A 56,711-nucleotide genomic window follows, 5' to 3' on the forward strand; every position below is an offset into this window, starting at 1 on the left:
TTTCCTCGCGAAACACACCCGCCTTTAGGAGCAAAAGGGCCAGATTCCGCAATTGACCCTTTGGCCGCCCCGTGCCTATACCGGGTCTGCGCTTGCCGGCCTCAGCCGGCCTCTTCATGCTGCCGGGGCCTCCTCCCACCTCCGCCTTCGGGCTCGCTCCGGTCGAAAAGTTCGGGGATCACAATTTTGGACGCAAGCAGCTTCCAGCAGAAAGCGAGCCTGCCCAAATGGGCATTGCTGCTCGCCTTGTCCGCCATTCTTGTCCTGTTCCTCGAACTCTTCGCCCTGCCCGCCTCGCTGCTGATCGGCCCGATGGTCGCGGCAATCGTTCTCGCCCTTACCGTCAGCAAGGGGCAGTTGCGCATCCCTTACTGGCCGCTGCAATTCGGCCAAGTGCTGGTCGGCCTCCTGATGGCGCGCAACATCACGCCCGATATCCTCGGAACCATGGCCAAGGATGCGCCGCTCTTCTTCATCTTCATCGTCTCTGTGGTCGCCATTGCCGCCGGTCTCGGCTGGCTTTTGACACGTTGGCAGGTTCTGCCCGGCACGACGGCTGTCTGGGGCTCCACGCCCGGCGGCGCCTCAGCCATGGTCATCATGTCCGAGGCCTACGGGGCGGATGCCCGCCTCGTCGCCTTCATGCAATATCTGCGCGTTGTCTTCGTCGCCGTCGGCGCCTCCGTCATCTCCCGTCTCTGGGCCGCCGCCGATGGGCAAGAGCCGCCGCCGGTCATCTTCTTCCCGCCGGTTGACTGGCCGGCCTTCGCGATCACGATCATCTTCGCCGCCCTTTGCTGCTACGGCGTCTTCCGCTTCCGCATCCAGGGCGGCAATATCGTCATCCCGCTGATCGGCGGAGCCGTTTTGCAGGGTTTCGGCCTGCTGAAGATCGAACTGCCGACCTGGATCCTGGCCCTCAGCTACGCGCTGATCGGCTGGAGCATCGGCCTGCGCTTTACCCGCTCGATTCTCGAACACGCCGCCCGCGCCCTGCCCCGCGTTTCCGCCTCCATCATCATCCTGATGGCGCTCTGCGGCTGCATGGCCGTCGCCCTCCACAAATTCGCCGGTATCGACCCGCTGACGGCCTATCTCGCCACCAGCCCCGGCGGCGCCGATTCCGTAGCCATCATCGCCGCGTCGAGCGATGTCGACGTGCCTTTCGTCATGGCCATGCAGACCGGCCGCTTCATGATGATCCTGTTGATCGGCCCGGCAGTCGCCCGCTTCATCGCCCGCCGCTCCGGGCTCGCGGAAAACGCCGCTTGAGCATCAAAACCCTCGGCAGCCCGCAGGCCAGTCAACGACCGCTGAAGCGTTGCCTCGCGGCCTCGGTAACGGGTGTATAAAGCGCGACGCGGGTTCCCTCCGGGTCCGAGAACTGGACCGTGCGATTTCCCCACGGCATATCCCTGGGCTCATGCACGACCTCGACATGATCCTTGAGCCGAGCGAATTCAGCGTCGACATCAGACACCATGAATTCAAGAATGGCGGTTCTGTTGGCCCGCGGCTCCGCACTGCCCTCTTTGAACAGGGCGACCGTCTCCACGCTCCCTATCGCCACGACGGCACCGGGTGTGACGATCTCGGCAAAGACGGGAGCAAGCCACTCCGCGCGATAGCCCGTCACGAGCTCATAGAAGGCCACCATGCTTTTAATATCCGAGGCGACAAGACGGGTAGATGCGAGCTTCATCATTTTCTCCTTCAGGCGTAACGATCTCTTTGCCCGCTCTTGTGACATAGTCATCCTGCCAGCGTTGTGGCAGCAGGAGTCACCAGCATGCGAAAAGCGGAACGGCTTTTTCAGATCATCCAGATACTTCGAAGATCAAACCGTCCGGTCACCTCGGCACAGCTTGCCGATGAACTCGAGGTCGCGCGACGTACCGTCTATCGCGACATCGCTCATCTGATCGGCCAGCGTGTTCCCATAGAAGGGGAAGCGGGGTTCGGTTACGTCCTCGATCCGCAATACGACATGCCGCCACTAATGCTGACCCCAGAGGAAATCGAAGCCGTTCTGCTAGGCGTCCAGATGGTTGCAAAACTGGGTGACCCGGCGATCACCAATGCCGCCAGAGATGTCATCGCCAAGATTACCGACACGGTACCCGACGACCTCCTTCCGTTCATCGCCGAACCGGCAGTCGGCCTGAAGCCCGAGGAGGTCACCAACAGCCTGACGTTCGACACTCGCCCGGTCAGGCGGGCGATCAGGGAGGGGCGAAAGATCGACCTCGAATATCGCGCAGCCAGTGGCGAGATAAGCCACCGCATCGTGTGGCCGGTGCTTCTGGGCTATGCAGACGCGCATTGCCTCCTGATCGCGTGGTGTGAATCGAAGCAGGCCTTCCGCCATTTTCGCACCGAGCGCATCCTCGACTTCGAGGTTCTCGAGGAGACTATCGGCGTATCCAGAGGCAGGTTGAGACAGCAATGGCTGCACTGGCGTGAAACCGAACTATCCCGTTTGCGCGCTGCTCCGTGACTGGCGACCTGCGGAAAACGCCGTCCAAATGCGGGGACCATCAAACTGCGTGGCCATCGAAACAGGCTCTGAATTGTCCTGCCTGTGCCTGACTAGCCGCAGGTCCGGTTATTCCCTAGACTGACTTAATGAACATCACTGTGCTGAAAAATGGATAACACCGGACTGTCTCTCGACCGAATGCGCACCTTTGTTCGCGTTGCCGAGCGCGGCAATCTGTCTTCTGTGGCAAGGGAGCTCGGCATCGGTCAATCAACCGTGACGCGGCACCTCAATGAACTCGAGGAGGCAGTCGGCGTACCTCTCCTCAGCCGAACCACGCGTCGCGTCATCCTTACCGACGAAGGCAGCCGCTATTATACCAGCTGCCTTCAGGTGTTACGCCTGGTCGAGCAGGCTGCCGAGGAAGCCAGAAATGCCCGTCGGGCGGCCGCAGGCGCTGTCAGGCTTTCGTGCACTGCAGCGCTTGGCGTGATGCACATCACACGCCTCATCTTCGAATTTCAGGACCGGCATCCTGATATCAGCGTCGATCTCAACCTGACCGACGAGCGCATCGATCTGGTTCGCGAGGGCGTTGACGTGGCACTGCGGCTCGGACCTCTCACCGACAGTTCCATGAAGCTTCATGCGCTCGGAAAAAGCCATCGGCTGATGGTCGGCGCTCCCGCTTATTTCTCCATCCACGGGCGGCCGGAGCGACCGGACGATCTCTCGCGATACGAAACCGTCATAATGTCCAATGTGGCCGGGAGCGATCAGATTGCTCTCTCCTCCCGCGATGGCGCGAATGTGACGGTTCCAGTCAACGGGAAGCTGCGCGTCGATCACGGGCTTGCGGCGCGCGAAGCCTTGGCCGCAGGACGTGGCATCGGCCCCGCTCACCTTTGGCTGGTCCACGATCTCCTGGATAGCGGTCGGCTCGAGGTCGTGCTCGAAGACTACCGTCCGGCGCCGGTGCCGCTGAGCCTGCTCATCGTGCCCGAGCGTTCAGCTATTGCCCGCGTCCGCCTTCTCACCGACTTTCTTGTCGCCGAGATTCCCAAACTGCCGGGAATCCGCCCGTCATGACTCAGAGCCCGAAAGATTTCTTGTCGCCGCGCCAGCCCGTGGTGCGAAGATACTGCTCCCAGTCGAGTGTATCGGGATCCAGTCGGCGGCTCCATTCCAGGTCATGCTCTTTGCCGAAATAGCCGTATTCGACAGCGTACTCGACCATGCCGACAAGCTCTCGCACGAGGAATTCGTTGGCGGCAAACTCCGGAAAATACTGCAGCAGGCCATCCCTGGTGAAAGCGTTTCGATATTCTGCCCTGAGGCCGGTTACCGCTCGGAAAGTCTCGACCATCTCCCGGGGCGAGATGATATCGCCGACAACAGGCAGCGTTTTCCCGTTGTATCGCTCGGGATTTGAGAAGATTTCGAGCACGGCCGGCCCGGTCGCCGTCAGTGGATCGACGAAAGGCGCCCGAAAATCTTCCGGCAGATAGATCGGCAGCACGAGCGTGTCGCCTTCCATGCGCGGCGGATAATATTCGAGAAGGTTCGTGTAGAAGAATGCCAGCATGACGAAGGAATGCGAGATCGGCAGACCGCGAATATAATCTGCAACGCGCGCCTTGTCGGTGAAGTGCGGAGCAAACTTCGTCCCGCCCGAGATCGCATCGACATTTTCGAGCGTGCTGAACACGATATGTCCGACGCCTGCCTCAACCGCGGCATCCGCCAGCTGGCGGCCGATAGGAGCCTCTATCGTTGCCGGCGGTGTAACGGGCGGCGTCATCAGGAACGCCCCGTCCGCGCCTTCGAAGGCAGCGACAAGATCCTTCTGGAAGCCAATCTGGAGAGGGACGGTTACAATTTCAGCTCCAAGTTTCTCCAGACTCAAAGCCTCGGGTGAATCCTTTTGTCGGGTCAGGGCGCGCACGCGGAAACGCCCGCTGCGAAGGAGCGTCGCTGCGACGCTGCGACCCTGTTTGCTGGTTGCACCGACAATTGCGATAAGTGGCTTATCATTTACAGACATAGTTGCGCCTTGAACCTTTTCCCTGTCGCTGGCTGCCGCCAAGCGTCATTTCGGGGAGAGCATTCGGCTGATGCCGCGAGCTCCAACTCGGGAGCAAGTTATCTCATCAGGCTTTCTTGCTGTAGGCATGCGCAATGCATATGATAATGCCGTTTTCTGGATAAATGCCACGGCTTCACACGTCAGTATCAGCTGCTGAACGGTCCGGTCTCTGCTGCAAAACGTTGAAGCCCCGCCCATCGCCCCGGGGTGACGCCATAGGCCTTCTTGAAATGCCGGATGAAATGCGCCTGGTCGGCAAAGCCGGTAGCCGCCGCCACATCGGCAAACCCCTCGCCCTCGCCCATCAGCGTCTTTGCCTGCTGCAGCCGCCGCATCAGCATGTAACGATGCGGACTGGTGGCAAAGGCCGTGCGAAAATGCCGTGACAGCGTGAAGCGGTCGAGGCCGGTAACGGTCTCCAGCTCGCCGGAGCGTACCGGTCGCAGCGCATGTGCCTCCAGATAGTCGCGCGCTGCCCGCACCTGTTTCCACGCAACCGCGCCCAGCGCACGGCGGCGCACCTGCGAATGCCGCGACAGGCCGCCTGCCACGCGGCTGACGAAATCGTCGACGAAGAGCTCGTCGAGCTCCCGGTCGAGCTCGCCGAGTGCGGCAAGCAACACCTGCGCCAGCGCCCCATCGGCAATGACCGGCTGGTCGACAAATGGAAGGCCGATCTTCTCTGCCGCCAGACACTCCATCAAGAGAGCCGGCTCCATGTAAAGCATGCGGTAATGAAGGCCTGCCTCGGTCGCTGCCCCGCCGTCATGTTCCTCGTCTGGATGCAAGACGATAACCTGACCTGGCATGCTGAAGCGCCGCTCGCCGCGATAGGTGAAGGTCTGCACGCCATGAAGCGTGACGCCAAGGGCATAGGTATCGTGCCGATGCGGCTCGAAAACATTGCCCGAAAACTGCGCCTCGATACGCTCGATGCCCGGAAAGGCAGGCGCAGTCAGAATGCCGCTGTCCGCGGGCGCGCACAAACGTTCAAGACCCTCGAAGACCTGCGGCGTTAGATCCTGGCTCAACGCGTTTCGATACCCTGATGAGAGAGACTGAGATGTTTGATACCAAAATTGCGATCGTCCTGCGAAACAATCTTGCCGGCTGGCAGAAGCTGAATGTCACGGCCTTCCTCTCGACAGGCATTGCCGGGCAGTATCCTGACATCATCGGCGAGCCCTACAAGGACCGCGCCGGCAACCTCTACAACCCGCTATCCATCCAGCCGATCATCGTCTTGTCGGCCGACGAAGCGACGATATCGACGATCCATCGCCGCGCGCTGGAGCGCGACGTGACCTCCTCCGTCTTCATCGAAGAAATGTTTGCAACTGGCCATGACGTAGCCAATCGCGCCGTCTTCGCCGAATACGCCCCCGATGACGCCAAGGTGGTCGGCATCGCCCTGCGAGCCGACAAGAAGATCGTCGACAAGATCACCAAGGGCGCAACGATGCAGCACTGAGGCAAACGGCGGAAACGAAAAAAGGCCGGGCGATGACCCGGCCTTTTTGTCGTCTGAAGTCGACCGATCAGCCCTGCGTGATCGGCGCGATCTGGATTTCGACGCGGCGGTTCTGCGCGCGGCCGGCTTCAGTCGCGTTGGATGCGACCGGCTGCGACGGGCCGAAGCCGACGGCCGAAACGCGGCGCTGGTCGATGCCCTGGCTGCCGAGATAATCGGCAACGGACAGCGCGCGGCGCTGCGACAGGTCCTGGTTATGCTGCAGGCTGCCGGTGGAGTCCGTATGACCGTTGATGTCGATGAGCGTGCGGTTGAACTTGCGCAGCACGATCGCCACCGAATTCAGCGTCGGATAGAAGCCCGCCTTCACCGCATCCTGGTCGACGTCGAAGGTGATGTTCGACGGCATGTTGAGAATGATGTTGTCACCCTGGCGGGTGACCGAAATGCCGGTACCTTCGAGCTGGGCACGAAGCTCGGCTTCCTGCTGGTCCATGTAGTTGCCAATCGCGCCGCCGGCGAGCGCGCCGATGCCGGCGCCGATCAGCGCCGCGTTGCGCTTGCCATGGCCACCGCCGCCGACGGCGACACCGACGAGAGCACCGCCAAGCGCGCCAAGGGCAGCACCGCCAGCGGTATTGGATACCTTCTGCTCACCAGTATAGGGATCGGTCGTCGTGCAAGCTGAGAGGTAACTCGCCGCAACGGCCAGAAGGATGAATTTCTTGATCATGGACAGGAGGTTCTCCGTTCGAAGCTGGTGCGAGCAGATATTAGGGAATGCGGCAACAAGATGAAGATACTAATCTGATAAGCCAAATTCCCCATGGGAAACATCGGTCTGTTGCAGCCGCGCACCGATATCACCAGCTTTATTGGCAAACCGCAGGTCTTCAGTCGAGGCCGCGACGTTTGGCATAGGCCGCCCGTGCCTCGTCCATGCGTGCGGAGTTTGTAACGACCCACTCGGCAAGCCCCCGAACCGGATCCAGGAACTCCCGGCCGAGATCCGTCAGCGCATACTCGACCTGCGGCGGTGTGGTGGGCGTGACGGTCCGGGAAACGAAGCCGTTCTCCTCCAGCTCCCGCAATGTCGATGCCAGTACCTTCTGGCTGATTTCGCCCACTTCGCGACGCAAGGCGTTGAAGCGGAGCGGACCGTGACCCAGCACACGCACCACCAGCAAGCTCCACTTGTCGCTGATGCGCGCCAGCATGCGGCTGATGTGATCGCAGGCGTGAACCTGCCCGCAGTCTTCGGCGCCCTCGCAGGCGGCGGTTTCCTCGTGGTTATCTGGTTTCAATAAAGTGCCTCCTTGTGCTGCTCCACGAACCATCCGTAATCTGGTTACCGTTGGAAACCAGCATACAGGAGGTTACTATGAATTCTAAGCCCCGTATCGCCGTTATTATCGGCTCTACCCGCCCCACCCGTTTCGCCGATGCCCCGGCACAATGGATACTGAAACAAGCTCAGGCACGTGACGACTTCGACGTCGAACTGGTCGACCTGCGCGATCACCCGCTCCCCTTCTTCGAGGAAATGGCATCGAACTTCTGGATGCCAAGCCAGAATCCGGAAGCGGTGCGCTGGCAGGAAACGATCGGCCGCTTCGACGGCTATATCTTCGTCGTCGCCGAATACAATCATTCGATCACCGGCGTCCTCAAGAACGCGCTCGACCAGGCCTACAAGGAATGGATGCGCAAGCCGTTCACCGCGATCGGCTATGGCGGCACGGGTGCCACGCGCGCCGTCGAACATCTGCGTGGGATCGGCGTCGAGCTCCATATGGTCTCGACCCGCAGTGCCGTGCATATTGGCGGCAGCGACTTCATGTCGATCCACCCGGCCTTCGGCAACAAGCCGATCGATGAGATCGAGGCGAACTTGCTGCCGACGGCAAAGGCAGCCCTCGACGAGCTGGTCTGGTGGGCCAAGGCAACGATGGCTGCCAAGGCTGCCTGAAGCCAAAGAAAACCGCGCGGCGAGCATCGCTTGCCGCGCGGCTGGTACTACAAAACCGATATCAGAAGTTCTGGAAGAGCTGACGAACCGTGTCGTAGGATGCGTTGGCGATATTCAGCGATTGCAGGCCGAGCTGCTGCTGGGTCTGCAATGCCTTGAGCTTGCTCGATTCCGTCTCCATGTCGGCATCGACGAGGCGGCCGATACCCGTGGTAAGATTGTCGGACAGGTTCTTGGCGAATTCGTCCTGGATGCTGATGCGCTTTTCCAGTGCGCCGAAAGCCGAACCGACGGTCGTCAACTGTCCGAGCGCGGCATCGACGACGCTGATCATCTCGTTCAGGTCCTGTTTGCTGGTACTTGCCGTCAGGCCGATTTCCACCTGGCCGGCCGTGTTGCCGTTCTTGCTCTTCGTCAGCACCCAATTCTGCGCCGCGCCCAGTTCGCTTGCGAAGAAGTCGGAAGTCAGAACGCCATATTCGCCGGTGCCGCCTGCCCGGTCGTCGATCACATAACGTGCATCCTTGGAGGATGTCGCGCCGCTTGGCGGGATATCGATATGATAGCTCAGCATGCCGACCGATACCGTCCCGTCCGAATTGCGGATGAAGGAGGCCGGGATCTGGCGCGGCTGCGTCGGCGTCGTCGTATTGTCGAGGATGATCCAGTTGTCGTTGTTGAAGCCTGCACCCTCGGAAACGCTGCGCAGCTGCGCCTTCAACTGCTCGAGCTCTTCACCGATCTTTGTCTTGTCGACGCCCTGCTCGGTTGCCGCCACAAGCTTTGCCTTGATCTCGGTGACGACGTCGACGACGCTGTCGACGCCCGCCGATGCTGTACCCATGGTGGCGGCCGCCATGCCGAGGGCATCCTGAATGGCGGAAAGCGCCTTGTTGTCGTGGCGAGCTGTCGTCGCAACCGACCAATAAGCGGCATTATCTTTTGATTTTTCGACGCGCAGACCTGTCGTGACATGGTTCTGCGTCACCGTCATGTTCCGATTGATATCACGCAGCACATTAAGCGCCGCATCCACGGAGGTGCGCTGATAAATACTCACGGTACGAACTCCAAAAACACAACAAGACGCAACACAACAGGATGTACCGAAATCAAGCGGACGCTCATGTCCGCCGTCGCTGGAAAATCAGCGCAGTGGCCTTCGGAAAAACTGGGGAAGACCGGCCGGTTACTGATCGCGATCATTGCCGCTTATGCTTAATAAACGGCTAAAGTTCAGAAGTAATTTATCTTATTTCACAAGACTTCATACACCATAAAAACGCCTGCCGGAGAGATACGGCAGGCGTTTTCGAAAGTATTAAAAAAGCTTGTTTGCCCTCTTACTCGGCAGCCTGAAGCTGCTGCGGATCCGGCTTCGGACGCGTCGCATGCGTCATTTCCTCGTGCAGGCGCGCTTCTTCATGGGCATGCGGCTTGGCGAACCGGGCAATCAGGAGATAGGCGACCGGCGTGATGAACAACGTCACCAGCGTCGCGAAGCCGAGGCCGCCAACGATGACCCAACCGAGCGCCACGCGCGCTTCCGCACCCGCACCATGCGCGAAGACCAGCGGAACGCCCCCAAGAATGGTCGCGATCATCGTCATCATGACCGGGCGCAGGCGAAGCGCGCAGGCCTTCTCGATGGACGAGCGTACGTCCTCGCCGCGGTCACGCAGCTGGTTGGCGAATTCCACGATCAGGATGCCGTTCTTCGCCATGACGCCGACAAGCAGCACCAGGCCGATCTGGCTGTAGATGTTGAGGCTGGAGCCGGTGATGACAAGCGCGAAGACCGCGCAGGCAAGACCGAGCGGCACCGTCGACATGATGATCAGCGACGACAGCACGCTTTCGAACTGTGCCGCGAGCACCAGGAAGATGATGACGATCGCAAAGCCGAAGGTCAGCGCCATGCCGCTGGAATTTTCCTCCAGAGTCGCAGCTTCTGCGAGCGGCAGCAGGCGCGCGCCGGCCGGCAACAGCGGTGCTGCCATTTGCGTGACATTCTTCACGGCGTCGCCAAGCGACATACCGTCCTTCAGGCCGGCGGTGATCGCCACCGAGGCGAGCTGCTGTTCACGGTTGAGCTGCGGGGCGACCGAGCCTTCCTTCAGCGAAGCGATGACCGACATCGGCACGATCTTGCCGTCACCGGTCTTCAGGAAGACGTTTTCAAGATCGGTCGGGTCGTCGATCGGCCGCATCGTCGAGGTCAGAAGCACCGGATAGGATTCGCCATTGACGAAGACGTCGACCACCGATCGTCCTTCGAGCAGCGACTGGATGGCGGTCGAAAGGCCGGTGATATCGATACCGAGATCGGAGGCCCGTTCACGATCGATTGCGACGGAGACTTGCGCCTGCGACGGTTCGTTGGTCAGGCGTGGCGTATCGTACTGGCCGCTGGCATCGAGCTGCTGCACGAGCTTGGCGGCCGCCGCCGTCAGCGCCTCATGATCATTGCCGATCAGCGCCATCTGCAGGCCGCTGCCGGCGCCGCGAATACGCAGGCTGTTCGACGAGATCGCATTGCCGCGCAGCGCCGGCACCTTTGACGCAGCCTGGTTGATGTCGCGGACGATATCGGCCTGCGTGCGGTGGCGCTCGCCCCAGGGCGCCAGAGTCAGCACCATGAAGCCGCTGTTGGAAGCGCCGCCCTGACCGGAGATCGAGAAGACGTTCCTGATATCTCCGCTGTCGACGAGCGGCTGCAGATATTCCTCCACGAGCTGCAGCTTGTCTCGCGTATATTCGAGGCTGGAACCCTGCGGCGTTGTCAGCCGCATCATCACCATGGCGCGGTCTTCTTCCGGCGTCAGTTCGCTCTTGACCGTACCGAAAGCGACAACCGCTGCACCGCCGAAGATAAGTGAGAAGACGATGACGACGACAGGCGCGTTCAGGCAGGCATGCAGCGCCCATTTGTAGAGGCCCGCGAAAGCCTCGCCGAAGCGGCCGAGCAATCCATGATCCTCGATCATCGGTTTGGTCAGCATGCGAGAGGCGAGCATCGGACACAGCGTCAGCGCCACGATCGACGACAAGCCGACCGAGAAGGCAAGCACGAAACCGAATTCGCGGAAAAGACCACCCACCTGCCCTGGCAGGAAAGAGAGTGGAATGAAGACGGCGGCAAGTGTGGCCGTTGTCGCGATGACGGCGAAGAAGACTTCACGCGTGCCGAGCACGGCGGCCGCGCGCGGCCCCATGCCCTCCGAGCGTCGACGCACGATGTTTTCGAGCACGACGATGGCGTCGTCGACCACGAGACCGGTCGCGAGCACGATGGCAAGCAGCGTCAGGATGTTGATCGAGAAGCCGACCATATAGATCGCGGCAAGCGTGCCGATCAGCGCCACCGGCATCGAGACGGACGGGATCAGCGTCGCGCGCCAGTCGCGCAGGAAGAGATAAATGACGACGGTGACGATGACGGCCGAAAGCAGCAGCGCCAGCACCACTTCATGGATCGCGCCCTCGATGAACACGGCGTCGTCGCTGGTGATTGCGATCGTCGTGCCCTTCGGCAGCGTCTTCGAAAGCTGATCGACGGCAGCATGAATACCGGTGGAAATATTCAGCGTATTCGATTGCGCCTGGCGGATGATACCGAGACCGATGCCCGGTTTGCCATTGGAACGCAGCGCCGTCTCACCGTCGCGAGGCCCGAGCGTCACGGTCGCGACATCGCCGAGACGCACATTGTGCTGCAGGATGACGTTCTGGAAGTCTTCTGGCGTCTGCAGGCTGGCGGTGGCGCGCACCACGATATCCTGCATCGGGCTCTTCAGCGAACCGGCCGGCACGTCGAGCGCGGCATTGTCGAGCGCCTTGGTGAGATCACCGATGGTCAGCCCGCGGCTTGCAAGTGCCCCCTGATCGACGTCGACACGGAAGACCTTTTCCTGATCGCCGTATTCTTCGACATCGGCAACGCCATCGACGGAGGCTAGGCGATCGACCACCTCGTTCTCGACGAGGAGCGTCAGATCGTCCATGTTGAGCGTATCCGACGTCACCGCAAGGCGCATGATCGCCGAAGAGTCCGAATCAGCCTTGACGATCTGCGGCRCATCCGCCTCGTCAGGCAGGTTCTGGGCGATGCGGCCGATGGCGTCACGCACGTCATTCGCGGCAACGGCCAGATCGATGGAATCGGAAAATTCCAGCGTCACGCGGCTCTGGCCGAACTGGGAACTGGAAGAGATGGATTTGAGACCGCTGACGCGCGCAACCGCGCCTTCGATGACCTTGGTTAGTTCCTGGTCGATCGTCTGCGGCGAAGCGCCGTCGAATGTCGTGCGCACGGTCACGACCGGCCGGTCGACATCGGGCAGCTCGCGCACTTCGACGCCGACATAGGCCGCAAGACCGGCCACCACCATCAGCGTATTGAAGACCAGCGCCAGGATCGGCCGGCGCACGAAGAGTGCGGTGAAGGTCGCCTTGCCGGATTCCGGTTTGTCCTGGTGGATCTCGGTCACGCTCATTGGGCGGCGACCTTGTCGTTGGCGGCGACATCGGTCGCCGTGCGCACAGCGCCGTTCTCGCGCACGCGCTGCAGGCCCTGGGTGACGATCTCATCGCCATCCTTCAGGTCAGCCTTGACCAGCACATAGTCCGGATTGCGCTGCACGACCGTGACCCGCACCTTGTGCGACTTGTCGTCGGTCACCCGCCAGACGAAGGAACCCTGGGCATCCCACTGTACGGAGAGCGGGTTGACGGCTGGATATTTATCGCCGGCAAACTTCATGCTGACCGCGAAGGACATGCCGGCGCGCAGCTCGTCCGAGCTGTTGTCGATCCGGCCGCGCAGACGCAGCGTCCGGCTTGCCGCGTCGATACGGTTGTCGACCGCTTCAAGCACGCCCGAAAAGATTTTGCCCGGCCGCGCCACGGACGTTGCCTCGACCACCTGGCCAACGGAAACCGTATTGGCAAAACGCTCCGGCACCCAGTAATCGACGAGGATTTCGGTGCGATCGTCCAATGTCACGATCGGCGTCGAGGTAGTGACATTGTCACCGATATTGACGGGCACGATGCCGACGATGCCGTCGATGGGGGCCACGATATTACGGCGCTGGAGATTGAGATCGGCGGCCTGCAATTGCAGCCGCGCATTCTGCTCGGCGATCTCGGAATCGAAGACATCCATGCGCGAAACGCTGGACTTGATATTGTGGTAGAGGCTGGATTTCTCGAGCGCGCTGTTCAGCGCCACCTGCGCCTGCCCCTGGGCAATGACCTGCTCCTCGCTGTCGAGCTTGGCGAGAACCTGCCCCTGCTTCACCATATCGCCTGACTTGATCAGAATCTCGCGGAGCGTACCCGTCGCCTGCGGCGTGACCGCAACGGAGCGGATCGCATCACCCGTGCCGATCGCATTCAGCCGGTCATTGACGACGCCCTGCACCACGGCCTGGGTGACGACGAGCACCGCGCCATTGCGTCCGCCGCCACCGCCGCCATTGCGGCGGTTCTGCCCCTGTCCCTGCCCTTGCGCTTGGCCGCCTTGAGCCTGCCCCGCGCCGGCATCGGCTGCCTCTTCGCTCTTCGGTGAGATCCTGGAAACGATGCTGTCGGGAATACCGGCATTGCGCATCGTCTCGCCGGCGCCGGGCACAAAATAGACCCACGCGGCAAAGCCGGCGATAATGACGACAAGACAAAGTACAAATTGCTTCCAAAAGGGCATTCACGTCTCCGGAGGGACTCGAGGTTGTCCAGGGTCGGTCGAAAGAGGCGCGCGAGACAAAAAGTCTCACCTGGTGCGACAATATCGCACCTTTCCCCGGCCGGCAGCAAGCACAACCACCCGTCATTACCGATTTGTAATATCAGCAAACTTTGAAAATAACCCGTGCGCTCACTTTTACTTGAACGACGCTAAAGCAGTGCCGGCAAAACGCTCAGCGACACCGCGCCAGGCTTCAGATGCGCCTCTCCCGTCGCCATGTTCCGGGCGAGACGCCGTGGAGCGCGGTGAAGATACGAGTCAGATGGCTCTGGTCGGCAAAACCGCAGGCGACCGCGATCTCGGCAATGGAGGCGGTGCCAAGCAACATCTGACGCGCTTTCTCCGCCCGATATTCGAGCAGCCACCGGTGCGGCGTGCGGCCGGTCGATTTCTTGAAGGCGCGAATGAAATAGCTGGTCGAGAGCCCGCATTGCGCCGCGACATCCGAGATCGTCGCCTCCCGCGGCATAAGCGAAGCAAGGAAAGCTGTCGCCACGTTGAGCTGACGACCCGAGAGCCCGCCGCTGCGTTCGGCCGGCAGGTTGATCTTGCCGTAACGCGTCACAAGATGCGCCTGCAGCGCCAGCAGGATGTGATCGATGAAGAGCGCGCTCGCATGCGCCGGCTGGCTGAGCGCCGGGAGCAACGCCGTCGCAAGCGCCTGCACGACAGGATCGAGCTGACCCTGCCCGCAATCGAGCCCATTGAAGCCCGACCGTCCCGCCTCGTAGCTGAAATCGGCAAGCCCCTGCCGGGAAATATTGAATCGCATATTGTCGAAAGAGGAGCGATGGTGGCAGCGCCATTCCTCCCCGAGATCGGTGATCGCCAGCGCGCCTGCCGAATGGCCGCCGTCGTGAACGAGCTTGCCGCCGCGCCAGAGGCGATGGTTGTCGAAAGGTTTCAACTGGGCGATGACGCTGAAAGCCTCCGCCTGGGGAATCGGCCCGCTTTCGTCATGGTCGGCGCTGGTGCTGCGCATGCGCACGATCGAGACTGCACCGGCTTGCAACAATGAAACCTTTGGCCGAGATGCCAATTCAATCACCCCCGTTTTCGAATTGCCTCCCACTGTCATAATCGCATTGTCTGCTTTCGAAATCCACCTGGCGAAATCGAAACGGCAGCCCCTTCGAGGCTGCCGTACGCTCGCGTCGCATCGATTCCCTGGTGTCAGGCGGCTTCCTGAAACGCCTGTTCCAGGGTAGCGACGTCGATCTTGATCATCTTCAGCATCGCTTCGGTCATCTTCTTGGCATTGCCCTTGCGTGTGCCGCTCATCATCTCGGCCAGCGCCTTGGGCACGATCTGCCAGGAAAGACCCCAGCGATCCCTGAGCCAGCCGCAATGTTCGGCCGTTCCGCCATTGGCGAGGAAGCCATCCCAGATGCGGTCGAGCTCCGCCTGATTCTCGCAGACGACCTGCACCGAGAAGGCATGGTTGAACTGCTCGAACGGCCCGGCCTGCATGGCGATGAAATTCTGATTGCCGAGCGTGAATTCCACGATCTCGACGCTGCCGGGAGGCCCGCTCGGGGTTTCAGATGGCACTGTCGTGATATCGCCGATCGAAGAATCGGGAACCAGCGAGACATAGAATTCGACCGCTTCGCGCGCCTGTTCGGCAAACCAGAGAAAGGAAATGACCTTGACCATGAACTGTCCTCCTTGAGCTGTTGGTCACTATGGCCCTAGGACGCATGGGCATGGCCTCTCCCGACAGGACGGCGCAATTTTTTCTCGAATAGCGATTTTTCAACGTGTTCGGTGCCTTCCGCGGAGCCTCTTCAGCCGAGAGCAATTTTCGACAAAAGAGGGTCAGAACCGACAATCGGATTTGCCGTTTGCCAAGTAGGTTCGCCGTCAATTCGCAGCCTCGCCCTTGCGGGGAAGCGATGCCGACCGACGCCCGCCAGCCTCTTTTGGCGACAGCCCGGCAGCCCGTTTATTGGCCGCAAGGCCCCACGACCAGGGAGAACGCTCAATGTCCAGATATCTCGAAGTCCTGACGCCGCAGCCTCGCCAAGGCAGCCAAGACCTTCAAGGTTCCAACCACCATCACCACGGTCGAGACCGAAGCCTTCTCGGGCCACACCTATCCGGAGCTGCTCGCCGTCTTCCCCGAAAACACGATCCTCGAACGCACTTCGATGAATTCCTGGGACGATCAGAACGTTCGCGACGCACTGGCGAAGAACGCCGCCGACGGCCGCAAGAAGGTCGTCGTCTCAGGCCTCTGGACGGAAGTCTGCAACACCACCTTCGCGCTTTCCTGCATGCACGACACCGATTACGAGATCTATATGGTCGCTGATGCTTCGGGCGGCACCTCCGCCGAGGCCCACAAATACGCCATGGACCGCATGGTCCAGGCCGGCTGTGTGCCCGTCACTTGGCAGCAGGTGCTGCTCGAATGGCAGCGCGACTGGGCGCGCCGTGAAACCTATGATGCGGCGACGGCTATCGTGAAGGAACATTCCGGCGCTTACGGCATGGGCGTCGATTATGCCTATACCCATGTCCACAAGGCGCCCGAGCGCATCGCGCATGGCAAGCGCATCGGCCCGAACCCGGCCAGGTGAGTTCTCTCCGGGGAGCGGCTTCATCGCCGCTTCCCCGTTGCCGCATGCCGAAATAAATCGAGGCCGCAAATGAAAATCTATCTCCTCTCCCTCGGCGCCGGCCTGCTCGTCGGCATTGTCTATAGCCTTCTCAATGTCCGTTCGCCTGCGCCGCCGGTCGTGGCCCTCGTCGGCCTGCTCGGTATCCTCGTCGGCGAGCAGCTCATTCCTTTCGCCAAAACGCTGATCAACAAGGAACCGGCAGCGGTCTCGTGGTTGCATCAGATCAAGCCGCACATGTTCGGCCACATGCCCAAGGGCAGCACGCCTTCCGACGCCAAGCCCTCCGACAAGGCCTGATAGCGCTCGCGCTCAAGGACGAAGACCATGGAAAACACGACCGCCGACCTCATCCTGCATCACGGGCTGATCACCACGCTCGACCGCTCCAACCCGGCCGCCAGCGCCGTTGCCGTGAAGGACGGCAGGTTCCTCGCCGTCGGCCACGACGCCGAGATCATGGCGCTCAAGGGACCGGAGACCAGGGTCGTCGATCTCAAGGGCAAACGCGTCCTTCCCGGCCTGATCGACAATCACACCCACGTCGTCAGAGGCGGTCTGAATTTCAACATGGAGCTGCGCTGGGACGGCGTGCGCTCGCTCGCCGACGCGATGAACATGCTGAAGCGCCAGGTGGCCATCACACCTGCGCCGCAATGGGTGCGAATCGTCGGCGGTTTCACCGAACATCAGTTCGCTGAGAAGCGCCTGCCGACCATCGACGAAATCAACGCCATCGCGCCCGATACCCCGGTCTTCATCCTGCATCTTTATGACCGCGCCCTTCTGAATGGCGCCGCGCTGCGCGCCGTCGGCTATACCAGGGAGACGCCGAACCCGCCCGGCGGCGAGATCACCCGCGATTCCCAAGGTAATCCGACCGGTCTGCTCCTTGCCAAGCCCAATGCCGGCATTCTCTATTCGACGCTCTCAAAGGGGCCGAAACTGCCCTTCGACTATCAGGTCAATTCCACCCGCCACTTCATGCGCGAGCTGAACCGCCTGGGCGTCACAGGCGTGATCGATGCCGGCGGCGGTTTCCAGAACTATCCCGATGACTATGCCGTCATCCAGAAACTCGCCGATGACGGCCAGATGACCGTCCGTCTCGCCTACAATCTCTTCACCCAGAAGCCGAAAGCGGAGAAGGAGGATTTCCTGAACTGGACGGCGTCGGTGAAATACAAGCAGGGCAACGACTATTTCCGCCATAACGGCGCCGGCGAAATGCTGGTCTTTTCCGCCGCCGATTTCGAGGATTTCCGCCAGCCGCGTCCCGATATGCCGCCGGAAATGGAAGGCGAGCTGGAAGAGGTCGTGCGCGTGCTCGCCGAAAACCGCTGGCCCTGGCGCCTGCACGCCACCTATGACGAGACGATCAGCCGCGCGCTCGATGTCTTCGAAAAGGTCAATCAGGATATCCCGCTCGAAGGCCTCAACTGGTTCTTCGACCATGCCGAGACCATTTCCGAACAGTCGATCGACCGCATCGCAGCCCTTGGCGGCGGCATCGCCGTGCAGCACCGCATGGCCTATCAGGGCGAATATTTCGTCGAGCACTACGGCATGGGCGCCGCCGAAGCCACCCCGCCCGTTGCCCGCATGCTGGAAAAGGGTGTCAAGGTTTCGGCCGGCACCGATGCCACGCGCGTTGCCTCCTATAATCCCTGGGTCTCGCTCTCCTGGATGATCACGGGCCGCACCGTCGGCGGTTTGGCAATCTATCCCCGCCGCAATTGCCTGGACCGCGAAACGGCCCTGCGCATGTGGACGGAAAACGTCACCTGGTTTTCCAATGAGGACGGCAAGAAGGGCCGCATCGAAAAGGGCCAGTTCGCCGATCTCATCGTGCCGGACACGGATTTCTTCGCCTGCGCCGAGGAGGAAATCTCTTTCCTCACCTCGGAGCTCACCATGGTCGGCGGCAAGATCGTGTACGGATCAGGCACTTTCGCCAGTCTCGACGAAAACCCGGTTCCGCCGGCCATGCCCGACTGGTCGCCGGTGCGCAGCTTCAGGGGATATGCTGCCTGGGGCGAACCCGAAGGAGCCGGCAAGAACTCGCTGCACCGCCGCCTGATCTCCGCCTGCGGCTGCGCCAATGATTGCAATGTCCATGGCCATGCCCACGCTGATGCCTGGGGTTCGAAGGCGCCCGTCTCCGATCTCAAGAGCTTCTGGGGTGCGCTCGGCTGCGCCTGCTGGGCCGTTTGAGGATAGATGCATGCATGCCTTTGAAATCCGGCTTGCATCCTTCGTCCGCCCTCTTTTCGGGGCAGCGTGGATGCGCTTCATCGCCTATCTCTGCCTCTGCGCCGCCTATCTGCAGGGCGGCCTCAACAAGCTTACGGATTTTCCGGGCGCGATCGGCGAAATGACCCATTTCGGCCTGTCGCCGGCACCAGTCTTTGCGGCGATCGTCATCATTATGGAGCTTGCCGCCTCGCTCATGATTGTCGCCGGTTTCCTGCGCTGGCTTGGCGCGCTCGCGCTCGGCGGCTTCACGCTGATTGCCACTTTCCTCGCCCTGCGTTTCTGGGAATTGCCCGTGGGAATGGAGCGCTTCATGGCCGCCAATTCCTTCTTCGAGCATCTCGGTCTCGTCGGCGGCTTCCTGCTCGTCGCCTGGCTCGATCTCGGGCAAAAGGCATAGGCAACCTACACCAAAGGATCGCTTACACGGCCATTTGAAACATGTTTCCTGATCGCGTCACGCACCACGGTGCAGAAAATCGCGCCAGCAGGCGAATACCTCCCAACCCCAAGCATAGGACAGAGACGATGCCGACGATCACCACCAAGGATGGAACGACGATCTATTATCAGGATTGGGGCAATGGCCAGCCGATCCTCTTCTCCCATGGCTGGCCGCTCTCGGGCGATGCCTGGGAAGTGCAGATGCTATATTTCGCCCAGCAGGGCTACCGTGTCATCGCTCATGACCGCCGCGGCCACGGCCGTTCCTCCCAGCCGTGGAACGGCAACAATATGGATCAGTATGCCGATGACCTCGCCGAGCTCATCGAGAAGCTCGATCTGAAGAACCTCGTCATGATCGGCCATTCCACCGGCGGCGGCGAAGTCGCCCACTATATCGGCCGCCATGGTACGAGCCGCGTCGCCAAGGTCGTGCTCGTCGGCGCCGTGCCGCCGCTGATGCTGAAAACCCCTGCCAATCCCGAGGGCACGCCGATCGAAGTCTTCGACGGCATCCGCAAGGGCACGGCCGGCGACCGCTCGCAGTTCTACCGCGATCTGACGATGCCCTTCTACGGCTTCAATCGCGACGGCGCCAAGGTCAATGAGGGCCTGCGCGAAACCTTCTGGCTGATGGGCATGGCCGGCGGCATCAAGGGCCATTACGACTGCATCCATGAATTCTCCGAGGTCGATTACAGCGACGACCTCAGGAAGATCGACGTCCCGGCGCTGCTCATTCACGGCGATGCCGACCAGATCGTGCCGATCAAGRCCGCCGCCGAAAAGGGCATCAAGCTTCTGAAGAACGGCACGCTGAAGGTCTATCCGGGCGCCCCGCACGGCCTTGCCCAGACCGAAGCCGACAAGTTCAACGCCGACGTTCTCGCCTTCATCAAGGCGTAATCCATGAGAGCGGCCGGCCGGGCCGAAGGAGATACATACATGCTTCGTCTATCGTTAGCCCTTGTTGCCCTTCTCGGTCTGACCGGCGCTCCGGCCCTTGCCGCCTCGCCACAATCAGGCGTCGGCGCGCAATATGATACGACCCATGTCTATGTCGCCCCTGGCGACGTGGACGCCTTCGCCAGGAGCTTCCTCGCCACCTTCGGCGGCACCAGCACCAGGCAGGTGACGGCAACGGTGACGCCGACGCCAAGCAGCACCACGTCGCAGCTCCTGCAGACACCGGTTGGCACCGTCTCGCTCTTCGGCTTCAAGACGCCGATCCCCTACCCGTTCGGCAGCGAACGCACCGGCTACCTCGTCACCGATCTCGACAAGGCCGTAGCCGCCGCCAAGGCTGCCGGCGCCGATGTGATCGTCTCAGCCTTCCCCGACCCGATCGGCCGCGACGCCGTCATCCAGTGGCCGGGTGGCATCAACATGCAGCTTTACTGGCACACGACCGCGCCAAATTATCCGGCCTTCACGACAGTCCCGGAAAACCGGGTCTACGTGTCGGCTGATCGCGCCGCGGCTTTCACCCACGCCTTCCTTACCTTCTCGCACGGCAGGGTCGTTTCCGATGAAGAGAAGGCGCCGGGTATCGAGATCGGCCTTCCGGATCAGAACTTTCACCGCTTGCGCATCGAATCCGTCTTCGGCCGCATGACCGTACTGGTCACCGACGGCCATCTGCCCTTCCCCTACGGCCGCGAGATGACCGGCTATGAGACGGCCGATCTTGATGCGACGCTCCAGAAAGCCAGGGACAGCGGTGCTGAAATCCTCGTCGAGCCCTATCAGTCCGGCGAGCGCCGAGCAGCCATGGTGGAATTTCCGGGCGGCTATATTGCCGAAATCCACGCCGTCGCGGCACACTGACGAACGAATATACAGAGGGGGAAAAGACCGATGCGCCCAGCCCTGCCCGTGCTTCTGAGCTTTACCGGTGGTTATGTCGATACAGCAGGCTTCCTGGCACTTGGAGGTCTCTTTCCCGCCCATGTCACCGGCAACTTCGTCACCCTTGGTGCAGCGCTGACCCACGGCACGTCGGGCATCATCGCCAAGCTTCTGGCGCTGCCCGTCTTCTGCCTGACGATCCTCCTGCTGCGCTACCTCACCTACAAGGTACCCGCCGGTGACGAGAAGGGTTTGCGCATCCTGCTCGTCATCAAGCTATTGTTCCTGATCGCTGGCGGCGCCTGCGCCATCTGGCTTTCGCCCTTCACCAATCCGGATGGCCTGCCGTTGGTCGCAACCGGCATGCTGCTCGTCATCGCCATGGCGGTCCAGAACGCCGCTCACCGCATCCATCTCGGCGCGTCACCGCCGAGCACGCTGATGACCGGCACGACGACGCAGATCATGATCGATCTCGGCGATCTCGCCCATGGCATGTCAGGAGATCAGGCAAAGACAGTGAAAGGCCGCCTGTCGCGCATGGCAATTGCAGTGGCCGCTTTCGCGCTCGGCTGCGGCCTGGCCGCCCTGCTCTTTGCTACCGTCGGCATCTGGTGCCTGGCGCTACCACCGCTCTTTGCCCTGGTGTCGGTCTGCCTGGCCTTTGCCGGGCCGAAGGCTGCCTGAGAACGGCCCTTAGCCGCTGATGCCGCTGATGCCGCTGCCGGCGGTCGCAGCCTCAGCCACGGCAATTCGCTGTCGCAGCGTCGCCTTGCGTGCCCGAATCTCAAGCGAAATGAGTTCAGCAACCGATCCATTACGGCGCAGCAAGGCGATCGTGCTCAACACGGGAGACACGATCGCGGCGAGGACGGTTCCGAGGCCTTCACCACTGTCCGGCAAACCATTCGCCGCGATCAGCGCGACAACGGCGATCAGCAGGATGAGATTGGCAAGAATGGCGATGACATGCATATGGCTCTCCCGATGGCTGGCGCGAAACCATAGTTGAGGTCCAGGAGGACCACAACTCCTGCGCAGGCTTCCCGACCGGGCAACCAAACCTGCTGAGGATAGCGCAGCCGCTGGGAATGAAAGCAGAACATCTTTTCTGGTCTTTCCTTCCCGAATCACTACATTACGCGCCATGAGCAATAGTTTCGACGATATGCCCTTCTTCGACGAGGAACCGGGCGATGCGCCGCGCAAGCCGCAACAGCCTGCCGCTCCAGCAAGGGCGCCCGCCGCCGGCGGCGGCATTGCCGCCCGCGCCATGGCAGCCCGCGATGGCGGCCGCCCCGACTACCTCGCCGGCCTGAACCCGGAACAGCGCGAAGCGGTCGAGACGCTGGAAGGCCCGGTCCTCGTGCTCGCCGGCGCCGGCACCGGCAAGACGCGCGTGCTGACCACCCGCATCGCCCATATCCTCCAGACCGGTCGCGCCTTCCCCTCGCAGATCCTCGCCGTGACCTTCACCAACAAGGCCGCCCGCGAGATGAAGGAACGTATCGCCCTTCTCGTCGGCGGCGCCGTCGAAGGCATGCCCTGGCTCGGCACCTTCCACTCGATCGGCGTCAAGCTCCTGCGCCGCCATGCCGAGCTCGTCGGCCTGCGCTCCGATTTCACCATCCTCGATACAGATGATGTGGTCCGCCTCATCAAGCAGCTGATCCAGGCCGAAGGCCTCGACGACAAGCGCTGGCCGGCCAAGCAGTTCGCCGGCATGATCGATACCTGGAAAAACAAGGGCCTCGGCCCTGCCGATATTCCTGAGGGAGATGCGCGCGCTTTTGCCAATGGCCGCGGCCGCGATCTCTATTTCGCCTATCAGAACCGCCTGTCGACGCTGAACGCCTGCGATTTCGGCGATCTCCTGATGCATCCGATCGCGATCTTCCGCAAGCAGCCGGACCTCTTGAAGGAATATCACCAGAAGTTCCGCTACATCCTCGTCGACGAGTACCAGGACACCAACACCGCCCAGTACATGTGGCTGCGGCTTCTCGCCCAGCGCGCCAAGGGCGAGCCACAGAATGTCTGCTGCGTTGGCGACGACGACCAGTCGATCTATGGCTGGCGTGGCGCTGAGGTGGACAATATCCTGCGCTTCGAAAAGGATTTCCCCGGCGCCAAGGTCATCAAGCTGGAGCGCAACTACCGCTCGACGGCCCATATCCTCGGTGCCGCCGCCCATCTCATCACCCACAATGAAGGCCGCCTCGGCAAGACGCTCTTCACCGACCGCTCCGATCCTGACGACGTCAAGGTGCAGGTGCACGCCTCCTGGGATTCGGAGGAGGAAGCCCGCGCCATTGGCGAGGAAATCGAGCGCCTGCAGCGCGGCGATGCCGACGGCAAGAAGCATCTGCTGAACGACATGGCGATCCTGGTGCGCGCCTCCTTCCAGATGCGCGAATTCGAAGACCGCTTTGTCACCCTCGGGCTGAACTACCGCGTCATCGGGGGCCCGCGCTTCTACGAGCGCCTCGAGATCCGCGATGCCATGGCCTATTTCCGCCTGGTCTCGCAGTCGGCCGACGACCTCGCCTTCGAGCGCATCATCAACACGCCCAAACGCGGCCTCGGCGATACGACGGTACGCGCGCTTCATGATTATGCCCGCGCCCGCGATATCCCGATGCTGGCCGCTGCTGCCGACATGATCGAAACGGACGAGCTGAAGCCGAAGGCCCGCAAGGCCCTTTTCGACGTGATTCAATCTTTCCGCCGCTGGCAGGAACTGCTTGAAAACACACCGCATACCGAGCTTGCCGAGCAGATCCTCGAAGAGTCGGGCTATACCGACATGTGGAAGAACGACAAGAGCGCCGAAGCGCCGGGTCGCCTTGAAAACCTCAAGGAACTCATCCGCTCGATGGACAGCTTCGAATCCATGCGCGGCTTCCTCGAGCACGTCTCCCTCGTCATGGATGCCGAGACCAACGAAAATCTCGACGCCGTCTCCATCATGACGCTGCACTCGGCCAAGGGTCTGGAATTCGACACCGTCTTCCTGCCCGGCTGGGAGGAAGGCCTCTTCCCGCATCAGCGCTCCCTCGATGAGTCCGGCCGCGCCGGCCTCGAGGAAGAACGCCGCCTCGCCTATGTCGGCATCACCCGCGCCAAGCACCGCTGCCACATCTGGTTCGTCTCGAACCGCCGCATCCACGGCCTCTGGCAATCGACCATCCCCTCGCGTTTCCTCGACGAGCTGCCCGAAACCCATGTGGAAGTGGCCGAGATGGAGCAGAATTACGGTGGCTACGGCCGCGGCGGCGGTTATGGCCAGTCCCGCTTCGACAAGGCCGACCCCTTCGCCAATTCCTATTCCACGCCCGGCTGGAAACGCGCCCAGGCCAACAAGACCGACGCCACCCGCGACAACTGGGGCACCCGCTCCGGCCACGCCGTGGAGCGCATCGGCTACGGCGAAAGCGGCCCGCGCGGCCGCACGATCGAGGGCGAACTGGTGGCGAAATCCACAGCCACCGAACCCTCACGCTTCGCTCTCGGCGATCGAGTCTTCCACATCAAGTTCGGCAACGGCTCCATATCCGGCATCGAAGGCAACAAGCTGACGATCGATTTCGATCGCGCCGGCCAGAAGCGGGTGCTCGACGGATTTGTGGAGCGGGTCTGACCGCTCACCTTCCTTGGCGTGTGGTCGGGAATCACACGCGCAGCCGAACGCGCTTCTCCAGATGACAAAACGCCGCTTTGACCCGACTCGCGATCAGGCTTAGCCCGGTCATTGCCCGCCCATGAAAGGCAGGCTTCACAAGACCTTCAAAGGAGGTTCAAGTGACCAGTGTTTCAGCTCTGGGCAGCACGCTGACCCAGTACCAAGCCCCTCTCAATCCTCTCGACAAGAACGGTGACGGCGTCGTCTCTGCGGACGAGCTTGCCGCCGCTTCAAAGTCCTCGTCCACCAACCCCTCGTCCGCCGGAGATGACGATTCGTCCGGCTCCGATGTCGTTCAGAAGATCGCAGCCGATATCCTGGCGCTCATGCTCTCGCTCCAGAAGACGGACGACGACAACAAGGCCGGCACCGATGACAACGGTGATGACTCCAAGGGTGCGCTCGCTGCCCTGGATGCGAATGGCGACGGCAAGTTGACCACATCGGAACTTCTTTCCGCCGATCCGCAGAAGATTGCCGCCGCCGGCGGTGACGATCAGGACGGCGGCCTGATGGCCAAAGTCCTGACCGACATGCAGACCGCGCTTCGCGCATACCAGACGACCTATGGTAACTCGCCCGTAGCCACCGGCGAGAGCGACAAGACGGCCTGATGCAATGAGGCTCCGCCGGGGGAGCCTCGCTGATTGGGCCAAACGCTTTACGAGGTCGCAGACTTCTCCCTTCGCCGCTGCTTGCGCGGGCCTGATTTATCGGAGAGGCTGCAGAAATGGCTGATCATTCAACAGTTGATATGAAAATACTGCGCCGGATTGGCTGGGATCACTGGGATCCGATCGGCATCAGGCAAGTAGATGATCCGGCATGGCGAACGACCGCCACCAGCGAATACGATTCCTATCTTCTACACGCCGCCAATATGCTCCTTCACGGCTCGATGCCCGCGGCAGTCGCTGCTTACCTAGAAGAGATCGTCGTCATCAAAATGGGCCTCGGACCTGTTAGTGACGTGATTCAAGATGCCGCGATTCAAACCGTGGATGCAATTGCGACTTACCTTCAATCCAGGTCCACGCAGGCACACGACATCCGATGACGACCATACCGACCCTTCACACCGAACGATTGATCCTGCGGGCTCCCGTCATGGCAGACTGGCCGGACTATCATGCGCTGATGATCTCCGACCGCGCCCTCTACATGGGCGGTCCGCATTCGACCAAGGCCGCCTGGGGCATGTTCTGCCACGATGTCGCGCTCTGGACGCTTGAAGGCCACGGCGCCCTGATGATGGAGGATCGGGTTACGGGGCAATGCCTCGGCCAGGTCGGCATCAATCACGGCCCGCTGTTTCCTGAAAAGGAACTCGGCTGGCTCGTCTATCCGCAGGCCGAGGGTAAGGGTTATGCCTATGAGGCAGCCGTTGCCTTGCGCGATTGGGCCTTTGCTGTGCGCGGCCTGACGACACTGGTGAGCTATATCGCCCGCCCCAATGTGAGGTCGATCCGGCTGGCCGAGCGGCTGGGCGCCGTGCCGGATGCAACGGCAGCGCGTCAGGACGGAGATCCCGATGATCTGGTTTTCAGGCATCCGGCTCCATAGCCGCATGCATAAATCCTAATATAAAACGCGAAATACTTGCCGCTTTCGCGTAAAGCGCGAACGGCAACAGAAAAATACGTTGATGCAGCGATTTGCCACTCTTCATACTAGAAATAGGACTTGCGCCCGGCCCCCCGGAAATCCACTAGTTGATTGCGCCGAATGTGATTGGCATTTTGCGATGCGATATGCGTAAGGGATAGCTTGATGAAGGCGCTGCTGCTTGTCGATATTCAGAATGGCTTCTGCCCCGGAGGCAACCTGCCGGTTCTCGAAGGCGACGAAGTCGTCCCCGTCGCCAACAGCCTCATCGACAGCGGCAAATACGATCTTATCGTCGCCTCGCAGGATTGGCATCCCGCCGATCACGGAAGTTTCGCCTCCTCGCATCCTGACAAGCAACCTTTCGAGATAGGCGAACTCTCCGGCAAGCCGCAGATGTTGTGGCCAGATCACTGCGTGCAATATACGCGCGACGCCGAGCTGCATCCCAAACTCCACTCGGCTCAAATCGACCTTATCCAGCAGAAGGGCGAAAACAGGAACGTCGACAGCTATTCCGCCTTCCGCGACAACGATCAGCATGCCCTGACAGGCCTGGCCGATTTCCTGGTCGATCAGGGTGTGACGGAGCTCGATGTCTGCGGGCTGGCAACCGACTATTGCGTCAAATTCTCTGCACTCGATGCACTGGAACTCATTCCCGGCGTCAAGGTCCGTCTCATCGAGGACGCGAGCCGTGGCATCTCGCCCGAGGGTGTGGCTGCTGCGATCGACGAGATGCGTGGGCACGGCATCGATATCGTCAAGAGCGCCGATATTCTCGCCTGACGCAGGCCGCGCAATGCTTTTGGGATAAAGACATGCGCAAACTACGGCTTGTTCAGTCTTTCGTCCCTTCCTCACGCTCCAGCAGATAAATCTCTTCGCCGAAATCCTCCATCTTCTTCACGAAGGCGGCGTGCGCATCTCTGAGCCCGCGATTATAGAAATAGGGTCCGATCTTTTCGGCGAAGAATTCCAGCAGGAATTCGGCCGGCAGCACGCCGATCGGGTCGAGTTCGCGATCGAAATATTGGCGGATCTGCGAAACGATCTCCGCCTTTTCTTCCTTGGAAAATTCGATCTTCTTCATTGTCTCCCTCGCCTCGCCGGTGACGTAAACCGGTAACGCTTCAGCAAAATCGATTGGTGAATCAAGGAAATTCAATTGCCGCCGCAGGTGAGACACCATAGAGGGAAATTTCAATTCCAACAGGACGTAATCCCATGAATCGCGCCGACTTTGTCGAAGGGTTGCGGGGCGGCTTTCCCGTGGCGCTCGCCTCTGCCCCGTTCGGAGCGTTGTTCGGCGCCCTTGCCGCCGAGCAGGGCATGTCGCTATCAGAACTTACTTTCATGAGCGCCTCCGTCTATGCAGGCGCCAGCCAGCTGGTCGGTATCGAGCTTTTCGGCCACAATGTGCAGGCTTGGGTGATCGTTCTCTCCATCCTCGCCGTCAATTTCCGCCACGTGCTCTATTCAGCAGCGATTGCCCGCTACATCAGGCACTTCACCGCGCTGCAGAAGTTCTTCACCTTCTTCCTGCTGGTCGATCCGCAATTTGCCGAAACCGTCAAGCGCGGCGAGGCCGGGACGCCGGTTACCTTCACCTGGTATCTCGGCTTCGGCATCATCATCTACATCCCCTGGGTTCTGATCAGCCTCATCGGTGGCATGCTCGGTACCCTTATAGGCGATCCCAAGACGATCGGCCTCGATATCCTGCTGCCGACCTATTTCCTCGGCATCGTGCTCGGCTTCCGCAAACGCGACAATTTCCTGCCGGTGGCGCTGACGAGCGCCGTCGCCTCGGTCATTGCCTATCATTTCGTGGGCTCGCCCTGGCATGTGAGCCTGGGGGCTGCGGCCGGCATCATCCTGGCTGCGCTGATGCCTCTGCCTGCCGAGGAGCCGGATCTCGAAGCCGACGCCCTCAACACCGAAAATCACGAGGTCTGAGATGCAATTCGATCTCCACATGGCTCTCGTGATCCTGGCCGCCGCAGCCGCGACCTATGCGACGCGCATCGGCGGCTACATCCTGATCACCAAGATGAAGCGCATTCCGCCGCGCATGGAAGCAGCACTCAATGCCGTACCGGCGGCGGTGCTGACGACGCTCGTGGCGCCCGCCTTCTTCATCGGCGGCTGGGATTCGAAGCTGGCGCTTGCGGTCGCCCTCGTCATCGGCCTGCGCTTCTCGCATACCTGGATGCTCGTGGCCGCCTGGATCATCGTCATGACCTGGCGGCACACGATCGGTCTTTAAACCTGAGGCTCAGTATTCCAGCGGCAGCGTCGCATTTTCCAGCCATGCCTTGACGTCATGGTCGTGGATCAGCGGCATCAGCGCTTCGCGCGTGCGATGGTGATAGTCATTGAACCAGTGCAGCTCGTCATGCGTCAGCAATTCAGGAATGACGATGTTGCGGTCGATCGGGCAGAAGGTCAGCGTTTCGAAGCCGAGCATCGGCATGTCGCCGCCCTCGACGGCTTCCGCCTCCCGCACATAGATCAGGTTCTCGATGCGGATGCCGAAATGGCCCGGCCGGTAATAACCCGGCTCGTTTGACAGGATCATGCCCGGCAGCAGTTCCTGCGTCGAAAGCCGCGAAATGCGCTGCGGCCCCTCGTGAACCGAGAGATAGGAGCCCACGCCATGGCCGGTGCCATGCGCGAAATCAGCCCCTGCCCGCCATAGCGCGATGCGCGCCAGCGGATCGAGATCGCAGCCGCGGGTGCCCTTCGGGAAACGCGCCGTGCTGATCTGGATCATGCCCTTCAACACCAGCGTGAAGAAGCGCTTGTGCTCCTCGCTGACCGTACCGATGCCGACCGTGCGGGTGATATCGGTCGTGCCGTTGATATATTGCGCGCCGGAATCGATCAGGAAGAGCTCGCCCGGCTGGATATGACGGTCAGTCGCCGTCGTCACCCGGTAGTGCATGATGGCCGCATGTTCGCCGGCACCCGAGATCGTGTCGAAGGAAATGTCCTTCAGCGGATTCTGCATGCTCTGGCCCATCCGGGCGCGAGCCGCCTCCAGCCGCTCGGCAGCACCGATTTCGGTGATCGTGCCGGGTTTGCTCTGCGACAGCCAGTAGAGGAATTCCACCATGGCAGCACCATCCTGCAGATGGGCTGCGGCCGACCCGTTGATCTCGGTACCGTTCTTCACCGCCCGCGGCAGCTTCGCCGGATCGGTCCCCTCGACCACCTCGCCGCCCGCCTTGCGGATGATCTCGGCAAGCGCGTAGGAAGCGATATCGGGATCGATGAGGATACGCCCGCCTTCCTTGGCGACCGCAGCAAGCTTCTCGTCAAGCAGCGAAGGCGCAAGCTGTGTGGCGATCTGCGCGAGATAGGCTTCCGGCTCGATACCGGTCTTGCGCTTGTCGAGGAAGATCTCGGCCTTGCCGTCGGCATGGATGATGGCGCGCGCCAGCGGATGCGGCGTATGCGGCACGTCGGCGCCACGAATATTGAAGATCCAGGCAATGGAAGAGGGATCGGCGATCAGCACCGCCTTGAGGTTCTTGCTTCCGAGATCGGCGGCGATCGTTGCGATCTTGTCTTTTGCAAGGACACCCGCCTGGGCGACGTTCTGGATGGTGACCGCCCCAAGCGGCTCTGCAGGCCGGTCGGCCCACAGCTTGTCGAGCGGATTATGCGGCAGGAACACCAGTGCTCCGCCGATCTCCGACAGTGCCTTTTCGAGCTTGCGAACGTCCGCACCCGAATGCAGCCATGGATCGATGCCGAGCTTCAGCCCCTTTTTGCCATGCGCCGGAAGCCAGACATGCGGTGGCTCGTTGACGAGATCGCCGCCGGTAAAGACCGAGCCGTCCACCTGCTCCGCAAGCTGCGTCACGTAGCGGCCGTCGACATAGACGATCGCTTCCGTGCGGGTGATCAGCGCAATGCCCGCCGAGCCGGTAAAGCCCGTCAGCCAGGAGAGCCGTTCCGCACAGGCAGGCACATATTCGCCGTTGAACTCATCGGCGCGCGGCACGAGGAAGGCATCGATGCCAAGCGCGTCGAAACTGGCGCGCAGTGCGGAAACCCGTTCCCTGCCGAACTGTGGCGTGGAGGTGACTTCGAAAGACTGAAACATGCTGGAAACCCGAATGAATGAAACGAATCCGGTTAATGGGATAGCGGCCATGTTAGCGAAATTTCAGTCATTGGGGAGAAAAAGCGACGCGAAGCACCCGGAAAGGCTCGGCCGCCCAATAATTTGGCAGAAATGTGTCTCGATGTGGGAAACTGGCACGCTTCATGCATTGCACGCATGGCTGCAATGAAACAAACCCTCTACCACCGCATGTCGGAATAGCTACATAGGGCGCATCGAACGGTTCACGACGAACCACAAACAAAGGATTTTTTGAAATGACCGCCTCTCTCTCGCGCTTCGCTTACAGCAGCCCGGTACAGGCTGGCGAACGCCAGACTGTGCGTCATATCATCGGCGCCCGCCGCCCGCAGCATGAGGACAGCCTCAAGGTGCTCGCAGCAGGCCAGCGTTCCACGCGCCACAAGGGCGCACCGAGCTACGCATTCTGAGCTTAAAGCCTTTCCGATCCTCCTCCCCTCCACCGGACGGGCCTATCGGAATGCAGTAGTGCCCGCTTGAGCATCCTCCTCCTTCGAGCTCGCGGGCAAGACCGGATTTAAATGCCGGTCCAAGGCGGTGCCACTGGCACCGCCTTTTTTCTTGTCTCGATTTTGGAAAACAAACCCTCGCGGACGCGTCAGGGGCGATCCAGATGGATCGTCACCCAGCCATTGCGCCAGATGGTGCGCACATGCCGCAGCCTCGCGCCATTATAGGCGGCCAACACCTTCCAGCGCTGACTGGCGAGAATGCCGGACAGGACGACCGATCCGCCCGGCGCCAGGTTGGCGACGAGCTGCGGCGCCATCTTGATCAGCGGCCGCGCCAGAATATTGGCGATGATGAGGTCGAAGGGCCCGTTCTCCGAAAAAGCCGTCGAATGGAAGCCGGGCGCCGTCACCGTGCGGATGCCGCTGGCAATGCCATTGCGGCGAACATTCTCGGCCGCGACACCAACGGCGATCGGATCGATATCCGTTGCCAGCACCGGAATATCCTTGAGCTTGCGAACGGCAATCGCCAGAACGCCGCTGCCGGTCCCGAGATCGAGGGCATTGCGCACCTTCCGGGCCCTGACAACCCGGTCGATCACTTCAAGGCAGCCGGCGGTCGTGCCGTGATGACCCGTGCCGAACGCCTGGCCGGCATCGATCTCGATGGCGATATCGCCTGATCGCACCTTGTCCCGGTCATGCGAGCCATGCACGAGGAAGCGCCCTGCCCTGACGGGCTTCAGCCCCTCCAGCGATTTGACGACCCAGTCCACATCCGGAATGACCTCACGCGACAGCACGGCATCGGGAAATGCCGGTCCCAGCGCCTCCTCGATGCGACTGCGCACATCCGCCTCGTCCTCCGCCATCATGTAGACGGAGGCTTCCCAGATATCTTTCTTTTCGTCGATCTCGGTGGTGCCGATGGCGAAATCTTCTTCGCCGAAGACCTCGCTCAGAAGGTCGAGGATCTCTTCGGCCTGCTTTTCACTTGTCGACACGTAAAGGCGGATTTCACTCACGATAGGCAATCTTTCCGGTTGCGTCGCTCGCGACCGGCGCGATGCTTCAAGCTGCCGATCATCCCTTGGCGACGAGATTCTCCAGCTTCTTTATCGCCGTATCCGGGTTTTCGCCATAGGAGATCGTTCCCGAAAAACGCCCGGCTGAATCCAGCAGGAAGACCGAGGCCGTGTGGTCCATCGTGTAGTCACCATCAGGATTGTTCTCGTCCACCGGCACCTTCTTGGCATAGACGCGGAAGCCCTTGATGACGTCGGCGACCTTGTCCGGCGAGCCGGAAATGCCGGTGATGCGCTTGGAAACGTTGGATACATACTGGTTCATGATCTCGGGCGTATCGCGCTCGGGATCGACGGTCACGAAATAGGCCTGCAGCTTGTTGCCCTGCGGATCGACCTTCTCCATCCAGCCGTTGAGCTCGAAGAGCGTCGTCGGGCACACTTCGGGGCAGTGCGTGAAGCCGAAGAACAGGGCAGTAGGCTTGCCGCGCAATGCCTGCTCCGTAATCGGCTCGCCGCTCTGCGATACCAGCGTGAACGGCACGCCAAACGGGCCCTCGGCCACCACCTCCCTCGTCCGGCTCTGGTCCAGCGTGAACCAGCCGAGCACGCCCGCAAGCGCAAGCACGGCGATCCAGACGGCGATACGGAAATTCTTCATGATACTTTCCTTACTAGCAACTCCAGCAAAAGTGCGCAGCGGTTTTGCGTCCGGAATTGCCTAAAAACAAAAGTGCGGATGCCCCATCCGTCCCGCCCGTGTGATTATAGTCGCGATCGCAGCCACGCAATTCAAGAATGCGTTTTCTCACCCGTGATTAATTGCCCCACCTTGATGAATGCCAAATGCGGGCAAACGCGCCGCGAAAAGGTCGTACAAAGACGAATTATCACGCCTTTCTAAAGGCTTGCCGCGAAGACCTCCAAGCAACCCCAAGAAATACATCGTTAGGAAAGGCTTAATAGCGCATATCTATATTTAGTAATGCACACAGCGCTTCGTCGCTGTTCCGACATGATGTCGGCCGGAACACGGACCGGATCAGCATAAAAATCGAGGGAACTGAAAACCGCCTGGGGCGGAGGGTGGCTTTATGACAAATTCGACGGTTCGCAGAAGCCTTTCGGTCGGCCAGCGGCTCTGGACGCTCGGCGGCGCGGCTTTCATCGGCTTCAGCTCGATGATCGCTATCGGCTGGTACGAGAATACGCAGGTCGATGCCGGCCTGCGCCGCACGGACGAAATCCAGCAGAGTATCGACACCGTCAACGACATGCGCGTTGCCAATCTGACGCTGGTCCTGACCGCCATGGACATGATCGTCGACAAGGACGAGAAGACCATCCAGCCGGGCCGCCTGAAGCTCATTACCGACTCGCTCGCAACGCTGTCCAGCGGCTCGAAGGGAATAGGCGCGCTCGCCGAGGAGCTGAAAGTCGGCGACCTCTTGAAGAGCTACGATGCCGATGTCGGCGCGCTCCGCCAGGCCATCCAGGTGGATCTCAAGGCGCTCGTCGAACAGGGCGCCGCCGATGACGAATTCGACAAGATCGACGACCGGATCGACACCGCCGGCGACAAGCTTACAGGCACCCTCGACAAATTGGCCAATGACGGCACCGCTATTGCCCGCAATCGCATCGAAAGCGCCAACGAGACCTCCCACAACTCGCTGATCATCCAGATCGCGCTCGGCCTGATCGCCATCCTCACCATGGCCGCCCTGCAATACATTCATGGCGGCTCCATAAGCCGCGGCATTGCTGCCGTGCGGGAAAGCATGCTGCGCATTATGAACGGCGACCTGACGACCAATGTCGCCGGCAAGGAGCGTGGCGACGAGATCGGCGAAATGGCCCGCGCTGCCGAAAGCTTCCGCCTTGCAGCCATCGAAAAGATCGATCTGGAAGCCCGTACCGAGACCGACCGCAAGCGCAGCGATGCCGAACGCCGCGAGCGCGAAACTGCCAAGCTTGCCGACACGGAAGCGTTGAACAACGCCGTCACCGCTCTCGGACAGGGCCTGACCCGCCTTGCCAACGGCGACCTGACCGCAAACATCGATCAACCCTTCCGCGACGAGCTGGAAAGGCTGCGTCAGGACTTCAACCAGACGGCCGTGCGCCTGCGCAGGGCGATGAGCGACATTGCCCTGAACAGCACCTCGATCCAGGCCAACAGCCATCAGATGCGCGCCGCCGCCGATGATCTCGCCAAGCGCACGGAGCAGCAGGCCGCCTCGCTGGAAGAAACCTCAGCGGCGCTGGACGAGATCACCGCCACCGTGCGCAACGCCACAAGCCGTGCCGAAGAAGTCGGCAACATGGTTGCCCATACCCGCCAGAATACCGAGAAATCCGATGCCATCGTCGGCGATGCCATGGCCGCGATGGAGCGAATCGAAGGTGCTTCCCGCGAGATCGGCACCATCATCAACGTCATCGACGAGATCGCTTTCCAGACGAACCTGCTGGCACTCAACGCCGGTGTCGAGGCCGCGCGTGCGGGTGAAGCCGGCAAGGGTTTTGCGGTCGTCGCCCAGGAAGTGCGCGAACTGGCCGGTCGCGCGGCCGGCGCAGCCAAGGATATCAAGGCCTTGATCAGCAAATCCGGCGCCGAGGTCAAAACCGGTGGCGAACTGGTCACGGCTGCCGGCGAGGCTCTGCGCCAGATCGGCGAAGATGTTCTGCGTATCGACGGTCATGTTAAATCAATCGTAACCTCTGCGCGCGAACAATCAGTCGGACTGAACGAGATCAATACAGCCATCAGCCAGATGGATCAGGCGACGCAGAAGAATGCGGCCATGGTGGAAGAAACGAATGCCGCCAGCCACACTCTCGCAACCGATGCGGAAAACCTGACGCAACTGGTACGGCAGTTCAATATCGGCGAGGGCATGAACGCCCGTCAAACGCCGCGAGAAGCCTCCGCAGCCTCGCATCCGAAAACCTCACCCGCACGGAGCCTGATTGGCAAGGTCGCGGGCGCCTTCACGGGCGGCTCCGCCGCCAAGAAACTCGCCTCCTCTCCGGCCGGAGACAACTGGGAAGAATTCTGATCATGAGCAACAACAACGCCATCAAGCAGTCGGGCGCCTATCTGGAAATCGTTTCGTTCCACCTCGGCGATCAGGAATTCTGCATCGACATCATGGCCATCCGCGAAATCCGCGGCTGGGCGCCGGTGACCCCGATGCCGCACACCCCGCCCTACGTCCTCGGACTGATCAACCTTCGCGGCGCCGTGATCCCGGTCATCGACATGGCCTGCCGCCTCGGCATGAAGATGACGGAACCATCCGAGCGCTCCGCCATCATCGTAACCGATATCGCCGGCAAGCTGGTCGGCCTGCTGGTCGAACAGGTCTCCGACATGATGACCATCAAGAGCGAAGACCTGCAGCCGGCGCCGGAAATCATTCCGGAAGCCCAGCGCGCCTTCTGCCGCGGTATCGTCGCGCTGGAAAAGACCATGGTCTGCTTCCTCAACCTCGACACGGTCATTGCCGACGAACTGGCGCGCGAAGCTGCCTGATACGTTTCGATATCTCGAATGCGAAGGCCCGGCTTGTCCGGGCCTTTTTGATTAGGACAGACACCGATTCCTGACACATCCGGCCTGCGCTCGGCTGGCTCAGGCTTTCTCGTTCAAAATTCCTCAATGGTGAACGGCGCATCATCATCGAAGTCGTTGCCGAAAAAGTTTATCCGTTTGAAATTTCCGTGAACGTAGCCTCTGTCGCGAAACCACTCGAGATGGAGATCTGCACCTCCATGTCGATGGGTGGCATAGGGAATGCTCATATCACGCAGAGTTTCACACATTAGGTGAATCTTCTCAGGCTCTTCAGAGCGGAATGCATAGACATTCTCGTAGGTGTCAATCTTCTTGAAACCGAGATCGACTAAGTCCTCTGATCGCAGGTCTTTTCCCAGTTCGACCAGCAGTCGCTTAGGCTCGCAGATCGTTACCATTGTTGGTCTAAACATACATTTCCTACCGCCTGAATTGATCGCTAGGCGTCAATTGCGTTTCAGCCGTACCTGAAGGCGCCCTGCGGAAACCTCAGGGCTTAAAGCGACCTAACACCGTCTTAGATCCTCAAGGCTTGCCATTCTTCCAAACCACATCCTGGCCATAGAGCGGGATCGTTGAAATCGACATCTTCGCCGACCCGTCCGTCACTTGCCGCGAATGAGCGAGATAGATCAGCGTATTGTTTGTCTTGTCGTAGATCCTGTTGACGGCAAGCGTCTTCCAGATCAGCGACATGCCCTGACGAAACACCTCGCTGCCATCCTTGGACATATCGATATTGCCGATCTCGATCGGCCCGGTCTGGCGGCAGGCGATGGAATTGTTTGACGGGTCTTCGAACCAGTTGCCGTTCTTGAACCGGTCGATCAGGCTGCGGTCGAAATAGGTGACATGGCAGGTCACCCCCTTCACCTCAGGGTCTGAAACCGCCTCGATGATGATGTCGTTACCGATCCAGTCGACCCCGACCTTGCCGACGACTTCCGCAGAAGTCGCGCCTGCAGAAATGGTCAGGAACGCTGCAGAGAGGAAAAGATTGCGGAAAGCGGACATGGCAACTCCCGTGTTGATCCGGAAGCTAAGATAAGAATGGGCGAACCCTTTGCAAGAAAGCGCCCGAGCCTTTGCAGGAAAGCAATAATCACGCCTTGCGGCAGGTGCAGGGCTCGTAGCCTGCAGAGGTCAGCCGGCCGGGTTTCATGCCGATCGCAGCGGGAATGGCGGCAACCGTCGCAGCCTTGACGGCCCTCGCCATCTCGATTGCCGCTGCAGCGCAGACGGCGGCATCCTCGGCTGCATTATGGTGAACGAAGCGCAGACCGAGATGTTCGGCAATCAGGTTCAGCCGGTGCGACAGAAAATGCGGCCAGATGCGCTGCGCCATCTTCAGGCTGCAGAGATAGGTGAGCTCCGGATAGGACTGCCGGTAAAGATCGAGGCTTGCTCGCCACACGCTGAAATCGAAGGCGGCATTGTGGGCGATCATCGTCGCACCCCGGAAATCCTCGTGGAACTCGTCCATCACCTCGGGAAACTCAGGTGCATCTTCGACATGTTCGGGGCGAATGCCGTGGATCGCGATATTCATGCCGGAAAAGCGCATGTCCCGCGGTCGGATCAGCCGCTCCTCGACCCGCGTCACCTGCCCGTCCTCGATCCAGGCAAGGCCGACCGAGCAGGCACTGCCGCGCTGTTCGTTGGCTGTCTCGAAATCGATGGCGATGGTCTTCACGGGCAAACATCCGAATCGTCTGTCCTACCGGAATAAAGACTGCCGCATCCGAAGGCAAATTTTGACCTGTTGACATCTGCACGCAAATGGCGAAACTTCCGCTCATGATCAACTCCGTGACCCACAATATGCATCTTATCGCCACGACCCTTGCAGGGTGCGCGGGAGAGATGGTGCGTCACTAGCCGTCTGATCATCCCCGAGAACCCTGCCGAGGCGAGCAGGGTTTTCTGAAACTCCGCTCTCCTCCTTTTGAAACCCAAGGAGAGCATGATGTCAGTCAATCAGGATACCCCACCCGAAAAGCCTTCTCTGAAGGGTCTCAGCGTTCGTGCCCTGCGCGTGAGCGATGCCGAAGCCATCACCGAACTGATAAACCTGCCGGGCTACCGCGCCGGCACGCTGCGCCCGCCTTTTCAAGGCATCGACGCAGTGCGCAAGCGCATGGAGAACCCCTCACCCGGCGCACTCAACCTCGTCGTCGAACTCGATGGCAAGCTCGTCGCCAACGGCGGCATGAATCGCTTTGAAGGACGGCGCCAGCACGCCGCCAGTCTCGGCATGGGCGTACACGATGATTTCACCGGTCGCGGCATCGGAACCTTCCTGATGGCCGCCATGCTCGACGCCGCCGACAACTGGCACGACATCAAGCGGGTGGAATTGACCGTCTATACGGATAACGAGACAGCCATCCGCCTTTACGAGAAATTCGGCTTCGAGAAAGAGGGCCTGCTCCGCTCCTTCGGCTATCGCGACGGGCAATATGTCGATGCCTATACGATGGCGCGGCTGAGGGCGTGAACCTCTCACACGTCATGCTCGGGTTCGTGTCGCAGATCCTCGGCGCAAGGCCGAGGATGACACCGAGCAGGAAGCGGGCGCGCCAAAAACAGAAACGCGGTGTCTGGCACAGAGCTTCCTTACCCGCCGATCAACGCCAGCCACTCATCCTCGTCCATCGTCTGGACGCCGAGTTCACGGGCCTTCTCGAGCTTGGAGCCGGCGCCGGGGCCGGCTACAACGATATCGGTCTTCTTGGAGACGGAGCCTGCAACCTTGGCACCAAGGCTTTCAGCCCTGGCCTTCGCCTCTTCGCGGGTGAATTTCTCCAGCGAACCGGTGAAGACGACGGTCTTGCCGATGACCGGGCTCCCGGTGGTCACCGGCTGTTCGGCCTCCTGTGGCGTCACCTCGTCGAGCAGGCGGCCGATCACCTCGATATTGCGCGGCTCCTTGTAGAATTCGACAATGGCGCGCGCCACCACCTCGCCTATGCCTTCGATGGCGTTGAGGTCATTCCAGGCATCGCCGGAAAGCGTTGCCGCTTCCTTCATGGCCGTCGCAAAGGCCTCATAGCTGTTGTAGGAGCGCGCGAGCAGCTTTGCCGTCGTCTCGCCCACATGGCGGATGCCGAGCGCGTAGATGAAACGATGAAGGGCAATGCTGCGCCGGTCGTTGATCGCCGCATAGAGCTTGCCGACGCTGACCTTGCCGAAGCCGTCGATATTCTCCAGCTTGGTGATCGACTGCTGCTGGCGCTTCTCCAGTGTGAAGATATCAGGCGCGGTGCGGATCTGCAGCGCAGCATCGTCGCTCTCGAAGAAGAAGTCGATCTGCTTGGAGCCGAGCCCCTCGATATCGAAGGCGTTGCGCGAGACGAAGTGCTTCAGCTCTTCCGTCGCCTGTGCCCGGCAGATGAAACCGCCCGTGCACCGGGTGACGGAATCGAGCTTGCCTGTCTTCTCGTGCCGCTCACGCACCGCATGCGAACCACAGACCGGGCACACCTTCGGAAACTGGTAGGGCGTGGCGTCCGCCGGCCGCTTTTCCATGACGACGTCGAGCACCTGCGGGATCACGTCGCCGGCACGCTGCACGATGACGGTATCGCCGATGCGGATATCGTGCTCCTCCTCGCGGATGCGCTCGCCACTATTGCCGATGCCCTTGATATAGTCTTCGTTGTGCAGGGTCGCATTGGTGACGACGACACCGCCGACGGTAATCGGCGTCAGCCGCGCGACCGGCGTCAGTGCACCGGTGCGGCCGACCTGGATGTCGATATTTTCGACGACGGTGAAGGCTTGTTCGGCCGGGAATTTATGCGCCGTCGCCCAGCGCGGGCTGCGCGAGCGGAAACCGAGGCGCTGCTGCAATTCGAGGCTGTCGACCTTGTAGACGACGCCGTCGATATCGTAATCGAGCTCCGGCCGTTCGAGGCCGATCTCGGCATAGTGGGCGAGGATATCGTCCACCGAGCTCAGCCGCTTCATCAGCGGATTCACCGGGAACCCCCACTCCCTGAACTTCTCGACCATGCCCAGCTGCGTATCCGCGGGCATCTCCGACATCTCGCCCCATGCATAGGCGAAGAACCTCAGCTTACGGCTCGCCGTCACCTTCGCATCGAGCTGGCGCAGAGAGCCTGCAGCCGTATTGCGCGGATTGACATAGGTCTGCTTGCCTTCGGCTTCCATCTGCGCATTAAGCGCCATGAAATCGCTCTTGGCCATGTAGACCTCACCGCGCACTTCCACGACGGAGGGAACGCCCTTCGGCAGTTCGTTCGGAATTTCCTTGATGGTGCGGATATTGGCCGTGACATTCTCGCCGGTCGTGCCGTCGCCGCGGGTCGCGCCCGTCACCAGCTTGCCGTTCTCGTAACGGATCGACATGGAAAGCCCGTCGATCTTCGGTTCGGCCGTGAAGGCGATGGAATTGTCCGGCAGGCGGCCGAGGAAGCGATAGACACTGGCAACGAAGTCGCGCACGTCCTCCTGTGAAAAGGTGTTGTCGAGCGACAGCATCGGCCGGGAATGAACGACGGGCGCAAAGGTGTTGGACGGTTCGGCCCCCACGCGGCGCGACGGACTGTCCTCGCGGATGAGCTCTGGAAAGCGCGCCTCGATCGCATCGTTGCGGCGCTTCAGCGCGTCGTAATCCGCATCCGAAATCTCCGGCTGATCCTTGCCGTGATAGAGCGCGTCATTGCGCGCAATCTCCTTGGCAAGCCGCTCCAGTTCGGCGGCGGCGTCTTCAAGCGTCAAGTCCTCAACAGCGACGGATTCGGTCGACATGCAGCTTCACTCCAGAGAATCTGCAATGGTTTTAGAGCAAAATTCGGCGATTGAAATAGTACCGAGGTTTGGAATTTACGGCCGGGCGTTGCGGAGTCTGATGGCGCTCACATGTAATGTCGTATGCTGCAAGGCCTTCATCGGCAGAAGACTGTCGACCACCTTGAGCTCGATACCGCGCGGTGCAAATTCCCGGTCGAGCCCTGAATGGGCAGTGAGCGCGACCGGCGCGACATTCCTCCGCGATACCCACATTCCCGCGTCCTCCAGATCCTCGAAACTCTCGGTCGGCATCTCGTAGCGGTGGATGGTCCCGGCCTGCAATCGCTCCAGCCAGCCTCGCTCGACATAGGCGGCACCCCGCCAGTTCCCGAGCAGGCGACGATCCTCCTGCGATGTCTCCGGCTTTGCCCAAACAAGGATGCGCGGGCAATCACGCGGGAAGAGATACATGAAGTCGTGGACTTCATCGATCGCCCAGACGAGCGGCCCGTTCAGCCACGCCTGGCCCGGCCGCCGTTCGGAAGAAATGCGAACCGGACGCGGCTCGAAAACATCGATCGTGGGATCGTCGCTGAAATGGAAAAGCCGCATGGATAGACCTCACCGGTATCTGAGGTCAGATAGCGCGACGCCTTGCGCTTGTCACCGATGGGGAAACCTACCCGTTACCTGCCAGCAGCCGCGCGGCAGCAGCCCTCGCCTCTTCCGTCACGGAGGCACCGGCAAGCATGCGGGCGATCTCTTCCGTGCGGTCCTTTTGCGCCATGGTGGCGACGCGCGTGGCGATCTTGTCGGCCCCCTCGCCTGATGGTCCCTTGGAGATCAGAAGATGCGTGGCCGCACGGGCCGCTACCTGCGGCGCATGAGTGACGGAAAGAACCTGCACCTTTTCGGAAAGCCGCTTCAGCCGCTGCCCGATCGCATCCGCCACCGCGCCCCCCACACCCGTGTCGATTTCGTCGAAGACGAGGGTCGGCGCCGAACCGCGATCGGCAAGCGCCACCTTGAGCGCCAGCAGGAAGCGCGAAAGTTCGCCGCCCGAAGCGACCTTCATGATCGAGCCGGGACGCGTGCCGGGATTGGTCTGGACATGGAATTCGACGACATCGATGCCCTCAGCCGTCGCCTCCCCTCCATCGGTGGTGATCTCCACCATGAAGCGGGCGCGCTCAAGCTTCAGTGCCGGCAGCTCGGCCATGACGGCCTGCGCCAGCGCATCGCCGGCATGATGACGCTTCTCCGAAAGCGAGCGGGCAGCCGTATCGTAATTCGCCTTGGCGACCCCCACTTCCGCATCGAGCTTCGACAGCCGCTCTTCGCCGGCATCGAGATCGGCAAGATCGTTGATCATGCGCACGGCAAGAGCAGGAAGCTCGGTGACCGGAACGGAATATTTGCGAGAGGCAGCGCGCAGCGCAAACAGCCGCTCCTCGACACGCTCCAGTTCCTTCGGATCATATTCCGTCTTGCGCAGTGCCGCCTCGACTTCCATCTGCGCGTTGGAAAGCTGATCCAGCGCCGCATCGAGCAGCGCTACGGTGTCTTCCAGTAATCCGGGCGCCTCGTGGCTCTTGCGCTCCAGGCGGCGCACCAGCGAGGCGATATGGGGCACGGGAGAGGCATTGCCGTTGAGGAATTCGGAAGCCTCGGCAATATCGCCGGCAATGCGCTCTGCCTTCATCATCTTCTGGCGGCGATCGGCAAGCTCGTCTTCTTCGCCGTCGCGCGGTGACAGCTTTTCAAGCTCCTCGACGGAGGAGCGCAGATAATCGGCCTCGCGGGCAGCGGCTTCGACCTTTTCGCGGTGTTTCTTCAGCGTGCGCTCGGTATCGCGCCACTGGCGGTAAAGTGCCCCGACACCCTGCACGTCATCGCTGATGCCCGCAAAGGCGTCCAGCAACGTCCTGTGTGCATTTGTATCGACAAGCGCGCGGTCGTCGTGCTGGCCGTGGATCTCGACCAGCATCTGGCCGGCCTGCCGCATCAGCTGAACGCTGATCGGCTGATCGTTCACATAGGCCTTGGTGCGGCCGTCGGAGGATTGCTGGCGACGAAAAATCAGGTCGCCTTCGTCATCGATGCCGTTTTCGCGCAGGAGCTTGCGAGCGCCGTGATCCATGCCGACATCGAAGACGGCCGTCACCTGCCCCTTGTCCTCGCCGTGGCGCACAAGACCGCCATCGCCGCGCCCGCCAAGGGCCAGCGACAGACTGTCAAGCAGGATGGATTTGCCCGCGCCCGTCTCACCCGTCAGCACGGAGAGGCCGGTCTCGAAGGCAAGATCCAGCCGCTCGATCAGAACGATATCGCGGATCGAAAGCTGGATCAGCATTGGCCTCAGGAACCGAGAAGGAGTTTCTTGCCCGCTGCGGCGATCCACGAACCCTTGTTTTCACGCGGCTCCGCGCCACCCGACTGCAGCAGCTTGTAAGAATCAGCATACCACTGGCTGTCGGGATAATTGTGACCGAGAACGGCAGCAGCGGTCTGCGCCTCCTCGACGACACCCATCGCGTAATAGGCTTCGACGAGACGGGCGAGCGCCTCCTCGACCTGATTCGTGTTCGGATATTTCTCGACGACGATGCGGAAGCGCGAGATCGCGGCGAGATATTCCTTGCGTTCCATGTAGTAGCGGCCGACCTGCATCTCCTTGCCGGCGAGCTGGTCGCGCGCAAAGCGCATCTTGGCCTGCGCATCGTCGACATATTCGGAGTCAGGATAATTGTCGACGACGGCCTGCATCGCCTCGATCGTCTTTTGCGAGGCGCGCTGGTCCTGCGTCACGTCGACGATCTGCTTCGAATAGGTCAGGCCTACCAGATACTGGACGTAAGCGGCATCCTTGGACTTCGGATATTGCGCCATATACTTGTTGCCCGATGCCAGCGCATCGTCGAAGCGGCCCTGGCGGTACTTGACGAAGGTGCTCATGACAAGCGCCTTGCGCGCCCATTCGGAGAAGGGATTCTGCGCATCGATCGCGTCGAACTTGCGCGCCGCCTCGGCCATGTTGCCGGCCTTCATGTTGGCAAGGCCCTGCGTGTAGAGCACGTCCGGCGGGTCGGTTTCGAGGCCGAGCTTGGTGATGTCGATGTCAGGGTCCGACTGGCAGCCGGAAATCAAGGCACCTGCGCTCAGCACCATCAAGGATGCGAGCAAAGCACGCGCTGTCTTCATCATCATGTCAGACCTTGCATAAGCCATTCGAAAGAATCCCACCGCCGCCGTCCACTCCACAGCAGCCACGCCTAGCTGGCGTTTCTAGCCACAAATACCTATCGAGAGCAACGCAATGATCACGCATTAACGCATTTTTGTGGCAGTATTGCCGAGAATGTCGGGCTTTTCACCGCCATTCACATGAGGAGCGGCTAAATATATGCCGCGAAACATCTATCGACGCGCTGTCTGCCCCTTCCCCATAAAAAAACCGCCCCCGTTAGGAGGCGGCCCTGGCCTTAATTGGTATACTGGAGGTCATGCCGACCAGGGGGCGAATTCCGGAGCGCTGACTGCAATGAATTCGCGAACGGCAACGCGCTGGCGCGGCGTCGATGTCTCGACCACTTCATAGGCCGAGGGATCGCTGAGCAGAGCCTTGAGAGCGTTGGCGTTCATCTTGTGGCCGCCACGATAGGAACGGTAGCAGCCGATGAACTGTGCGCCGGCAAGCGCCAGATCGCCAACGGCATCGAGCGTCTTGTGACGCACGAACTCGTCCTTGGCGTAGCGCAGGCCTTCGACATTGATGACGGTGTTGTCGTCGGAAATGACGACAGAGTTTTCGAGCGAGGAACCGAGAGCATGGCCCGAAGCCCAGAGACGCTCGACATCACGCATGAAGCCGAAGGTGCGCGCGCGCGACAATTCGGTCTTGAAGACGGAAGCAGTGAGATCGCCTTCCCACTTCTGGCGGCCGATCAGCGGGCATTCGAAATCGATCTCGACTTCGAAGCGCGTGCCATCATAGGGACGGAACTCGCTCCAGGAACCGCCATGCTCGATACGAACCGGCTTGGTGATGCGGATATAGCGGCGCTTGACGCCGAGAGAAACGAGACCGACCTGTTCGATGGCTTCGACGAAGGGAACCGAGCTGCCGTCCATGATCGGCATTTCGGCGCCGCTGACTTCAATGACGACATTGTCGAGGCCGAGAGCGTAAACGGCCGCCATGACATGTTCGATCGTCGCGACGGAATGAGCAGGCGAGAAGCCGAGAACGGTGCAGAGATCAGTATTGCCGACCTGTGAGGAAACAGCCTTCAGTTCAGTGACATCGCCATTTTCATGCACGCGCTGGAAAACGACGCCAGTGCCGGCTTCGGCCGGATTGAAGGTGATCGAAACATCGGCACCCGAATGCACGCCGATGCCCGAAAGTGTCACCGGACGCGATACCGTCGTCTGAAAGCCCAGCAAGCCAAGTCCCATAAAATTATGCCCTTATTCTTCCATACCCGTCGTTGCCAACCGGTCGGATCTTTCTTCTATACTGCCCGCAGCGCTCGAAGCGGACTCTTGGAGCAGTTCGCTTGCCTCATACTTACGTGGACCGGCGCTGCAATCCAAATCACTGTTCGTTTCGATTTGTTACGAAATCCGCAGCGGCAAAAGCATTTAGAATTCAAGCATGTAGAAATGCAAACGCCCGGGGTTTCGGTCCCGGGCGTTTTCTGTGGAGAAGTGCTTTCTCAGTTCGACTGGCGGCGCAGGAAGGCCGGGATTTCCAGCTGGTCGTCTTCCTGCATCATGCGGGCCTGCGGAACCGCACGGCCCTGGTCGTCAAGGTTGCCGCGACGCGGTGCGTAGAGGCTTGCTTCCGGCGACAGCGGACGGCGCTGCTGCGAAGAAGCAGCCGGCGCAGAGGTCATTTCCGGAGCGACTTCCTCTTCGCGACGGCCGAGCGAGTTGGTGATTCGCTTGAGCAGGCCCATCGGACCGCGCTCTTCCTGGACATGCGCGGCAGCAGGCTGCGTGCGATGATCGATCTCAGCCTGGACGACCGGCGGGAAGTCCTCGACCTTCGGCATGCGGACCTGCTCGGGAGCCTGGCGAATGACCGGCTCATGGCGAACTGGCTGGTGCATCGGCTGCTGCATGACCGGCTGCGGAGCCGGCTGGTGCATGACGGGAGCCTGCTGCTGGACCGGAGCCTGACGGAGAACCGGGGCCGCTTCCGGCGCAGAAGCGAAGATCTTGCTCTGCGGACGGAAGGTTTCCTGCATCACCGGCTGCTGCACCGGAGCGGCGGCACGTGGGGCCGGGATTTCCAGCTCGCGTTCCATCGCGACTTCAGCCTCGCGAATGGTCTGCGCAATCTGGTCGGCCTTCGGTGCCTGCATTACCGGAGCAGGCTGAATTGCGGCCGGTGCAGGAGCAACGGCCGCGGAGGGGCGGATAACCGGCTTTGCTGTCGGCTGGAATACGCGGTCGGTGCCCTCGCCCATGGCGCGGTCGATGCCGGTCGCGACGACGGAGACGCGGATGATGCCTTCGAGCGATTCATCGAAGGTTGCGCCGAGGATGATGTTGGCGTCCGGATCGACTTCTTCGCGGATGCGGGTCGCAGCTTCGTCGACTTCGAAGAGCGTCAGGTCGCGACCGCCGGTGATGGAGATCAGGAGGCCCTGCGCACCCTTCATCGAGGTTTCGTCGAGCAGCGGGTTGGCAATTGCCGCTTCGGCGGCCTGCATGGCGCGGCCCGAACCGGAAGCTTCGCCGGTACCCATCATCGCGCGGCCCATTTCGCGCATGACCGAGCGGACGTCGGCGAAGTCGAGGTTGATGAGACCTTCCTTCACCATCAGGTCGGTGATGCAGGCAACGCCCGAGTAGAGAACCTGGTCAGCCATGGCGAAAGCGTCGGCGAAGGTCGTCTTGTCGTTGGCGATGCGGAAGAGGTTCTGGTTCGGAATGACGATAAGCGTATCGACAGACTTCTGCAGTTCCTGAATACCGGATTCGGCCAGACGCATGCGGCGTCCGCCTTCGAAGTGGAACGGCTTGGTGACGACGCCGACCGTCAGGATGCCCTTGTTGCGGGCCGCCTGCGCGACGACAGGAGCAGCACCCGTGCCGGTGCCGCCGCCCATGCCGGCTGTGACGAAGCACATATGCGTGCCGTTCAGGTGGTCGATGATCTCATCGATGCATTCTTCGGCAGCCGCACGACCGACTTCAGGCTGCGAACCGGCGCCGAGGCCTTCGGTGACGTTGGCGCCGAGCTGGATGATCCGTTCGGCCTTCGTCATGGTCAACGCCTGGGCATCCGTGTTGGCGACGACGAAGTCGACGCCCTGGAGGCCTGCTGAAATCATGTTGTTGACGGCATTGCCGCCGCCGCCGCCGACGCCGAATACAGTGATGCGCGGCTTCAGCTCAGTGATGTCAGGCTTTTGCAGCTTGATAGTCATGGTACCCGTTCCTTCTCTCTCTGGCCGCATCGCCACGCCGGCCAATTCACTCAATTTCAAAAGCTTTCCTTCAGCCACTGGCCCATGCGGGCGATACGGCTGTTATTACCCCCAAGCGACATGAGCAGATTGCTCTGTGACGCATGTGTCTCCATGTCCGCGACCTGCGGATAGATCATCAGCCCGACGGCCGTCGAAAAGGCCGGCCCCTTGGCTGCCGTCGGCAGACCCGAGACACCCATCGGACGGCCGATGCGGACGTTGCGGGCCAGAATGCGCCGCGCCACTTCGGCAAGGCCGGTCAGCTGGCTGGCTCCACCCGTCAGCACGACACGCTTGCCGACGATCGGGCTGAAGCCCGAACGCTGGATCCGGTCGCGGATGAGCTCCATCGTCTCTTCGATGCGCGCCGAAACGATGCGCGAGACCAGAGCCCGCGRCACCTGCGTCGGCTGATCACGATCATCCTCACCGATCGGCGGAATGGAAATCAGCTCGCGCTCATCGGAAGAATTGGTCAGCGCCGAAGCATGGACCACCTTCAAACGTTCAGCATCCTCGATCCGTGTGGAAAGGCCGCGTGCGAGGTCGGTCGTCACATGATGACCGCCGAGGCCGACAGCATCGGTATGGACAAGCTTGCCCTCGGCAAAGACCGAAATCGTCGTCGTGCCGCCGCCCATGTCGATGGCCGCACAGCCAAGCTCGACTTCATCGTCGACCAGTGCGGCAAGACCGGATGCATAAGGTGTTGCAACGATTCCTTCCACCGAAAGATGCGCCCTGTTGACGCTCAGTTCGAGATTTTTGAGCGCCGAGCGCTCCGCCGTCACCACATGCATGTCGACGCCGAGCGCATCGCCATACATCGCCAGCGGATCGCGGATGCCACGTTCGCCATCCAGCGAGAAGCCGGTAGCCAGCGAATGCAGGACGGCGCGGTCCTGACGCAGCGACTGCTGGCAGGCTGCCGAAAGCACCTTCTTCAGGTCGTTCAGTTCGACTTCCTGGCCACCGAGATCGATGGTGGCCGTGTAGATGTCGCTGCCGAGACGGCCGGCCGTCAGATTGACGATCAGGCTCTCGACGGTCAGGCCCGCCATGCGCTCGGCCGCATCGACGGCGAGACGAATGACGCCTTCCAGCGCGTCGAGATCGGCGATCACGCCGGTCTTGATGCCGCGCGAACGCTGATGGCCGATACCGATAATCTCGATATTGTGCGTGCGGCCCGGCAGGATCTGGCTTTCCTCGCGCGGCGTCAGCCGGCCGATCATGCAGACGACCTTGGTCGAACCGATATCGAGGACCGAAACGATATGCGACCGCTTCGACGAAAGCGGCTTCAGGCGCGGCAATCCAAAGTGGGATGAACCGAACAAGCTCATATATTCTGCCCCGCCTTCTTCAATTCCTTGGTACGCGTTGCGACCGCTGCCTCTCGGCGCGCTGCCGCCTCCGGTGTCAGCTGGATCGTCGTGCGATCCGGAAGCCTGAGATCGACTGCGGCGATATCGCGCTCCAGAAGCTGCTGATCCCTGTCGAATTTCGAAAGCGTCGCGAGCGCCTGGTCGATATCATCTTCCGGCAGCTTGACGACGACGCCATTATCCATGTGCAGGTCCCAGCGACGGCCGGAAACCCAGACGAACGCCTTCACACGAGCTTTGACATCAGGCCACTTGGAGAACGCGTCCTCGATGGAAGCCGCGGCCGTTTCAGCGTCACGGCCGACGACCAGCGGCAGGGTAGAAAATTTATTGTCACGAAGCGGCGCGATCACGCTGCCGCTCTTCTCGATCAGCGAAAGCTCCTGGCCGTGTTGCCAGATAGCGTAGGCAGCGCGCTCCGAGAGCTTCACCTCGATCGTCTTCGGATAAACCTTGCGGACTTCGACATTCTCGACCCAGGGAAGGCGCGCGATCTTCTGGCGCGCAGCATCGACATCGAGCGCGACGAGCGATGTCGCGCCATCGAGGCCGAGAAGCTGAAGAATCTCGATTTCCGAGGTCTGGTTATTGCCGGAAACCTTCACATCCTCGATGGCAAATCCGACAGCGCTGGTCGTCGCCTGGGCGACCGCTTCCGTATGGCCGCCAAGCGACATGCCGTAGAGACCAGTCGCAGCCAGGAAGCCGAGCGCGGAAACGGTACCCGTATGGGCCGGAATGTCGATACGGCCACTTCCGAGACTTACAAGGAAGCGGACGACGCGGCGCAGCGGACGCGGCAGCACGCGACGGTCATCGGCCTCCACATAGGGAAGCTCGGCATGACGGCTGGGGCGTCCTATTTTTTTGACCGTCAACGCAAACAAGACGCGTCCTCCACCATCCACCGGAGAAATGCACCAAAGGAATATCCGGCATGGCCGGCCATTTCGGGCACAAGGGAGGTTGGCGTCATGCCTGGCTGGGTATTGACCTCCAGCCAGATGAGCTCGCCATCTTCGGAGAAACGATCGTCGTAACGAAAGTCGGACCGACTGACGCCGCGGCAACCAATTGCTTGATGCGCCCTTAACGCCAATGTTTGTATTTTTTGGTAAATTTTCGGTGAAATTTTAGCCGGCAAGACATGTTTTGAACCACCTGCCGCATACTTGGAGTCGTAATCATAGAAATTGTGGCCCTGCGGCACCACCTCGATGACATCCATGGGTTGATCGCCCATGACGCCGCAGGTCAATTCGCGACCATGAATATAACGCTCGACGATGACTTCCTCGCCATAGCGCCACTCGGCCGAACCGATGACCTGAGGCGGGTGCGCCTGATCCTCGCCGACGATGACGACGCCGAAACTGGAGCCCTCGCGCACCGGCTTCACAACGTAAGGCGCCTTCATCGGATGCTCCGACGGGAACGAGAAGCGGTTCAACACCTGCGATTCGGCAACGGGAACACCGGCGGCAGCCGCCACACGCTTCGCCCGGCTCTTGTCCATGGCAAGCGCCGAGGCAAGCACGCCCGAATGCGTATAGGGGATCTGCAGATATTCGAGAATGCCCTGTATGGTGCCATCCTCGCCGAACGGCCCATGCAAGGCATTGAAGACAACATCGGGCTTCACGGCAGAGAGCTTCTCGGAAATGTCGCGCTCGACATCGATGCGCGTCACCTTGAAGCCTTCACCTTCGAGAGCATCGGCGCACGCCTTTCCCGAGGAAAGGCTGACAGGCCTCTCCGAGGAAAATCCGCCCATCAGGACAGCTACGTGCTCGCGACTCATCAACACCCCCAAAAATAACTTCCACTCTGGCGGACCAAGGCTTGCGCGGAGCTGGTCTGCGCGGTTCGTGGCCTTTGTCTGACTTGGGTGCATTAGAGCATCATTATGGTTAACGAACCGTTTACTTTCGTTAACTGTTGGCTCCTACCCTCTGCAAATTTTTGCCTTCTGCAGATTTGCAGGCCTCGCGGCCTCATGTGATACGCAAGCTTAAAAAGCACCGGAAAAACCCATGCCTTCAAGGAGATATGGAGTCGCGCTCATCCGCACCGGAATAAGGCGAGCGAAGCGGCGATCCTGTTTGAACTGTCGACTTGCGGGAACGCCGACAAGACACGGCGCCGTCATTAATTAATGCGAGTCGCCGCTCGCATGCCTGTCCGCACCCGTTGAGGTCAACACAAGAGAAGCAAAATGACCTGGATCGAAACAGATCCGCCGCCTGAAAGGGGATGCTCTGACCGGCGGAGGCAGCGGCGGAAAAATAGTACAATTTCCGTTATATTCTTGCGTCTTTTGGCGTTGCGCGTGATGAAAATTGCGTTAAGACCCGTGGGGCCTTCCCGAGGCAATCTGTAAACTGAATGGAATAATAATGTCTGACGCGGTATCCGTATCGCCGACTCCCGCTTCGAACAGCACGCAAGTCAATTCCCCGGCTCGTGTTCTGATCGCGAGCCTCATCGGCACCACCATCGAATTCTTTGACTTTTATGTCTATGCAACGGCAGCGGTCATCGTCTTCCCACACCTGTTCTTCCCGTCGAGCGACCCGACCTCTGCGCTCCTGCAGTCGCTGGTGACCTTCTCGATCGCCTTCTTCGCCCGCCCCTTCGGCGCCGTGGTCTTCGGCCATTTCGGCGACAAGGTCGGCCGCAAGGCGACACTCGTGGCGGCCCTCATGACCATGGGCCTGTCGACCGTCGTGATCGGTATCCTGCCCGGCTACGATGCGATCGGCATCGCCGCGCCGCTGCTGCTTGCGCTGTGCCGCTTCGGCCAGGGCCTCGGCCTCGGCGGCGAATGGGGCGGCGCTGTGCTGCTCGCAACCGAAAATGCTCCTCCCGGCAAGCGCAGCTGGTACGCCATGTTCCCGCAGCTCGGCGCGCCGATCGGCTTCATTCTTTCTTCCGGCTTCTTCCTGATCCTGGCGGAAACCATGAGCAACGAGGACTTCCTCGCCTATGGCTGGCGCATTCCCTTCATCGCCAGCCTCGCGCTCGTCGCCGTCGGCCTTTATGTTCGCCTGAAGATCGCCGAAACCCCGGAATTCCAGAAGGCTGTCGAAAAACACGAGCGCGTCGCCGTTCCGGTCGCGACCGTCTTCCGCGGTCATCTGCGCAGCCTGATCCTCGGCACGTTCATCGCCGTTGCCACTTTTGTTCTCTTCTACCTGATGACGGTCTTCACACTGTCCTGGGGCACGACGAAACTCGGCTACACGCGTGAGCAGTTCCTGGTCGTCCAGCTCGTCGGCGTCGTCTTCTTCGGCCTGACGATCCCGCTCTCCGGCTGGCTGTCTGACCGCTACTCGCGTCGCATGATCCTGACTCTGACGACGATCGCCATCGCCATCTTCGGCTTCTTCTATGCAAGCCTTTTGACGGCTGGCCTGACCGGCGCCTTCCTGTGCTCGATCATCGGCCTCGGCCTGATGGGCTTCACCTATGGCCCGATCGGTGCGGCCCTTGCCGCCCCCTTCCCGACCATGGTGCGCTACACCGGCGCCTCGATGACCTTCAACCTCGGCGGCATCTTCGGCGCTTCGCTTGCTCCCTATATCGCCACCTGGCTTGCGACTACCTACAGCCTCAATTACGTCGGCTACTATCTCACCGCCTCGGCTGCGATCTCCCTGATCTGCATCCTGCTGTCGGGTCGCGAAGAAGTCTGAGCTACTGACTGTCTGGACAAAAAGCCGCGACGGTCGCCGTCGCGGCTTTTTTTATTGATGCGATCGGCAGTTCCGGCTAGCGAGAGCCTCCATCGGCAAACAGGGAGAAGATCATGCGATGCCTCGTCACCGGCGCTGCCGGCTTCGTCGGCGCCCCTCTCGTCGAGCGTTTGCACAGGGAACGGATTTGGGACGTGACGGCCACGACACGATCCGCAAATTCTGCCTTCCCATTGGATGTCAGGCATGTTCCCGTCGACATCACCGAGACGACCGAGTGGACCGCAGCCCTCCAAGGCATCGACGTTATCGTCCATCTCGCCGCCCGCGTTCACATTATGAACGACAAGTCGAGCGATCCATTGGCGGATTTTCGCCGCGTCAACACTGCCTCTACCCTCAATCTCGCCGGACAGGCCGCCCGCGCCGGCGTGAAGCGCTTCGTCTTCATCAGCACGATCAAGGTCAATGGTGAGGAGAACGATCGCCCCTTCCGGCACGACGACCAACCGAAGCCCATCGATCCCTATGGCATTTCGAAAATGGAAAGCGAAATCGGCCTGCGCGAGATCGCCGCGCTCACTGGCATGGAGGTCGTCATCGTCCGCCCGCCGCTGGTCTACGGCCCCGGTGCACGCGGTAACTTCGCCCTGCTCGTCGGCCTTGTCCGCAAGAAGCTGCCGCTGCCCTTCGCGTCGCTGAAGAACCGTCGCACACTGGTCGCTGTGCAAAACCTTGTCGATCTGATCATCACCTGCATGCAGCACCCCGCCGCTGCAGGAGAAACCTTCCTTGCAGGAGATGGGGAGGATCTTTCGACACCAGAATTGATCGAAGGGATCGCCGCAGGGCTTGGCGTAAAGCCAGCACTCCTTCCCTTCCCGCCGTCGCTGATGCACATGGCAGCGAGGATTACGGGAAAGGAAGCCGTCTTTCAGCGCCTCTGCGGCTCATTGCAAGTCGACATATCCCACGCACGCGACGTTCTGGGCTGGTCGCCCGTCGTCACGCCGCGTGAAGGCCTCAAGCTCGCGGTGAAGTGAAGCCTATTCTGATGTAATCCCATGGAAGGGGCGAACCTCGCGGCCCGGCATGAAGAGGCCAAGACGCTTGATTTCCCACTCGAGCTTGATGCCGGACGTTTCGAAAACCTTGCGACGCACTTCCTCGCCAAGATATTCGAGATCGTAGCCCGTAGCCTGCCCCATGTTGATCATGAAGTTGCAGTGAAGCGACGACATCTGAGCGCTGCCGATAACGAGACCGCGGCAGTCCGCCTCGTCGATCAGCTTCCACGCGGAATGACCCTCGGGATTCTTGAAGGTCGAACCACCGGTCTTTTCACGAATAGGCTGCACCGTCTCGCGGTGATTGCGCACCGCATCCATTTCGGCGCGGATCTTCGCGCGATCATCCGGATAGCCTTCGAACAGCACCGAGGTGAAGATCAGATCATCGGCAGCATCCGAATGGCGATAGGAATAGCCCATCTCGGCATTCGTCAGCACATGCTTGTTGCCCTTGCGGTCGATCGCACGGACCTCGACCACACGATCCTTCGTCTCGGATCCATTGGCGCCGGCATTCATGCGGGCAGCGCCGCCGATACCGCCCGGAATGCCGTAATAGAAGGCAAAACCGCCGATGCCATTATCCATCGCCATGGCCGCCACATGCTTGTCCGGGCAGATCGCGCCGGCAACGATGCGGTTTTCACCGGCGAGTTCGACAAAGCCGAAGCCCTTGGCCGAGAGGCGCAGCACCACGCCCGGGATACCGCCGTCACGCACCAGGATGTTCGAGCCGACACCGACCACCGTCAGCGGCACTTCATCCGGCAGGATCTTCAGGAAGGCGATCAGGTCTTCCTCGTCATGCGGCTGGAACATTAGCTCGGCCAGACCGCCGGCGCGGAACCAGGTGACGCGATCCATTGGAGCATCCGGCGTCAGCCGGCCACGAATGTCCTTTACGCCCTCTCCAAGAGAGGCAAGTAGCTTTTCTCCGTTAACCTGTTTCATGCGGATTTTCCTGAAAGGTCTTGCAACTGCTTCGGCAGCGCTGCTGCCCAATATGTAATGCTACCAGCACCCAACAAAACTACAAAGTCTCCGGGTTTTGCAATCTCTGCTACCATCTGCGGTAGAGCTTCCGCCGAAGGAAGGAAGCGCGCGTCGCGATGCCCACCCGATTTGATGCGGGAAATCAGCGATTCCGAATCCGCGCCCTCGATCGCATCCTCACCCGCGGCATAGACGGGTGCGATGAAAATGCTGTCGGCATCGTTGAAGCAGGCCGCAAATTCCTCGAACAAACTCGACAGGCGGGTGTAACGGTGCGGCTGGTGCACGGCGATGATCCGGCCCTTGCAGGCCTCGCGGGCCGCGCGCAGCACTGCCTTGATCTCGACCGGATGGTGGCCGTAGTCGTCGAAGATCTGCACGCCGTTCCACTCGCCCGTCAGCGTGAAGCGGCGCTTCACGCCGCCGAAGGATGCAAGCCCCTTGGCGATATCCTCACGGGAAATGCCAAGCCGGTTGGCAACGGCAATGGCCGCGGTGGCATTCGAGATATTGTGACGGCCAGGCATCGGCATGACGAGATTGTCGAGCCGGGTGACCTGTCCCGTGCGGCGACGGCGGATCTCCACATCGAAGATCGAGCGCGTGCCATCAATGCGGACGTTCATGAAGCGAACGTCGGCCTGCGGGTTTTCGCCGTAGGTAATGACCTTGCGGTCTTCGATCCGACCGACCAGCGCCTGAACCTCCGGATGATCGAGACACATGACGCCGAAACCGTAGAAAGGCACGTTCTCGACGAACTGGCGAAACGCGGCGCGGACGGCATCGAAATTGCCGTAATGGTCGAGATGCTCGGGGTCGATATTGGTGATAACGGCGACATCGGCCGGAAGTTTCAGGAAGGTGCCGTCGGACTCGTCGGCCTCGACCACCATCCACTCACCCTCGCCCATGCGCGCATTCGTGCCATAGGCATTGATGATGCCGCCGTTGATGACGGTCGGATCCAGCCCGCCGGCTTCGAGAAGCGTGGCGACCAGCGAGGTCGTCGTCGTCTTGCCATGCGTACCGCCAATCGCGATCGCATTGCGGAAGCGCATCAGCTCAGCCAGCATTTCGGCACGGCGCACGACCGGCAGCAACTTCTCGCGCGCGGCGACGAGTTCCGGATTGCTCTTCTTGATCGCGGTCGAGACGACGACCACTTCGGCGTCGCCGAGGTTTTCCGCCTTGTGGCCGACGAAGACCTCGATGCCCTTGTCACGCAGGCGCTGGACATTGGCGCTGTCGGACTGATCCGATCCCTGCACCCTGTGGCCGAGATTGTGCAGCACCTCTGCGATACCGCTCATGCCGATACCGCCAATGCCGATGAAATGGACTAGGCCTATTGCCTTCGGCAGCTTCATGCGCGTGCCCCCTTGAATTCTGCAACTGTCTTGCCGGCCGCAATAGCCTCAACCATGTCGGCAAGCAAGTTTGCTGCATCCGGTTTTCCCGCGAGTTTGGCGGCCGCCGCCATGTTGGCAAGTTTTTCCGGGTCGTTCATCACATGCGTCAGGATGGAGGCGATACGCTCCGGAGACAACTCCGACTGTGCGATCACCTTGGCCCCACCGGTTGCCGCGAGCGCCGCCGCATTGGCCGCCTGATCGTGGTCGAGCGCATGCGGATAAGGCACCAGCACCGCCGGACGCCCTATCACCGAAATTTCCGAAACCGTCGAGGCGCCGGAACGGCAGATGACGAGATGCGCTTTGGCAAGGCGCTCCGCCATGTCGTTGAAAAACGGCGCGATATCCGCGCCCATGTGCAGCTGCGCCACGCAGCCGCTCACCATATCCATGTCTTCAGGCCGAACCTGCTGCGTCACCTTCAGCCGCGCGCGCAGCGCATCGTCGATCAGGCTGATGGCCGTCGGCATCGCCTTGGAGAAATATTGCGCGCCCTGGCTGCCGCCGAAGACCACGAGGTTGAAATCCTCGCCCGGATGCGAAGGCTTGTAAGGCTGTTCGGCGGCAGCAAGGATGGCCGGACGCACGGGATTGCCGGTCGCAACCGTCTTGTCGGAAAAAGTGCCGCCGCTTTCAGACAGGAAACCGCCGGCAATCGCCCTGACACGCGGCGCAAGCGCCTTGTTGGCGCGCCCCATCACGGCATTCTGCTCATGCAGCATGGAAGGCACGCCGAGGCGAGTTGCCGCAAGCAACGGCGGAACGGTCGGATAGCCGCCGAAGCCGACGACGACCACCGGTTTCAGCCGCTGGATCAGCCGCTTTGCGCTGCGCATTCCGGTCCACAGCTTCCACAGAGAACGGGCAACGGCCACGGGGTTCTTGGAACCGATCGTTGCCGACGGCACGACATGGATCTCGTCGGCCGGAAACTTGCCGGCATAACGTTCCGCGCGGCTGTCGGTAACGAGATGCACGGAATAGCCGCGCTCCCTCAGCTTGAAGGCAAGCGCCTCTGCCGGAAAGACGTGGCCACCGGTGCCCCCGGCAGCAAGAAGGACGATGCCCTTGCTCATAATCCCCTACTCCGCCGGCATGCCGTGCGGCACACGGAAGAGGCTCCGGTCCTGCGCACGTTTTTCCGGGCGATGGCGCGTCAGCGCCAGAATGAAGCCTGCCGTGACACAGATCGCCACCATGGACGAGCCGCCATAGGAAATCAGCGGCAGCGTCATGCCCTTGGCCGGCAACAGTTCGAGATTGACGCCGATATTGATGATCGACTGGATACCCATCTGCAGCACGAGGCCAGCGACCGCAAAGCGGTTGAAGTCGTTGCGTTCGCGGTAGGCATGAGACAGGCCGCGCAACACCAGCACAGTGAAGATGGCAACGAGCGCGATGCAGAAAACGATGCCGAACTCCTCGGCCGCGACCGAGAAAATGAAGTCGGTATGGGCGTCCGGGATGATGCGCTTGACGATACCTTCGCC

56 protein-coding genes and 1 pseudogene (2 of these 57 cut by a window edge) are annotated in these 56,711 nt (G+C 61.0%); 26 read left to right on the plus strand and 31 right to left on the minus strand.

Features of this window, described 5'->3' with window-relative positions; translation table 11 throughout:
* On the plus strand, positions 1-28 hold the 3' portion of the coding sequence (locus AC1DF8_RS02300; RefSeq protein WP_477994880.1) for a LysR family transcriptional regulator. The gene continues 875 nt to the left of window position 1, outside the view; the window shows 28 of its 903 coding nt (coding positions 876-903); the start codon falls outside the window, past its left edge; the stop codon is at positions 26-28.
* Between the two features lie 149 nt (positions 29-177).
* Positions 178-1,272 (plus strand): AbrB family transcriptional regulator, encoded by a 1,095-nt coding sequence (locus tag AC1DF8_RS02305; RefSeq protein WP_477995060.1) that lies wholly within the window; start codon positions 178-180, stop codon positions 1,270-1,272.
* A 31-nt stretch (positions 1,273-1,303) separates the two neighbouring features.
* Here AC1DF8_RS02305 and AC1DF8_RS02310 read toward each other — a convergent pair whose 3' ends face one another.
* A complete protein-coding gene (locus AC1DF8_RS02310) occupies positions 1,304-1,702 on the minus strand; it encodes a VOC family protein (RefSeq protein ID WP_113204834.1) in 399 nt (132 codons plus the stop codon).
* Positions 1,703-1,789: 87 nt separating this feature from the next.
* Between AC1DF8_RS02310 and AC1DF8_RS02315 the strand changes: the two genes are divergently transcribed.
* Positions 1,790-2,497, plus strand: coding sequence for a helix-turn-helix transcriptional regulator (locus AC1DF8_RS02315; protein WP_477994881.1), 708 nt, complete (start codon positions 1,790-1,792; stop codon positions 2,495-2,497).
* Positions 2,498-2,647: 150 nt separating this feature from the next.
* Positions 2,648-3,568 (plus strand): LysR family transcriptional regulator, encoded by a 921-nt coding sequence (locus AC1DF8_RS02320; protein ID WP_112969282.1) that lies wholly within the window; start codon positions 2,648-2,650, stop codon positions 3,566-3,568.
* 1 nt (position 3,569) lies between these two features.
* On the opposite strand, the gene AC1DF8_RS02325 is transcribed toward AC1DF8_RS02320, so the two are convergent.
* The gene (locus AC1DF8_RS02325; protein WP_477994882.1) at positions 3,570-4,523 is read right to left on the minus strand and encodes an NmrA/HSCARG family protein; all 954 of its coding nucleotides are present in this window, start codon (positions 4,521-4,523) and stop codon (positions 3,570-3,572) included.
* Between the two features lie 188 nt (positions 4,524-4,711).
* The gene (locus AC1DF8_RS02330) at positions 4,712-5,596 is read right to left on the minus strand and encodes an AraC family transcriptional regulator (protein WP_112541293.1); all 885 of its coding nucleotides are present in this window, start codon (positions 5,594-5,596) and stop codon (positions 4,712-4,714) included.
* A 32-nt stretch (positions 5,597-5,628) separates the two neighbouring features.
* Here AC1DF8_RS02330 and AC1DF8_RS02335 point away from each other — a divergent pair, with 32 nt between their 5' ends.
* Complete coding sequence (locus AC1DF8_RS02335) at positions 5,629-6,036, plus strand: DUF2000 family protein (RefSeq protein WP_113115170.1); 408 nt, start codon at positions 5,629-5,631, stop codon at positions 6,034-6,036.
* A gap of 67 nt (positions 6,037-6,103) precedes the next feature.
* Here AC1DF8_RS02335 and AC1DF8_RS02340 read toward each other — a convergent pair whose 3' ends face one another.
* Together AC1DF8_RS02340 and AC1DF8_RS02345 are read right to left on the minus strand one after the other, a co-directional pair.
* Positions 6,104-6,769, minus strand: coding sequence for a YiaD family glycine zipper/OmpA-like lipoprotein (locus AC1DF8_RS02340; protein ID WP_018115683.1), 666 nt, complete (start codon positions 6,767-6,769; stop codon positions 6,104-6,106).
* Positions 6,770-6,929: 160 nt separating this feature from the next.
* On the minus strand, positions 6,930-7,340 hold the full coding sequence (locus tag AC1DF8_RS02345; RefSeq protein ID WP_018115684.1) for a winged helix-turn-helix transcriptional regulator: 411 nt from the start codon (positions 7,338-7,340) through the stop codon (positions 6,930-6,932).
* Positions 7,341-7,417: 77 nt separating this feature from the next.
* Here AC1DF8_RS02345 and AC1DF8_RS02350 point away from each other — a divergent pair, with 77 nt between their 5' ends.
* Positions 7,418-8,005 carry an NADPH-dependent FMN reductase gene (locus AC1DF8_RS02350; protein WP_018115685.1) on the plus strand — a complete coding sequence of 196 codons (588 nt, stop codon included), beginning with the start codon at positions 7,418-7,420 and terminating at the stop codon, positions 8,003-8,005.
* A gap of 61 nt (positions 8,006-8,066) precedes the next feature.
* Here the strand turns inward: AC1DF8_RS02350 and AC1DF8_RS02355 are convergent, their stop codons facing one another.
* The 5 genes from AC1DF8_RS02355 to AC1DF8_RS02375 all read right to left on the minus strand — a co-directional run bounded on the left by AC1DF8_RS02355 (position 8,067) and on the right by AC1DF8_RS02375 (position 15,410).
* Entirely contained in the window at positions 8,067-9,065 is a 999-nt protein-coding gene (locus AC1DF8_RS02355) for a flagellin N-terminal helical domain-containing protein (protein WP_018115686.1), read from the minus strand.
* Positions 9,066-9,348: 283 nt separating this feature from the next.
* Positions 9,349-12,501, minus strand: a complete 3,153-nt coding sequence (locus AC1DF8_RS02360; protein WP_477994883.1) for an efflux RND transporter permease subunit — start codon at positions 12,499-12,501, stop codon at positions 9,349-9,351.
* Entirely contained in the window at positions 12,498-13,712 is a 1,215-nt protein-coding gene (locus AC1DF8_RS02365; protein ID WP_477994884.1) for an efflux RND transporter periplasmic adaptor subunit, read from the minus strand. The genes AC1DF8_RS02360 and AC1DF8_RS02365 overlap by 4 nt, the downstream gene beginning before the upstream one ends.
* 235 nt (positions 13,713-13,947) lie before the next feature.
* Positions 13,948-14,766, minus strand: a complete 819-nt coding sequence (locus tag AC1DF8_RS02370) for a helix-turn-helix transcriptional regulator (RefSeq protein WP_477994885.1) — start codon at positions 14,764-14,766, stop codon at positions 13,948-13,950.
* Positions 14,767-14,927: 161 nt separating this feature from the next.
* On the minus strand, positions 14,928-15,410 hold the full coding sequence (locus AC1DF8_RS02375; protein WP_018115690.1) for a VOC family protein: 483 nt from the start codon (positions 15,408-15,410) through the stop codon (positions 14,928-14,930).
* Between the two features lie 362 nt (positions 15,411-15,772).
* Between AC1DF8_RS02375 and AC1DF8_RS02380 the strand changes: the two are divergent.
* The 7 genes and pseudogenes from AC1DF8_RS02380 to AC1DF8_RS02410 form a co-directional block, all read left to right on the plus strand.
* Positions 15,773-16,336, plus strand: a pseudogene (locus AC1DF8_RS02380) (isochorismatase family protein); the annotation flags it as partial.
* A 69-nt stretch (positions 16,337-16,405) separates the two neighbouring features.
* A complete protein-coding gene (locus AC1DF8_RS02385; protein WP_477994886.1) occupies positions 16,406-16,675 on the plus strand; it encodes a XapX domain-containing protein in 270 nt (89 codons plus the stop codon).
* A gap of 27 nt (positions 16,676-16,702) precedes the next feature.
* Positions 16,703-18,589, plus strand: coding sequence for an amidohydrolase (locus AC1DF8_RS02390; RefSeq protein ID WP_477994887.1), 1,887 nt, complete (start codon positions 16,703-16,705; stop codon positions 18,587-18,589).
* A gap of 10 nt (positions 18,590-18,599) precedes the next feature.
* Positions 18,600-19,028 carry a DoxX family protein gene (locus AC1DF8_RS02395; protein WP_477994888.1) on the plus strand — a complete coding sequence of 143 codons (429 nt, stop codon included), beginning with the start codon at positions 18,600-18,602 and terminating at the stop codon, positions 19,026-19,028.
* A gap of 128 nt (positions 19,029-19,156) precedes the next feature.
* Positions 19,157-19,978: an alpha/beta fold hydrolase gene (locus AC1DF8_RS02400; RefSeq protein ID WP_477994889.1), complete on the plus strand. Its 822-nt coding sequence runs from the start codon at positions 19,157-19,159 to the stop codon at positions 19,976-19,978.
* Between the two features lie 39 nt (positions 19,979-20,017).
* Positions 20,018-20,899: a glyoxalase gene (locus AC1DF8_RS02405; protein WP_477994890.1), complete on the plus strand. Its 882-nt coding sequence runs from the start codon at positions 20,018-20,020 to the stop codon at positions 20,897-20,899.
* A gap of 30 nt (positions 20,900-20,929) precedes the next feature.
* Positions 20,930-21,607 (plus strand): YoaK family protein, encoded by a 678-nt coding sequence (locus tag AC1DF8_RS02410; protein ID WP_113016608.1) that lies wholly within the window; start codon positions 20,930-20,932, stop codon positions 21,605-21,607.
* A 9-nt stretch (positions 21,608-21,616) separates the two neighbouring features.
* Here AC1DF8_RS02410 and AC1DF8_RS02415 read toward each other — a convergent pair whose 3' ends face one another.
* Positions 21,617-21,895 (minus strand): hypothetical protein, encoded by a 279-nt coding sequence (locus AC1DF8_RS02415; protein ID WP_113210713.1) that lies wholly within the window; start codon positions 21,893-21,895, stop codon positions 21,617-21,619.
* A 172-nt stretch (positions 21,896-22,067) separates the two neighbouring features.
* Between AC1DF8_RS02415 and AC1DF8_RS02420 the strand changes: the two genes are divergently transcribed.
* The 5 genes from AC1DF8_RS02420 (at position 22,068) to pncA (ending at position 26,996) form a co-directional block, all read left to right on the plus strand.
* Positions 22,068-24,560: an ATP-dependent helicase gene (locus AC1DF8_RS02420; RefSeq protein ID WP_477994891.1), complete on the plus strand. Its 2,493-nt coding sequence runs from the start codon at positions 22,068-22,070 to the stop codon at positions 24,558-24,560.
* A gap of 161 nt (positions 24,561-24,721) precedes the next feature.
* Positions 24,722-25,216: an EF-hand domain-containing protein gene (locus AC1DF8_RS02425; RefSeq protein WP_477994892.1), complete on the plus strand. Its 495-nt coding sequence runs from the start codon at positions 24,722-24,724 to the stop codon at positions 25,214-25,216.
* Between the two features lie 116 nt (positions 25,217-25,332).
* A complete protein-coding gene (locus AC1DF8_RS02430) occupies positions 25,333-25,659 on the plus strand; it encodes a hypothetical protein (RefSeq protein ID WP_477994893.1) in 327 nt (108 codons plus the stop codon).
* Positions 25,656-26,165 carry a GNAT family N-acetyltransferase gene (locus tag AC1DF8_RS02435; protein WP_477994894.1) on the plus strand — a complete coding sequence of 170 codons (510 nt, stop codon included), beginning with the start codon at positions 25,656-25,658 and terminating at the stop codon, positions 26,163-26,165. Before AC1DF8_RS02430 ends, AC1DF8_RS02435 begins: the two co-directional genes overlap by 4 nt.
* A gap of 207 nt (positions 26,166-26,372) precedes the next feature.
* Entirely contained in the window at positions 26,373-26,996 is a 624-nt protein-coding gene (gene pncA / locus AC1DF8_RS02440; RefSeq protein WP_018115703.1) for a bifunctional nicotinamidase/pyrazinamidase, read from the plus strand.
* Between the two features lie 52 nt (positions 26,997-27,048).
* On the opposite strand, the gene AC1DF8_RS02445 is transcribed toward pncA, so the two are convergent.
* Positions 27,049-27,300 (minus strand): DUF2164 domain-containing protein, encoded by a 252-nt coding sequence (locus AC1DF8_RS02445; RefSeq protein WP_029868865.1) that lies wholly within the window; start codon positions 27,298-27,300, stop codon positions 27,049-27,051.
* Between the two features lie 134 nt (positions 27,301-27,434).
* On the opposite strand from AC1DF8_RS02445, the gene AC1DF8_RS02450 reads away from it, so the two are divergent.
* The gene (locus tag AC1DF8_RS02450; protein ID WP_018115705.1) at positions 27,435-28,166 is read left to right on the plus strand and encodes an AzlC family ABC transporter permease; all 732 of its coding nucleotides are present in this window, start codon (positions 27,435-27,437) and stop codon (positions 28,164-28,166) included.
* A gap of 1 nt (position 28,167) precedes the next feature.
* A complete protein-coding gene (locus AC1DF8_RS02455) occupies positions 28,168-28,476 on the plus strand; it encodes an AzlD family protein (RefSeq protein WP_018115706.1) in 309 nt (102 codons plus the stop codon).
* Positions 28,477-28,485: 9 nt separating this feature from the next.
* On the opposite strand, the gene AC1DF8_RS02460 is transcribed toward AC1DF8_RS02455, so the two are convergent.
* Positions 28,486-30,321 (minus strand): aminopeptidase P family protein, encoded by a 1,836-nt coding sequence (locus AC1DF8_RS02460; protein WP_477994895.1) that lies wholly within the window; start codon positions 30,319-30,321, stop codon positions 28,486-28,488.
* A gap of 278 nt (positions 30,322-30,599) precedes the next feature.
* Between AC1DF8_RS02460 and AC1DF8_RS02465 the strand changes: the two genes are divergently transcribed.
* On the plus strand, positions 30,600-30,773 hold the full coding sequence (locus tag AC1DF8_RS02465) for a hypothetical protein (protein WP_018115709.1): 174 nt from the start codon (positions 30,600-30,602) through the stop codon (positions 30,771-30,773).
* Positions 30,774-30,961: 188 nt separating this feature from the next.
* Here the strand turns inward: AC1DF8_RS02465 and AC1DF8_RS02470 are convergent, their stop codons facing one another.
* Positions 30,962-31,840 carry a 50S ribosomal protein L11 methyltransferase gene (locus tag AC1DF8_RS02470; protein WP_113204748.1) on the minus strand — a complete coding sequence of 293 codons (879 nt, stop codon included), beginning with the start codon at positions 31,838-31,840 and terminating at the stop codon, positions 30,962-30,964.
* Between the two features lie 58 nt (positions 31,841-31,898).
* Positions 31,899-32,501 carry an SCO family protein gene (locus AC1DF8_RS02475; protein WP_477994896.1) on the minus strand — a complete coding sequence of 201 codons (603 nt, stop codon included), beginning with the start codon at positions 32,499-32,501 and terminating at the stop codon, positions 31,899-31,901.
* A 433-nt stretch (positions 32,502-32,934) separates the two neighbouring features.
* On the opposite strand from AC1DF8_RS02475, the gene AC1DF8_RS02480 reads away from it, so the two are divergent.
* Both AC1DF8_RS02480 and AC1DF8_RS02485 read left to right on the plus strand, forming a co-directional pair.
* On the plus strand, positions 32,935-34,902 hold the full coding sequence (locus tag AC1DF8_RS02480) for a methyl-accepting chemotaxis protein (protein ID WP_477994897.1): 1,968 nt from the start codon (positions 32,935-32,937) through the stop codon (positions 34,900-34,902).
* Positions 34,903-34,904: 2 nt separating this feature from the next.
* Positions 34,905-35,378: a chemotaxis protein CheW gene (locus AC1DF8_RS02485; protein WP_018115713.1), complete on the plus strand. Its 474-nt coding sequence runs from the start codon at positions 34,905-34,907 to the stop codon at positions 35,376-35,378.
* A gap of 113 nt (positions 35,379-35,491) precedes the next feature.
* Here AC1DF8_RS02485 and AC1DF8_RS02490 read toward each other — a convergent pair whose 3' ends face one another.
* The 3 genes from AC1DF8_RS02490 to AC1DF8_RS02500 all read right to left on the minus strand — a co-directional run bounded on the left by AC1DF8_RS02490 (position 35,492) and on the right by AC1DF8_RS02500 (position 37,113).
* The gene (locus AC1DF8_RS02490) at positions 35,492-35,818 is read right to left on the minus strand and encodes a hypothetical protein (protein WP_477994898.1); all 327 of its coding nucleotides are present in this window, start codon (positions 35,816-35,818) and stop codon (positions 35,492-35,494) included.
* 127 nt (positions 35,819-35,945) lie between these two features.
* Positions 35,946-36,434 (minus strand): CreA family protein, encoded by a 489-nt coding sequence (locus tag AC1DF8_RS02495; RefSeq protein ID WP_477994899.1) that lies wholly within the window; start codon positions 36,432-36,434, stop codon positions 35,946-35,948.
* 88 nt (positions 36,435-36,522) lie between these two features.
* Positions 36,523-37,113, minus strand: a complete 591-nt coding sequence (locus tag AC1DF8_RS02500; RefSeq protein WP_112541269.1) for a 3'-5' exonuclease — start codon at positions 37,111-37,113, stop codon at positions 36,523-36,525.
* A 273-nt stretch (positions 37,114-37,386) separates the two neighbouring features.
* Between AC1DF8_RS02500 and AC1DF8_RS02505 the strand changes: the two genes are divergently transcribed.
* Entirely contained in the window at positions 37,387-37,917 is a 531-nt protein-coding gene (locus AC1DF8_RS02505) for a GNAT family N-acetyltransferase (protein WP_477995061.1), read from the plus strand.
* A gap of 119 nt (positions 37,918-38,036) precedes the next feature.
* On the opposite strand, the gene ligA is transcribed toward AC1DF8_RS02505, so the two are convergent.
* From ligA to AC1DF8_RS02550, 9 genes are all read right to left on the minus strand, one after another.
* Positions 38,037-40,193: an NAD-dependent DNA ligase LigA gene (ligA, locus tag AC1DF8_RS02510; protein ID WP_113115184.1), complete on the minus strand. Its 2,157-nt coding sequence runs from the start codon at positions 40,191-40,193 to the stop codon at positions 38,037-38,039.
* Positions 40,194-40,268: 75 nt separating this feature from the next.
* A complete protein-coding gene (locus tag AC1DF8_RS02515) occupies positions 40,269-40,787 on the minus strand; it encodes a DUF6886 family protein (protein WP_477994900.1) in 519 nt (172 codons plus the stop codon).
* 67 nt (positions 40,788-40,854) lie between these two features.
* On the minus strand, positions 40,855-42,528 hold the full coding sequence (gene recN, locus AC1DF8_RS02520) for a DNA repair protein RecN (RefSeq protein ID WP_112541265.1): 1,674 nt from the start codon (positions 42,526-42,528) through the stop codon (positions 40,855-40,857).
* Between the two features lie 5 nt (positions 42,529-42,533).
* Positions 42,534-43,403, minus strand: coding sequence for an outer membrane protein assembly factor BamD (locus tag AC1DF8_RS02525; RefSeq protein ID WP_018115721.1), 870 nt, complete (start codon positions 43,401-43,403; stop codon positions 42,534-42,536).
* Positions 43,404-43,676: 273 nt separating this feature from the next.
* Positions 43,677-44,633, minus strand: a complete 957-nt coding sequence (lpxC, locus tag AC1DF8_RS02530; protein WP_018115722.1) for a UDP-3-O-acyl-N-acetylglucosamine deacetylase — start codon at positions 44,631-44,633, stop codon at positions 43,677-43,679.
* Between the two features lie 260 nt (positions 44,634-44,893).
* Positions 44,894-46,615, minus strand: a complete 1,722-nt coding sequence (gene ftsZ, locus AC1DF8_RS02535; RefSeq protein WP_112541264.1) for a cell division protein FtsZ — start codon at positions 46,613-46,615, stop codon at positions 44,894-44,896.
* A gap of 56 nt (positions 46,616-46,671) precedes the next feature.
* Complete coding sequence (gene ftsA / locus AC1DF8_RS02540) at positions 46,672-48,003, minus strand: cell division protein FtsA (protein ID WP_477994901.1); 1,332 nt, start codon at positions 48,001-48,003, stop codon at positions 46,672-46,674.
* The gene (locus AC1DF8_RS02545) at positions 48,000-48,932 is read right to left on the minus strand and encodes a cell division protein FtsQ/DivIB (RefSeq protein ID WP_018114329.1); all 933 of its coding nucleotides are present in this window, start codon (positions 48,930-48,932) and stop codon (positions 48,000-48,002) included. The genes ftsA and AC1DF8_RS02545 overlap by 4 nt, the downstream gene beginning before the upstream one ends.
* The gene (locus tag AC1DF8_RS02550) at positions 48,920-49,846 is read right to left on the minus strand and encodes a D-alanine--D-alanine ligase (RefSeq protein WP_113145954.1); all 927 of its coding nucleotides are present in this window, start codon (positions 49,844-49,846) and stop codon (positions 48,920-48,922) included. Before AC1DF8_RS02550 ends, AC1DF8_RS02545 begins: the two co-directional genes overlap by 13 nt.
* 595 nt (positions 49,847-50,441) lie before the next feature.
* Between AC1DF8_RS02550 and AC1DF8_RS02555 the strand changes: the two genes are divergently transcribed.
* Together AC1DF8_RS02555 and AC1DF8_RS02560 are read left to right on the plus strand one after the other, a co-directional pair.
* Positions 50,442-51,740 (plus strand): MFS transporter, encoded by a 1,299-nt coding sequence (locus AC1DF8_RS02555; RefSeq protein WP_112969255.1) that lies wholly within the window; start codon positions 50,442-50,444, stop codon positions 51,738-51,740.
* Between the two features lie 113 nt (positions 51,741-51,853).
* A complete protein-coding gene (locus AC1DF8_RS02560) occupies positions 51,854-52,783 on the plus strand; it encodes a UDP-glucose 4-epimerase family protein (protein WP_113145956.1) in 930 nt (309 codons plus the stop codon).
* A 3-nt stretch (positions 52,784-52,786) separates the two neighbouring features.
* Here AC1DF8_RS02560 and murB read toward each other — a convergent pair whose 3' ends face one another.
* The 4 genes in view from murB to ftsW are tightly spaced (at most 6 nt apart) and all read right to left on the minus strand, a layout consistent with a single transcriptional unit that may run on beyond the window.
* Positions 52,787-53,761 carry a UDP-N-acetylmuramate dehydrogenase gene (gene murB, locus AC1DF8_RS02565; protein ID WP_112541260.1) on the minus strand — a complete coding sequence of 325 codons (975 nt, stop codon included), beginning with the start codon at positions 53,759-53,761 and terminating at the stop codon, positions 52,787-52,789.
* Entirely contained in the window at positions 53,758-55,173 is a 1,416-nt protein-coding gene (gene murC / locus AC1DF8_RS02570; protein WP_112969253.1) for a UDP-N-acetylmuramate--L-alanine ligase, read from the minus strand. Before murC ends, murB begins: the two co-directional genes overlap by 4 nt.
* A complete protein-coding gene (gene murG / locus AC1DF8_RS02575) occupies positions 55,170-56,294 on the minus strand; it encodes an undecaprenyldiphospho-muramoylpentapeptide beta-N-acetylglucosaminyltransferase (RefSeq protein ID WP_477994902.1) in 1,125 nt (374 codons plus the stop codon). Before murG ends, murC begins: the two co-directional genes overlap by 4 nt.
* Positions 56,295-56,300: 6 nt before the next feature.
* Positions 56,301-56,711, minus strand: the 3' portion of a protein-coding gene (gene ftsW, locus AC1DF8_RS02580) for a putative lipid II flippase FtsW (protein WP_112541257.1). Its footprint extends 744 nt past the window's final position; 411 of the gene's 1,155 nt are visible here — the last part of the coding sequence; the start codon falls outside the window, past its right edge; it ends in the stop codon at positions 56,301-56,303.

The organism is Rhizobium sp. 05N49 (genome assembly GCF_056396805.1).

Coding starts and splice junctions, on each gene's coding strand:
- AC1DF8_RS02435 (WP_477994894.1), top strand. CDS start 25,656: ATGACGACCATACCGACCCTTCACACCGAACGATTGATCCTGCGGGCT.
- AC1DF8_RS02365 (WP_477994884.1), bottom strand. CDS start 13,712: ATGCCCTTTTGGAAGCAATTTGTACTTTGTCTTGTCGTCATTATCGCC.
- AC1DF8_RS02525 (WP_018115721.1), bottom strand. CDS start 43,403: ATGGCTTATGCAAGGTCTGACATGATGATGAAGACAGCGCGTGCTTTG.
- AC1DF8_RS02480 (WP_477994897.1), top strand. CDS start 32,935: ATGACAAATTCGACGGTTCGCAGAAGCCTTTCGGTCGGCCAGCGGCTC.
- AC1DF8_RS02415 (WP_113210713.1), bottom strand. CDS start 21,895: ATGCATGTCATCGCCATTCTTGCCAATCTCATCCTGCTGATCGCCGTT.
- AC1DF8_RS02375 (WP_018115690.1), bottom strand. CDS start 15,410: ATGGTCAAGGTCATTTCCTTTCTCTGGTTTGCCGAACAGGCGCGCGAA.
- AC1DF8_RS02335 (WP_113115170.1), top strand. CDS start 5,629: ATGTTTGATACCAAAATTGCGATCGTCCTGCGAAACAATCTTGCCGGC.
- lpxC (WP_018115722.1), bottom strand. CDS start 44,633: ATGGGACTTGGCTTGCTGGGCTTTCAGACGACGGTATCGCGTCCGGTG.
- pncA (WP_018115703.1), top strand. CDS start 26,373: ATGAAGGCGCTGCTGCTTGTCGATATTCAGAATGGCTTCTGCCCCGGA.
- AC1DF8_RS02550 (WP_113145954.1), bottom strand. CDS start 49,846: ATGAGTCGCGAGCACGTAGCTGTCCTGATGGGCGGATTTTCCTCGGAG.
- AC1DF8_RS02465 (WP_018115709.1), top strand. CDS start 30,600: ATGACCGCCTCTCTCTCGCGCTTCGCTTACAGCAGCCCGGTACAGGCT.
- AC1DF8_RS02490 (WP_477994898.1), bottom strand. CDS start 35,818: ATGGTAACGATCTGCGAGCCTAAGCGACTGCTGGTCGAACTGGGAAAA.
- AC1DF8_RS02410 (WP_113016608.1), top strand. CDS start 20,930: ATGCGCCCAGCCCTGCCCGTGCTTCTGAGCTTTACCGGTGGTTATGTC.
- AC1DF8_RS02395 (WP_477994888.1), top strand. CDS start 18,600: ATGCATGCCTTTGAAATCCGGCTTGCATCCTTCGTCCGCCCTCTTTTC.
- AC1DF8_RS02560 (WP_113145956.1), top strand. CDS start 51,854: ATGCGATGCCTCGTCACCGGCGCTGCCGGCTTCGTCGGCGCCCCTCTC.
- AC1DF8_RS02475 (WP_477994896.1), bottom strand. CDS start 32,501: ATGAAGAATTTCCGTATCGCCGTCTGGATCGCCGTGCTTGCGCTTGCG.
- AC1DF8_RS02485 (WP_018115713.1), top strand. CDS start 34,905: ATGAGCAACAACAACGCCATCAAGCAGTCGGGCGCCTATCTGGAAATC.
- murB (WP_112541260.1), bottom strand. CDS start 53,761: ATGAAACAGGTTAACGGAGAAAAGCTACTTGCCTCTCTTGGAGAGGGC.
- AC1DF8_RS02315 (WP_477994881.1), top strand. CDS start 1,790: ATGCGAAAAGCGGAACGGCTTTTTCAGATCATCCAGATACTTCGAAGA.
- ligA (WP_113115184.1), bottom strand. CDS start 40,193: ATGTCGACCGAATCCGTCGCTGTTGAGGACTTGACGCTTGAAGACGCC.
- murG (WP_477994902.1), bottom strand. CDS start 56,294: ATGAGCAAGGGCATCGTCCTTCTTGCTGCCGGGGGCACCGGTGGCCAC.
- AC1DF8_RS02420 (WP_477994891.1), top strand. CDS start 22,068: ATGAGCAATAGTTTCGACGATATGCCCTTCTTCGACGAGGAACCGGGC.
- AC1DF8_RS02555 (WP_112969255.1), top strand. CDS start 50,442: ATGTCTGACGCGGTATCCGTATCGCCGACTCCCGCTTCGAACAGCACG.
- AC1DF8_RS02350 (WP_018115685.1), top strand. CDS start 7,418: ATGAATTCTAAGCCCCGTATCGCCGTTATTATCGGCTCTACCCGCCCC.
- AC1DF8_RS02405 (WP_477994890.1), top strand. CDS start 20,018: ATGCTTCGTCTATCGTTAGCCCTTGTTGCCCTTCTCGGTCTGACCGGC.
- AC1DF8_RS02310 (WP_113204834.1), bottom strand. CDS start 1,702: ATGAAGCTCGCATCTACCCGTCTTGTCGCCTCGGATATTAAAAGCATG.
- ftsZ (WP_112541264.1), bottom strand. CDS start 46,615: ATGACTATCAAGCTGCAAAAGCCTGACATCACTGAGCTGAAGCCGCGC.
- AC1DF8_RS02340 (WP_018115683.1), bottom strand. CDS start 6,769: ATGATCAAGAAATTCATCCTTCTGGCCGTTGCGGCGAGTTACCTCTCA.
- AC1DF8_RS02450 (WP_018115705.1), top strand. CDS start 27,435: ATGAATCGCGCCGACTTTGTCGAAGGGTTGCGGGGCGGCTTTCCCGTG.
- AC1DF8_RS02325 (WP_477994882.1), bottom strand. CDS start 4,523: ATGTCTGTAAATGATAAGCCACTTATCGCAATTGTCGGTGCAACCAGC.
- AC1DF8_RS02430 (WP_477994893.1), top strand. CDS start 25,333: ATGGCTGATCATTCAACAGTTGATATGAAAATACTGCGCCGGATTGGC.
- AC1DF8_RS02445 (WP_029868865.1), bottom strand. CDS start 27,300: ATGAAGAAGATCGAATTTTCCAAGGAAGAAAAGGCGGAGATCGTTTCG.
- AC1DF8_RS02455 (WP_018115706.1), top strand. CDS start 28,168: ATGCAATTCGATCTCCACATGGCTCTCGTGATCCTGGCCGCCGCAGCC.
- recN (WP_112541265.1), bottom strand. CDS start 42,528: ATGCTGATCCAGCTTTCGATCCGCGATATCGTTCTGATCGAGCGGCTG.
- AC1DF8_RS02505 (WP_477995061.1), top strand. CDS start 37,387: ATGTCAGTCAATCAGGATACCCCACCCGAAAAGCCTTCTCTGAAGGGT.
- AC1DF8_RS02320 (WP_112969282.1), top strand. CDS start 2,648: ATGGATAACACCGGACTGTCTCTCGACCGAATGCGCACCTTTGTTCGC.
- murC (WP_112969253.1), bottom strand. CDS start 55,173: ATGAAGCTGCCGAAGGCAATAGGCCTAGTCCATTTCATCGGCATTGGC.
- AC1DF8_RS02515 (WP_477994900.1), bottom strand. CDS start 40,787: ATGCGGCTTTTCCATTTCAGCGACGATCCCACGATCGATGTTTTCGAG.
- AC1DF8_RS02390 (WP_477994887.1), top strand. CDS start 16,703: ATGGAAAACACGACCGCCGACCTCATCCTGCATCACGGGCTGATCACC.
- AC1DF8_RS02460 (WP_477994895.1), bottom strand. CDS start 30,321: ATGTTTCAGTCTTTCGAAGTCACCTCCACGCCACAGTTCGGCAGGGAA.
- AC1DF8_RS02385 (WP_477994886.1), top strand. CDS start 16,406: ATGAAAATCTATCTCCTCTCCCTCGGCGCCGGCCTGCTCGTCGGCATT.
- AC1DF8_RS02495 (WP_477994899.1), bottom strand. CDS start 36,434: ATGTCCGCTTTCCGCAATCTTTTCCTCTCTGCAGCGTTCCTGACCATT.